The organism is Bacillus stercoris (assembly GCF_029772985.1).
In the GTDB taxonomy this organism is placed as follows: domain Bacteria; phylum Bacillota; class Bacilli; order Bacillales; family Bacillaceae; genus Bacillus; species Bacillus stercoris.
This window is the reverse complement of the sequence record NZ_CP121861.1, coordinates 30,001-87,671: the sequence shown is the minus strand read 5'-3', so window position 1 is coordinate 87,671 and position 57,671 is coordinate 30,001. Positions and strand designations below refer to the sequence as shown.

Annotated in this window: 54 protein-coding genes, 10 tRNA genes and 4 rRNA genes (2 of these 68 only partly in view); 67 read left to right on the top strand and 1 reads right to left on the bottom strand. The window is 44.0% G+C overall.

The window, feature by feature from the left end; translation table 11 throughout:
- The 8 genes in view from darA to rsmI are tightly spaced (at most 58 nt apart) and all read left to right on the top strand, a layout consistent with a single transcriptional unit that may run on beyond the window.
- On the top strand, positions 1–236 hold the 3' portion of the coding sequence (gene darA / locus QA442_RS00485) for a cyclic di-AMP receptor DarA (protein WP_003242755.1). It extends 94 nt beyond the left edge of the window; 236 of the gene's 330 nt are visible here — the last part of the coding sequence; the start codon falls outside the window, past its left edge; it ends in the stop codon at positions 234–236.
- Between the two features lie 12 nt (positions 237–248).
- Entirely contained in the window at positions 249–689 is a 441-nt protein-coding gene (locus QA442_RS00480) for a YaaR family protein (protein ID WP_071582142.1), read from the top strand.
- An 11-nt stretch (positions 690–700) separates the two neighbouring features.
- Positions 701–1,690, top strand: a complete 990-nt coding sequence (gene holB / locus QA442_RS00475) for a DNA polymerase III subunit delta' (RefSeq protein ID WP_095432914.1) — start codon at positions 701–703, stop codon at positions 1,688–1,690.
- Between the two features lie 2 nt (positions 1,691–1,692).
- Positions 1,693–2,520, top strand: a complete 828-nt coding sequence (gene ricT, locus QA442_RS00470) for a competence/sporulation regulator complex protein RicT (protein ID WP_003226767.1) — start codon at positions 1,693–1,695, stop codon at positions 2,518–2,520.
- 14 nt (positions 2,521–2,534) lie between these two features.
- Positions 2,535–2,894: a replication initiation-control protein YabA gene (yabA, locus tag QA442_RS00465; RefSeq protein ID WP_003218308.1), complete on the top strand. Its 360-nt coding sequence runs from the start codon at positions 2,535–2,537 to the stop codon at positions 2,892–2,894.
- A gap of 58 nt (positions 2,895–2,952) precedes the next feature.
- Positions 2,953–3,696, top strand: a complete 744-nt coding sequence (locus QA442_RS00460; protein ID WP_095432915.1) for a tRNA1(Val) (adenine(37)-N6)-methyltransferase — start codon at positions 2,953–2,955, stop codon at positions 3,694–3,696.
- Positions 3,683–3,982 (top strand): GIY-YIG nuclease family protein, encoded by a 300-nt coding sequence (locus QA442_RS00455; protein WP_014662477.1) that lies wholly within the window; start codon positions 3,683–3,685, stop codon positions 3,980–3,982. The genes QA442_RS00460 and QA442_RS00455 overlap by 14 nt, the downstream gene beginning before the upstream one ends.
- A complete protein-coding gene (gene rsmI / locus QA442_RS00450; RefSeq protein WP_014662478.1) occupies positions 3,957–4,835 on the top strand; it encodes a 16S rRNA (cytidine(1402)-2'-O)-methyltransferase in 879 nt (292 codons plus the stop codon). Before QA442_RS00455 ends, rsmI begins: the two co-directional genes overlap by 26 nt.
- 48 nt (positions 4,836–4,883) lie before the next feature.
- Here rsmI and abrB read toward each other — a convergent pair whose 3' ends face one another.
- A complete protein-coding gene (gene abrB / locus QA442_RS00445; RefSeq protein WP_003226760.1) occupies positions 4,884–5,174 on the bottom strand; it encodes a transition state genes transcriptional regulator AbrB in 291 nt (96 codons plus the stop codon).
- Positions 5,175–5,668: 494 nt separating this feature from the next.
- Here abrB and metG point away from each other — a divergent pair, with 494 nt between their 5' ends.
- The 59 genes from metG to QA442_RS00150 form a co-directional block, all read left to right on the top strand.
- Complete coding sequence (metG, locus tag QA442_RS00440) at positions 5,669–7,663, top strand: methionine--tRNA ligase (protein ID WP_095432916.1); 1,995 nt, start codon at positions 5,669–5,671, stop codon at positions 7,661–7,663.
- Positions 7,664–7,741: 78 nt separating this feature from the next.
- Positions 7,742–8,509, top strand: a complete 768-nt coding sequence (locus tag QA442_RS00435; protein ID WP_014475570.1) for a TatD family hydrolase — start codon at positions 7,742–7,744, stop codon at positions 8,507–8,509.
- A gap of 155 nt (positions 8,510–8,664) precedes the next feature.
- Complete coding sequence (locus QA442_RS00430) at positions 8,665–9,978, top strand: ubiquitin-like domain-containing protein (protein ID WP_095432917.1); 1,314 nt, start codon at positions 8,665–8,667, stop codon at positions 9,976–9,978.
- A gap of 143 nt (positions 9,979–10,121) precedes the next feature.
- The gene (gene rnmV / locus QA442_RS00425) at positions 10,122–10,682 is read left to right on the top strand and encodes a ribonuclease M5 (RefSeq protein ID WP_095432918.1); all 561 of its coding nucleotides are present in this window, start codon (positions 10,122–10,124) and stop codon (positions 10,680–10,682) included.
- Complete coding sequence (gene rsmA, locus QA442_RS00420; RefSeq protein WP_014662482.1) at positions 10,675–11,553, top strand: 16S rRNA (adenine(1518)-N(6)/adenine(1519)-N(6))-dimethyltransferase RsmA; 879 nt, start codon at positions 10,675–10,677, stop codon at positions 11,551–11,553. Before rnmV ends, rsmA begins: the two co-directional genes overlap by 8 nt.
- Before the next feature lie 359 nt (positions 11,554–11,912).
- Positions 11,913–12,785: a sporulation-specific protease PrtG gene (gene prtG, locus QA442_RS00415; RefSeq protein WP_095432920.1), complete on the top strand. Its 873-nt coding sequence runs from the start codon at positions 11,913–11,915 to the stop codon at positions 12,783–12,785.
- 210 nt (positions 12,786–12,995) lie between these two features.
- A complete protein-coding gene (gene veg / locus QA442_RS00410) occupies positions 12,996–13,256 on the top strand; it encodes a biofilm formation stimulator Veg (protein WP_003218330.1) in 261 nt (86 codons plus the stop codon).
- A gap of 159 nt (positions 13,257–13,415) precedes the next feature.
- The gene (locus QA442_RS00405) at positions 13,416–13,601 is read left to right on the top strand and encodes a small, acid-soluble spore protein, alpha/beta type (RefSeq protein WP_040081073.1); all 186 of its coding nucleotides are present in this window, start codon (positions 13,416–13,418) and stop codon (positions 13,599–13,601) included.
- 146 nt (positions 13,602–13,747) lie between these two features.
- The gene (ispE, locus tag QA442_RS00400; protein WP_095432921.1) at positions 13,748–14,617 is read left to right on the top strand and encodes a 4-(cytidine 5'-diphospho)-2-C-methyl-D-erythritol kinase; all 870 of its coding nucleotides are present in this window, start codon (positions 13,748–13,750) and stop codon (positions 14,615–14,617) included.
- A gap of 55 nt (positions 14,618–14,672) precedes the next feature.
- Positions 14,673–15,530 (top strand): pur operon repressor, encoded by an 858-nt coding sequence (gene purR, locus QA442_RS00395; RefSeq protein WP_014662485.1) that lies wholly within the window; start codon positions 14,673–14,675, stop codon positions 15,528–15,530.
- The gene (ridA, locus tag QA442_RS00390) at positions 15,527–15,904 is read left to right on the top strand and encodes a 2-iminobutanoate/2-iminopropanoate deaminase (RefSeq protein ID WP_003226738.1); all 378 of its coding nucleotides are present in this window, start codon (positions 15,527–15,529) and stop codon (positions 15,902–15,904) included. Before purR ends, ridA begins: the two co-directional genes overlap by 4 nt.
- A 194-nt stretch (positions 15,905–16,098) precedes the next feature.
- Positions 16,099–16,392, top strand: coding sequence for a septation regulator SpoVG (spoVG, locus tag QA442_RS00385; protein ID WP_003218346.1), 294 nt, complete (start codon positions 16,099–16,101; stop codon positions 16,390–16,392).
- A gap of 192 nt (positions 16,393–16,584) precedes the next feature.
- Positions 16,585–17,955 carry a bifunctional UDP-N-acetylglucosamine diphosphorylase/glucosamine-1-phosphate N-acetyltransferase GlmU gene (glmU, locus tag QA442_RS00380; RefSeq protein ID WP_040081070.1) on the top strand — a complete coding sequence of 457 codons (1,371 nt, stop codon included), beginning with the start codon at positions 16,585–16,587 and terminating at the stop codon, positions 17,953–17,955.
- 22 nt (positions 17,956–17,977) lie between these two features.
- On the top strand, positions 17,978–18,931 hold the full coding sequence (locus QA442_RS00375) for a ribose-phosphate diphosphokinase (RefSeq protein WP_003218353.1): 954 nt from the start codon (positions 17,978–17,980) through the stop codon (positions 18,929–18,931).
- A gap of 84 nt (positions 18,932–19,015) precedes the next feature.
- On the top strand, positions 19,016–19,633 hold the full coding sequence (locus QA442_RS00370; RefSeq protein WP_095432922.1) for a 50S ribosomal protein L25/general stress protein Ctc: 618 nt from the start codon (positions 19,016–19,018) through the stop codon (positions 19,631–19,633).
- 106 nt (positions 19,634–19,739) lie between these two features.
- Positions 19,740–20,306 carry an aminoacyl-tRNA hydrolase gene (gene pth, locus QA442_RS00365; RefSeq protein ID WP_040081067.1) on the top strand — a complete coding sequence of 189 codons (567 nt, stop codon included), beginning with the start codon at positions 19,740–19,742 and terminating at the stop codon, positions 20,304–20,306.
- 59 nt (positions 20,307–20,365) lie between these two features.
- Positions 20,366–20,596, top strand: a complete 231-nt coding sequence (fin, locus tag QA442_RS00360; protein WP_003243417.1) for an anti-sigma-F factor Fin — start codon at positions 20,366–20,368, stop codon at positions 20,594–20,596.
- 69 nt (positions 20,597–20,665) lie between these two features.
- Positions 20,666–24,199 (top strand): transcription-repair coupling factor, encoded by a 3,534-nt coding sequence (gene mfd, locus QA442_RS00355; protein WP_069840434.1) that lies wholly within the window; start codon positions 20,666–20,668, stop codon positions 24,197–24,199.
- Positions 24,200–24,334: 135 nt separating this feature from the next.
- A complete protein-coding gene (gene spoVT / locus QA442_RS00350; RefSeq protein WP_014662490.1) occupies positions 24,335–24,871 on the top strand; it encodes a stage V sporulation protein T in 537 nt (178 codons plus the stop codon).
- A 182-nt stretch (positions 24,872–25,053) separates the two neighbouring features.
- Complete coding sequence (locus QA442_RS00345) at positions 25,054–26,652, top strand: putative polysaccharide biosynthesis protein (protein WP_069840433.1); 1,599 nt, start codon at positions 25,054–25,056, stop codon at positions 26,650–26,652.
- Positions 26,642–28,111: a bifunctional methyltransferase/pyrophosphohydrolase YabN gene (gene yabN, locus QA442_RS00340; protein WP_095432923.1), complete on the top strand. Its 1,470-nt coding sequence runs from the start codon at positions 26,642–26,644 to the stop codon at positions 28,109–28,111. The genes QA442_RS00345 and yabN overlap by 11 nt, the downstream gene beginning before the upstream one ends.
- 2 nt (positions 28,112–28,113) lie before the next feature.
- Complete coding sequence (locus tag QA442_RS00335) at positions 28,114–28,374, top strand: RNA-binding S4 domain-containing protein (RefSeq protein ID WP_003226716.1); 261 nt, start codon at positions 28,114–28,116, stop codon at positions 28,372–28,374.
- Positions 28,375–28,452: 78 nt separating this feature from the next.
- Positions 28,453–28,755: a sporulation protein YabP gene (gene yabP / locus QA442_RS00330; protein ID WP_003226714.1), complete on the top strand. Its 303-nt coding sequence runs from the start codon at positions 28,453–28,455 to the stop codon at positions 28,753–28,755.
- Positions 28,752–29,387: a spore cortex biosynthesis protein YabQ gene (yabQ, locus tag QA442_RS00325; RefSeq protein WP_014662494.1), complete on the top strand. Its 636-nt coding sequence runs from the start codon at positions 28,752–28,754 to the stop codon at positions 29,385–29,387. The genes yabP and yabQ overlap by 4 nt, the downstream gene beginning before the upstream one ends.
- 17 nt (positions 29,388–29,404) lie before the next feature.
- On the top strand, positions 29,405–29,782 hold the full coding sequence (gene divIC, locus QA442_RS00320) for a cell division protein DivIC (RefSeq protein ID WP_040081060.1): 378 nt from the start codon (positions 29,405–29,407) through the stop codon (positions 29,780–29,782).
- An 80-nt stretch (positions 29,783–29,862) separates the two neighbouring features.
- Positions 29,863–30,249 (top strand): S1 domain-containing RNA-binding protein, encoded by a 387-nt coding sequence (locus QA442_RS00315; protein WP_003218379.1) that lies wholly within the window; start codon positions 29,863–29,865, stop codon positions 30,247–30,249.
- Between the two features lie 168 nt (positions 30,250–30,417).
- Positions 30,418–30,494 (top strand) — tRNA-Met (locus QA442_RS00310).
- 9 nt (positions 30,495–30,503) lie between these two features.
- Positions 30,504–30,575: transfer RNA gene (locus tag QA442_RS00305), tRNA-Glu, on the top strand.
- Between the two features lie 199 nt (positions 30,576–30,774).
- A complete protein-coding gene (spoIIE, locus tag QA442_RS00300) occupies positions 30,775–33,258 on the top strand; it encodes a stage II sporulation protein E (RefSeq protein ID WP_069150731.1) in 2,484 nt (827 codons plus the stop codon).
- Between the two features lie 84 nt (positions 33,259–33,342).
- Positions 33,343–34,080: a vWA domain-containing protein gene (locus QA442_RS00295; protein ID WP_003243782.1), complete on the top strand. Its 738-nt coding sequence runs from the start codon at positions 33,343–33,345 to the stop codon at positions 34,078–34,080.
- Positions 34,046–35,062, top strand: a complete 1,017-nt coding sequence (gene prkT, locus QA442_RS00290; protein ID WP_095432924.1) for a serine/threonine protein kinase PrkT — start codon at positions 34,046–34,048, stop codon at positions 35,060–35,062. The genes QA442_RS00295 and prkT overlap by 35 nt, the downstream gene beginning before the upstream one ends.
- 103 nt (positions 35,063–35,165) lie before the next feature.
- Positions 35,166–36,584, top strand: coding sequence for a tRNA lysidine(34) synthetase TilS (gene tilS / locus QA442_RS00285; RefSeq protein WP_095432925.1), 1,419 nt, complete (start codon positions 35,166–35,168; stop codon positions 36,582–36,584).
- Positions 36,581–37,123: a hypoxanthine phosphoribosyltransferase gene (hpt, locus tag QA442_RS00280; RefSeq protein ID WP_095432926.1), complete on the top strand. Its 543-nt coding sequence runs from the start codon at positions 36,581–36,583 to the stop codon at positions 37,121–37,123. The genes tilS and hpt overlap by 4 nt, the downstream gene beginning before the upstream one ends.
- Positions 37,124–37,220: 97 nt before the next feature.
- Positions 37,221–39,134, top strand: a complete 1,914-nt coding sequence (gene ftsH / locus QA442_RS00275) for an ATP-dependent zinc metalloprotease FtsH (RefSeq protein ID WP_014662498.1) — start codon at positions 37,221–37,223, stop codon at positions 39,132–39,134.
- Between the two features lie 192 nt (positions 39,135–39,326).
- Entirely contained in the window at positions 39,327–40,103 is a 777-nt protein-coding gene (locus tag QA442_RS00270) for a type III pantothenate kinase (protein WP_003218395.1), read from the top strand.
- Positions 40,104–40,114: 11 nt separating this feature from the next.
- A complete protein-coding gene (gene hslO, locus QA442_RS00265; RefSeq protein WP_014662499.1) occupies positions 40,115–40,990 on the top strand; it encodes a redox-regulated molecular chaperone HslO in 876 nt (291 codons plus the stop codon).
- A gap of 46 nt (positions 40,991–41,036) precedes the next feature.
- Positions 41,037–41,930 (top strand): peptidyl-prolyl cis-trans isomerase, encoded by an 894-nt coding sequence (locus tag QA442_RS00260; RefSeq protein WP_040081053.1) that lies wholly within the window; start codon positions 41,037–41,039, stop codon positions 41,928–41,930.
- 75 nt (positions 41,931–42,005) lie between these two features.
- Positions 42,006–42,932, top strand: coding sequence for a cysteine synthase A (cysK, locus tag QA442_RS00255; RefSeq protein WP_003218399.1), 927 nt, complete (start codon positions 42,006–42,008; stop codon positions 42,930–42,932).
- A 166-nt stretch (positions 42,933–43,098) separates the two neighbouring features.
- Positions 43,099–44,511, top strand: a complete 1,413-nt coding sequence (locus tag QA442_RS00250; protein ID WP_279473401.1) for an anthranilate synthase component I family protein — start codon at positions 43,099–43,101, stop codon at positions 44,509–44,511.
- A 13-nt stretch (positions 44,512–44,524) separates the two neighbouring features.
- Complete coding sequence (pabA, locus tag QA442_RS00245) at positions 44,525–45,109, top strand: aminodeoxychorismate/anthranilate synthase component II (protein WP_015715111.1); 585 nt, start codon at positions 44,525–44,527, stop codon at positions 45,107–45,109.
- Positions 45,109–45,990 (top strand): aminodeoxychorismate lyase, encoded by an 882-nt coding sequence (gene pabC / locus QA442_RS00240; protein WP_042975667.1) that lies wholly within the window; start codon positions 45,109–45,111, stop codon positions 45,988–45,990. The genes pabA and pabC overlap by 1 nt, the downstream gene beginning before the upstream one ends.
- Positions 45,972–46,829 carry a dihydropteroate synthase gene (gene folP / locus QA442_RS00235; protein WP_024571695.1) on the top strand — a complete coding sequence of 286 codons (858 nt, stop codon included), beginning with the start codon at positions 45,972–45,974 and terminating at the stop codon, positions 46,827–46,829. The genes pabC and folP overlap by 19 nt, the downstream gene beginning before the upstream one ends.
- Entirely contained in the window at positions 46,822–47,184 is a 363-nt protein-coding gene (folB, locus tag QA442_RS00230; RefSeq protein WP_014478613.1) for a dihydroneopterin aldolase, read from the top strand. Before folP ends, folB begins: the two co-directional genes overlap by 8 nt.
- Positions 47,181–47,684 carry a 2-amino-4-hydroxy-6-hydroxymethyldihydropteridine diphosphokinase gene (gene folK, locus QA442_RS00225; RefSeq protein WP_003226679.1) on the top strand — a complete coding sequence of 168 codons (504 nt, stop codon included), beginning with the start codon at positions 47,181–47,183 and terminating at the stop codon, positions 47,682–47,684. The genes folB and folK overlap by 4 nt, the downstream gene beginning before the upstream one ends.
- On the top strand, positions 47,636–47,845 hold the full coding sequence (locus QA442_RS00220; protein WP_003226678.1) for a helix-turn-helix domain-containing protein: 210 nt from the start codon (positions 47,636–47,638) through the stop codon (positions 47,843–47,845). The genes folK and QA442_RS00220 overlap by 49 nt, the downstream gene beginning before the upstream one ends.
- 23 nt (positions 47,846–47,868) lie before the next feature.
- Positions 47,869–48,870 (top strand): tRNA dihydrouridine synthase DusB, encoded by a 1,002-nt coding sequence (dusB, locus tag QA442_RS00215; RefSeq protein ID WP_014475588.1) that lies wholly within the window; start codon positions 47,869–47,871, stop codon positions 48,868–48,870.
- A 91-nt stretch (positions 48,871–48,961) separates the two neighbouring features.
- The gene (lysS, locus tag QA442_RS00210) at positions 48,962–50,461 is read left to right on the top strand and encodes a lysine--tRNA ligase (protein WP_003242743.1); all 1,500 of its coding nucleotides are present in this window, start codon (positions 48,962–48,964) and stop codon (positions 50,459–50,461) included.
- 308 nt (positions 50,462–50,769) lie between these two features.
- Positions 50,770–52,319: ribosomal RNA gene (locus QA442_RS00205) — 16S ribosomal RNA — on the top strand.
- Positions 52,320–52,489: 170 nt separating this feature from the next.
- Positions 52,490–55,417, top strand: a 23S ribosomal RNA gene (locus QA442_RS00200).
- A 56-nt stretch (positions 55,418–55,473) separates the two neighbouring features.
- A 5S ribosomal RNA gene (rrf, locus tag QA442_RS00195) occupies positions 55,474–55,588 on the top strand.
- Positions 55,589–55,610: 22 nt separating this feature from the next.
- Positions 55,611–55,686 (top strand) — tRNA-Val (locus QA442_RS00190).
- A gap of 118 nt (positions 55,687–55,804) precedes the next feature.
- Positions 55,805–55,880: transfer RNA gene (locus tag QA442_RS00185), tRNA-Lys, on the top strand.
- A gap of 6 nt (positions 55,881–55,886) precedes the next feature.
- Positions 55,887–55,969, top strand: a tRNA-Leu gene (locus tag QA442_RS00180).
- A gap of 40 nt (positions 55,970–56,009) precedes the next feature.
- A tRNA-Gly gene (locus QA442_RS00175) sits at positions 56,010–56,084 on the top strand.
- A gap of 14 nt (positions 56,085–56,098) precedes the next feature.
- A tRNA-Leu gene (locus tag QA442_RS00170) sits at positions 56,099–56,184 on the top strand.
- A gap of 9 nt (positions 56,185–56,193) precedes the next feature.
- Positions 56,194–56,270 (top strand) — tRNA-Arg (locus tag QA442_RS00165).
- A 27-nt stretch (positions 56,271–56,297) separates the two neighbouring features.
- Positions 56,298–56,374, top strand: a tRNA-Pro gene (locus tag QA442_RS00160).
- A 7-nt stretch (positions 56,375–56,381) separates the two neighbouring features.
- A tRNA-Ala gene (locus QA442_RS00155) sits at positions 56,382–56,457 on the top strand.
- Between the two features lie 173 nt (positions 56,458–56,630).
- Positions 56,631–57,671, top strand: a 16S ribosomal RNA gene (locus tag QA442_RS00150) (it continues 509 nt past the right edge of the window).
- The 16S, 23S and 5S rRNA genes sit together here with 8 tRNA genes alongside, the layout of an rRNA operon.

Sequence of the window (57,671 nt, the reverse complement as noted above, 5' to 3'; positions counted from 1 at the left end):
CGACGGGAGGATTTCTTAAATCAGGCAATACAACGTTTATGATTGGTGTTGAGGATATACGCGTCAATAAAGCGTTGAGTCTTATTAAAGAAAACGGACAGAAACGTGACCAAATGATTGCCCCTGTATCTCCAATGGGCGGAAATGCTGATTCTTATGTCCCTTATCCAGTCGAAGTTGAAGTTGGCGGAGCGACAGTATTTGTCCTTCCAGTCGATGAATTTCATCAATTTTAAGGATTTGAAACTGTGAAAATTAATAAAGATATACGTACATTTATAGATAATAAGCAGCTTCCCTCTGTGAAAACATCTGAGATCACAGCATCATTTAAAACATCAATGGAAAACCAAAGCAGCAAATTGAAGCTTGATCAGCTTACCAGGCTGTTATCCGACATAGAGGCATTTGGAAAAAGGCTAACGAAATCGCGGAACTTTAAAGACTTAGCGAGATTTAAAGGACTTGTGAAACGTTTTGTCAAAGAAGCTGTGGACAGCGGCCTTTCACATGAAACGTCGAAAAGCTTTGATCTTTACGGGAACAGCAGAACGCTGGGACTTGTGAAAGAAATAGATGAAAAATTGATACAGCTTACAGAAGAGATGATGGATCAGGAACAATCGGCAATTGATTTGCTGGAGCGTATTGGCGAAATAAAAGGTTTATTGATTAACCTTTACACATAGAGAGTGATACAATGGCAATATCCTGGAAGGAAATGAGCGAGCTTCAGCCCAGAGTGATGAAGCTTTTATATAATAGTATTGAGAAGGACAGATTATCACACGCTTATTTGTTTGAGGGGAAAAAAGGAACAGGCAAGCTTGATGCCGCGCTGCTTCTTGCAAAAAGCTTCTTTTGTTTGGAGGATGGCGCGGAGCCTTGTGAGAGCTGCCGAAACTGTAAACGGATAGAGTCGGGGAACCATCCCGATCTCCATCTTGTTCAGCCTGATGGCTTATCAATCAAAAAGGCGCAAATTCAAGCGTTGCAAGAAGAGTTTTCTAAGACCGGGCTTGAATCGCATAAAAAGCTGTATATTATTTCGCACGCAGATCAAATGACAGCAAATGCGGCGAACAGCCTGCTGAAATTTTTAGAAGAACCGAATAAAGACACAATGGCCATCCTCATCACTGAGCAGCCCCAAAGGTTATTGGATACCATCATTTCAAGATGCCAAACCCTTCCCTTTCAACCTTTGCAGCCAAAAGCAATTGAAGACAGACTGATCGAACAGGACGTCTCGCCTCATATGGCAAGGCTTCTGGCCAACATGACCAATAATGTGGCAGAAGCAGTCGAATTAAGTCGAAATGATGAGTTTGCAGAGTCTAGAGCGAAAGTGATAAAATTGTATGAAGTCCTACACCAGCGGAAAGGACATGCTTTTTTCTTTATTCAAGATCAATGGATGCCCTTTTTCAAAGAAAAAACCCATCAAGAAATGGGTCTTGATATGCTCTTATTGATATATCGTGATGTGTTGTCCATCCAAATAGGAAATGAAGATAAATTGATTTATCAAGACTTATTCCAATCAATAAAACAGCATGCGCTACAATCAACACAACAAAGCGTTACGAATCAGATACTTGCTGTTTTAGAAGCAAAGAAACGGCTTCATTCCAATGTGAATGTACAAGGATTAATGGAGCACTTGGTGTTAATGTTGCAGGAGGGATAAGCTTGTACAATGTAATTGGTGTCCGCTTTAAGAAAGCGGGTAAAATATATTATTTTGATCCGAATGGATTTCATATAGAACATGACAGCTGCGTAATTGTAGAAACTGTCAGAGGCGTTGAGTACGGCCAGGTCGTGATTGCAAATAAACAGGTGGATGAGCATGATGTGGTGCTTCCCCTTCGAAAAGTGATACGTGTGGCTGACGAGCGCGATCTTCTCATTGTAGAAGAGAATAAACAAGAAGCACTATCAGCATTTGATATCTGCCAAAAGAAAGTAATTGAACACGGCTTGGATATGAAGCTGGTTGATGTTGAATTCACGTTTGATCGCAATAAAGTCATTTTTTACTTCACTGCTGACGGCCGAGTGGATTTTAGAGAGCTTGTAAAGGATTTGGCTTCTATCTTTAAGACAAGAATTGAGCTGCGCCAAATCGGAGTGAGGGATGAGGCGAAAATGCTCGGAGGAATCGGTCCTTGCGGAAGAATGCTTTGCTGTTCAACGTTTCTTGGAGATTTTGAACCCGTTTCCATTAAAATGGCCAAGGATCAGAACTTGTCTTTAAATCCTACGAAGATTTCAGGTCTTTGCGGACGTTTGATGTGCTGTTTAAAATATGAGAACGATGAGTATGAGACCGCAAAAGAACAGCTTCCGGATATTGGAGAAATGATTACGACAGCAAACGGCCCCGCGAAGGTCGTCGGACTAAATATTCTGGAACGGGTGCTTCAGGTGGAACTGATAAACCGTGAAAAAGTGATAGAATATACTTGGGAAGAGCTCTTGGAAGAGGGCGTCGTATCCGCACAAACCACAGATTAACGAGGTGTGGAACCTTGGATAAAAAAGAGTTATTTGATACAGTCATTAACTTAGAAGAACAAATTGGTTCACTGTACCGGCAGCTGGGGGATTTGAAGCAGCATATCGGTGAGATGATCGAGGAAAATCATCATTTACAGCTTGAAAACAAGCATTTGCGCAAACGGCTGGACGATACGACGCAGCAGATTGAAAAGTTCAAAGCTGATAAAAAAGAATCAAAAACACAGAAGACAGAGCAAACAGATATAGGGGAAGGATATGATAATCTGGCACGACTGTATCAAGAAGGATTTCATATCTGCAATGTCCACTATGGAAGTGTTCGAAAAGAAGATTGTCTTTTCTGTCTGTCATTCTTAAATAAAAAATAGGGAAAAGGCTTCCGCATAAGACGGGAGCCTTTTTCAAAGGTACTGAAAGGATAAGAAGATGGTTTCATTACGTGATGATGAAAGGTTAGATTATTTGCTGGCAGAGGACATGAAAATCATACAAAGTCCAACGGTGTTTGCTTTTTCATTGGACGCTGTGCTTCTGTCCAAATTTGCGTACGTTCCGATACAAAAAGGAAAAATTGTTGATTTGTGCACCGGCAATGGCATTGTGCCGCTGCTGCTCAGTACAAGATCAAAAGCAGATATTCTTGGAGTCGAAATTCAAGAACGGCTGCATGATATGGCTGTTCGCAGTGTGGAGTACAATAAGCTGCAGGATCAGATTCAGATCATACATGATGATTTGAAAAACATGCCGGAGAAGCTGGGGCATAATCGATATGATGTTGTCACCTGCAACCCGCCGTATTTTAAAACGCCGAAACAAACTGAACAAAACATGAACGAGCATCTCCGAATCGCAAGACATGAAATCCACTGCACACTGGAGGATGTCATTTCAGTCAGCAGCAAGCTGCTCAAACAAGGAGGAAAAGCAGCACTTGTTCACCGGCCGGGACGGCTTCTGGAGATTTTTGAACTGATGAAGGCTTATCAAATCGAGCCAAAGCGTGTGCAATTTGTCTATCCGAAGCAAGGGAAAGAATCCAATACCATTTTGGTTGAAGGAATCAAAGGCGGGCGTCCAGATTTAAAAATTCTTCCTCCTTTGTTCGTTTATGATGAACAAAATGAATATACAAAAGAGATCAGGACCATTTTATATGGAGACAAATAATCATTTCTTCTACGTCGTGAAATGTAGGGACAATAGCTGGTATGCCGGGTATACCAACGATCTGCATAAACGGGTGAAAACACACAATGACGGAAAGGGCGCAAAGTATACAAAAGTAAGACGTCCGGTTGAATTGATTTTTGCTGAAGCTTTCGATACCAAACGGGAAGCTATGCAGGCTGAATATTATTTCAAAAAACTAACTCGAAAGAAAAAAGAGCTTTATATAGAAGAAAAGCGGAACAGCAAGGAGGCTGTATATGTTAAGGCGCCAAATGAGCTTTAATGGAAAGTCGGACATGGGAATTCTTTACTTGGTCCCAACCCCAATCGGAAATTTAGAGGATATGACATTCCGGGCGATCGATACGCTGAAATCAGTGGATGCGATTGCTGCGGAAGATACGAGGCAAACGAAAAAGCTTTGTCATGTATATGAAATTGAAACACCGCTGGTCAGCTATCATGAACACAATAAAGAAAGCAGTGGGCACAAAATTATTGAATGGCTGAAATCGGGAAAAAACATTGCTCTTGTCAGTGATGCCGGTCTGCCGACAATTTCTGATCCTGGAGCTGAAATCGTGAAAGATTTTACGGATATAGGCGGTTATGTTGTTCCGTTGCCTGGAGCCAACGCTGCATTAACAGCTCTTATTGCTTCAGGTATTGTACCGCAGCCTTTTTTCTTTTACGGTTTTCTCAACAGACAGAAAAAAGAAAAGAAGAAGGAGCTTGAAGCCCTTAAAAAACGGCGGGAAACGATCATTTTTTATGAAGCGCCTCACAGATTGAAGGAAACCTTGTCAGCGATGGCAGAGATATTAGGGGATCGAGAAATTGCTGTAACGCGTGAACTCACTAAAAAATATGAAGAGTTTATCCGAGGAACGATATCCGAGGTCATCGAATGGGCAAACGAGGATCAGATACGCGGCGAGTTTTGTCTTGTCGTAGAAGGAAGTAATAATGAAGAAGCAGATGAGGAAGAACAATGGTGGGAAACCCTCACTGCGAAAGAACATGTCGAGCATTACATCTCGAAAGGCGCTACTTCTAAAGAAGCCATTAAAAAAGCAGCAGTCGACCGTAATGTACCAAAGCGTGAAATGTACGATGCTTACCATATTAAGCAATAAAAAAACGTTCTTGTGTCATAACAAGAACGTTTTTTGTACAAGAAATGATTATTTAAGGTTTTGAAGCTGGTTTTGGATTTCGCTGATGATTTGCTCAGCGCCTTCTTTACTAAGAACCAATTTACCGCCTGCAAGTTTAAGGTTATCATCAGAAACTTCACCAGTTACTTGGCAAGTCATGTTTGGTTTATATTTTTTAAGGATGATTTTTTCATCATCAACATAAATTTCAAGAGCATCTTTTTCTGCGATTCCGAGAGTACGACGCAATTCGATAGGAATAACTACACGTCCTAATTCATCAACTTTACGTACAATACCAGTAGATTTCATAAACATTCTCCTCCCAAGAGATACTTATTTGTTTAAATTATATTTTTCTTCGTCATTATTCGACAAAATCCTTACCTTCATAGCATAACAAGGTTTCCAATAATCGTCAATCATTTTGTTTACTATTGATTGTAAGAATTAGTTCTTATAGTCAGTAATGTCTTGGAAACTACCGAAATAACAGCATTTTATAAATATTTAATAAAGCTATTATCCTACTAAAAATCCTTTTAAATCAAGACTTTCGAACCAAAGTTTTTTATTTCATTTGATTATATACGACAAAATTCGACACGAACAGACTTTTTTTATTTTCATTAAAGATTTTTAATTTTAATTATTCTTTTTCAGGGCATATGTATATATTCTTGATCTTAAAGGCTAAGATGGTATCATAGATAAAGGATAAATATAAATAATATTCATATATGATTTGCACTTATCGCCGCTCTCGTCCTTTGGGCGGGAGCTTTTTGACATTCTGATTAGGAGGTTTCAAGATGCCGCAAGAAAACAATACTTTTTACATTACAACACCGATTTATTATCCGAGCGGAAAATTACATATCGGCCATGCATATACGACAGTCGCGGGAGATGCAATGGCACGCTACAAAAGATTAAAAGGGTTCGATGTTCGCTATTTAACGGGAACGGACGAGCATGGACAAAAGATTCAGCAAAAAGCTGAACAGGAAAACATTACACCTCAGGAGTATGTGGATCGCGCAGCGGCAGATATTCAAAAACTGTGGAAGCAGCTTGAAATCTCAAACGACGACTTCATTCGTACGACAGAAAAACGGCATAAAGTTGTCATTGAAAAGGTGTTTCAAAAGCTTCTTGATAATGGGGACATCTATCTTGATGAGTATGAAGGCTGGTACAGCATCCCTGATGAAACGTTCTACACGGAAACTCAGCTTGTTGATATCGAGCGGAATGAAAAGGGAGAGGTCATCGGCGGAAAAAGCCCTGACAGCGGTCACCCAGTTGAATTGATCAAAGAGGAGTCTTATTTCTTCCGTATGGGGAAATACGCGGAGCGTCTTTTGAAATACTATGAAGAAAATCCGACCTTCATCCAGCCGGAATCACGCAAAAACGAAATGATTAATAACTTTATTAAGCCTGGACTCGAGGATTTGGCAGTATCACGTACCACTTTTGATTGGGGCGTAAAGGTGCCGGAAAATCCAAAGCACGTTGTATATGTTTGGATTGACGCACTATTTAACTATTTAACAGCACTAGGTTATGATACAGAAAATGATGAGCTGTATCAAAAGTATTGGCCTGCCGATGTTCATTTAGTCGGTAAGGAGATTGTACGATTCCATACGATTTACTGGCCAATTATGCTGATGGCTCTGGATCTGCCTCTGCCAAAGCAAGTATTCGCTCATGGCTGGCTTTTGATGAAAGACGGAAAAATGTCGAAATCAAAAGGAAACGTTGTAGATCCGGTCACATTAATTGAACGCTATGGGTTAGACGAGCTTCGCTATTACCTGCTTCGCGAAGTGCCGTTCGGATCTGACGGTGTATTCACGCCGGAAGGATTTGTTGAGCGCATCAACTATGATCTAGCGAATGATTTAGGAAACCTATTGAATCGTACTGTTGCGATGATCAATAAGTATTTTGACGGACAGATCGGTTCTTACAAAGGTGCTGTTACGGAATTTGACCAAACGCTCACTTCGGTTGCTGAAGAAACAGTGAAAGCTTATGAGAAAGCAATGGAAAATATGGAGTTCTCGGTGGCACTTTCGACTTTATGGCAGCTCATCAGCCGCACTAATAAATACATTGATGAAACAGCTCCATGGGTGCTTGCAAAAGATCCGGCAAAAGAAGAAGAACTGCAATCCGTTATGTATCATCTAGCTGAATCATTGCGTATTTCAGCGGTACTGCTTCAGCCATTCTTAACAAAAACACCGGAAAAAATGTTCGAGCAGCTGGGCATTACTGATGAATCTTTAAAAGCTTGGGACAGCATTACAGCTTTCGGCCAGCTGAAAGATACAAAAGTACAAAAAGGCGAGCCGTTGTTCCCACGTTTAGAGGCAGAGGAAGAAATTGCTTATATCAAAGGGAAAATGCAAGGTTCGGCACCAGCGAAAGAAGAAACAAAAGAAGAAGAGCCGCAAGAGGTCGATCGTTTACCTGAAATTACGATTGATCAATTCATGGATGTAGAGCTTCGCGTAGCTGAGGTCATTGAGGCAGAGCCAGTAAAAAAAGCAGACAGGTTATTGAAGCTGCAGCTGGATCTTGGTTTTGAAAAGCGCCAAGTGGTATCCGGAATAGCGAAGCATTATACGCCTGAAGAGCTTGTTGGAAAGAAACTCGTTTGTGTAACAAATCTAAAACCGGTTAAACTGAGAGGCGAGCTTTCTCAAGGTATGATCCTTGCAGGGGAAGCAGACGGCGTCTTAAAAGTCGTATCTATCGATCAGTCGTTACCAAAAGGCACAAGAATTAAATAATGATAAACAAAAGGTGTTTCACGTGTAACAATTCGTCGAACACCTTTTGTGTTTCGACAAGAAAGGAGTTTTTCACTTATGTTGTTTGACACACATGCGCATTTAAATGCGGAACAATATGATACTGATCTGGAAGAGGTTATTGAACGGGCAAAAGCTGAAAAAGTTGAACGAATTGTCGTAGTTGGTTTTGACCGTCCAACCATTACCCGTGCGATGGAAATGATTGAGGAATATGATTTTATTTATGCAGCTATCGGGTGGCATCCTGTTGACGCGATTGACATGACAGAGGAAGATTTAGCTTGGATTAAAGAGCTTTCTGCTCATGAGAAAGTGGTAGCGATAGGTGAAATGGGACTTGATTATCACTGGGATAAATCACCTAAAGACATTCAAAAAGAGGTGTTTAGAAAACAAATTGCCTTAGCGAAAGAGGTCAATCTGCCTATTATCATTCATAACCGTGATGCAACGGAGGATGTCGTGACTATTCTGAAAGAGGAAGGCGCAGAAGCTGTGGGCGGAATCATGCACTGCTTTACAGGAAGTGCGGAAGTGGCAAGAGAATGCATGAAAATGAATTTTTATTTATCATTTGGAGGGCCGGTGACATTCAAAAACGCGAAGAAACCGAAGGAAGTAGTGAAGGAAATTCCGAATGACCGGTTGCTGATTGAAACGGACTGCCCGTTTCTCACGCCTCACCCTTTCCGCGGGAAAAGAAATGAACCGAGCTATGTGAAATATGTGGCAGAACAAATCGCAGAATTAAAAGAAATGACCTTTGAGGAGATTGCCTCAATCACGACTGAAAATGCGAAAAGACTTTTCCGTATAAACTGACAAAAAACGCTAGCGGGTTTTGTAAGAGCTTGTCCCTTACAGCGTTTTTCTATAAAAGTTCTACATGCTTTCTTCTCCTCATAGGATAGGTTTGTCGACAAGTCTTTCTTCCGTTTCTCAGTGTATTTCAGGATAATGAAGAAGACACTGAGCTTTTGGGAGAAAGAGAAGGGAGGGTTGACAGCCTTTTAGATACTCTATATAATCTCTCCGAGGAGAAGGAGGCGTTTTTCATCACACAAAAAATGAAAAAGCTGTTTTCCGTAAAGCTTAGCAAAAGCAAAGTCATTCTGGTTGCTGCTTGTTTGCTTTTGGCAGGAAGCGGGACTGCGTACGCGGCTCATGAGCTGACGAAACAATCAGTCTCAGTTTCTATCAATGGCAAAAAGAAACATATACGCACACATGCAAGTACAGTCGGTGATCTTTTGGAGACGCTTGATATCAAGACAAGAGACGAAGACAAGATCACACCTGCTAAACAGACAAAGATAACAGCAGATATGGACGTTGTGTATGAGGCTGCAAAACCTGTGAAGCTTACAATAAACGGGGAAGAAAAGACATTATGGTCAACAGCAAAAACGGTCGGTGCATTACTGGACGAACAAGATGTTGATGTGAAAGAACAAGATCAAGTTGATCCCGCAATAGATACAGATATTTCGAAAGACATGAAGATTAACATAGAGCCCGCATTTCAGGTTACTGTGAATGATGCAGGAAAACAAAAGAAGATCTGGACGACTTCGACTACGGTCGCTGACTTTTTAAAACAGCAAAAGATGAACATAAAAGACGAAGATAAAATCAAGCCTGCGTTAGATGCAAAGCTGACGAAAGGAAAGGCTGATATTACAATTACTCGTATCGAAAAGGTCACCGATGTAGTTGAAGAGAAGATTGCGTTCGATGTGAAAAAGCAAGAAGACGCTTCTCTTGAAAAAGGGGAAGAAAAGGTCGTCCAAAAAGGAAAAGAAGGCAAGCTTAAGAAACATTTCGAGGTCGTTAAAGAAAACGGCAAAGAAGTGTCCAGAGAGCTTGTAAAAGAAGAAACAGCTGAACAAAGTAAAGATAAAGTGATTGCTGTCGGCACAAAGCAGAGCAGTCCAAATGTTGAAAAGGTCAGCGCTTCAGGTGATTCAAAAACAGTTGTGTCCCGCAGCAATGAATCATCAGGAAAAGTCATGACTGTATCATCTACGGCTTATACGGCAAGCTGCAGCGGCTGTTCAGGACATACAGCGACAGGCGTCAATTTAAAAAATAATCCGAATGCCAAAGTTATCGCTGTGGACCCCAATGTCATTCCGCTAGGCTCCAAAGTCCACGTGGAAGGCTATGGATATGCCATTGCTGCAGATACTGGTTCAGCGATTAAAGGGAACAAAATAGACGTCTTTTTCCCAGAGAAATCATCGGCGTACCGATGGGGAAATAAAACAGTCAAAATTAAAGTCTTAAATTAATATATACTTATGATTCAGAGGGTTTTGCGCCCTCTGTTTTTTTCGTTATAATAGACAAAGTGTATTTTCTGCTTATTAGACGCTCGACATAAGAAAAAGTTTCATAAATATACAAAAGTTTTTATTTTGTCTTGGAGGAAATAATGAAAATAAAAGAGATCATTGTGGTCGAGGGGCGTGACGATACGGCCCGCATCAAATTGGCTGTTGATGCAGACACAATTGAAACAAATGGTTCAGCCATCGACAATCATGTGATTGACCAAATCCGTTTGGCCCAGAAGACCAGAGGCGTGATTATTTTAACGGATCCGGACTTTCCGGGAGAGAAGATCCGCAAAACCATTTCAGAGGCTGTACCCGGCTGTAAGCATGCATTTTTGCCAAAGCATCTTGCCAAACCTAAAAACAAGCGGGGAATTGGTGTGGAGCATGCATCGGTTGAAAGCATTAGGGCATGTTTAGAAAATGTCCATGAGGAGATGGAAGCGCAGCCGAGTGACATTTCGGCTGAGGATTTGATTCATGCCGGACTAATAGGCGGATCTGCGGCCAAACGCCGCCGCGAACGACTGGGTGATCTGTTGAAAATCGGCTATACAAATGGCAAACAACTTCAAAAACGGCTGCAAATGTTTCAAATTAAAAAAAGTGATTTTATGAGTGCGCTCGATACCGTTATGCGGGAGGAACAGAATGAATAAAGATATTGCGACACCGATTAGAACGAAAGAGATATTAAAGAAATACGGTTTTTCTTTTAAAAAGAGCTTAGGACAGAATTTCTTAATTGATACGAACATTTTAAACCGAATTGTCGATCACGCGGAAGTGACGGAGAAAACAGGTGTCATTGAAATCGGCCCAGGAATCGGTGCTTTAACCGAACAGCTTGCCAAGCGGGCGAAAAAAGTCGTGGCATTTGAGATTGACCAGCGTTTACTGCCGATTCTGAAGGATACGCTGTCACCTTACGACAATGTCACTGTCATTCATCAGGACGTGTTAAAGGCTGATGTCAAATCGGTCATTGAAGAACAATTTCAAGACTGCGATGAGATTATGGTAGTAGCCAACCTTCCTTATTACGTAACAACACCGATTATCATGAAACTGCTTGAAGAGCATCTTCCGCTGAAAGGGATTGTGGTCATGCTGCAAAAAGAAGTGGCTGAGCGCATGGCGGCTGATCCTTCATCTAAAGAATACGGCTCGCTTTCAATCGCGGTGCAGTTTTATACAGAAGCCAAAACGGTGATGATCGTTCCGAAAACCGTATTTGTCCCTCAGCCTAATGTCGATTCCGCAGTCATACGTCTCATTCTCCGAGACGGCCCGGCAGTGGACGTAGAAAACGAATCCTTTTTCTTTCAGCTCATCAAGGCAAGCTTTGCACAGCGCCGTAAAACGCTGCTCAATAACTTAGTTAACAATCTGCCTGAAGGAAAAGCACAAAAATCAACGATTGAGCAAGTGCTTGAAGAAACAAATATTGACGGCAAGCGCCGAGGTGAATCCCTGTCTATCGAGGAGTTCGCAGCGCTGTCTAACGGATTGTATAAAGCCCTTTTCTAAAAGGGCTTTCAGCGTATCGACAAACCCTCGCATTCGTTGTCAAGACTGCGCTTCAATGCTCACGAATTATAACATTCGCTGCGCTCCGATGCTCGCCTTTCCTAGACTTCAAGGGTTTTCAATCACGCTGAAAGGAGAAAAAATGCTAAAGAGAAACCGTTTTAGCGTTTTTTCAACAATAGGAAAGCCCTTTTCTAAAAGGGCTTTTTGTTTTGCGCACCACATGGACTGCCGCTACATAGGCTAGAGAAGGACCTTTCATTCAATGATAAGAAAAAACTTGGACTCAGCGAAAAAAGGCGCTTTCTCAAGGCTCTTTCTTTCATGATGAGGCTTAGTCTATGTGTGGAGTGAGGAACGTGCAATTTCAAATAGGGGATATGGTAGCCAGAAAATCCTATCAGATGGATGTTTTGTTTCGAATTATAGGAATAGAGCAAACAAGCAAAGGAAATTCAATTGCCATTTTGCATGGAGATGAAGTCAGGCTGATTGCTGATTCGGATTTTTCTGATCTGGTGGCAGTGAAAAAGGATGAGCAGATGATGCGGAAAAAGAAAGATGAGAGCAGGATGAATGAGTCGCTCGAATTGCTCCGCCAGGATTATAAGCTGCTCAGAGAAAAGCAGGAGTACTTTGCGACAAGCCAATATCAGCATCAGGAGCATTATTTCCATATGCCTGGCAAAGTGCTTCATCTGGATGGTGACGAAGCATATCTGAAAAAATGCCTGAATGTCTATAAAAAAATTGGAGTGCCGGTCTATGGCATCCATTGCCACGAAAAGAAAATGTCTGCTTCTATTGAAGAATTGCTCGACAAATATCGACCAGATATCCTGGTGATCACAGGGCATGATGCGTATTCGAAGCAAAAGGGCGGAATTGATGATTTGAACGCGTACAGACATTCTAAGCACTTTGTTGAAACAGTTCATAACGCCCGAAAAAAGATCCCTCACTTAGATCAGCTTGTTATTTTTGCGGGGGCCTGCCAATCTCATTTTGAATCACTCATCAGAGCGGGTGCAAATTTTGCGAGTTCACCCTCAAGAGTAAATATTCATGCGCTTGATCCGGTATATATCGTCGCGAAGATCAGCTTTACACCGTTTATGGAACGAATCAATGTATGGGAAGTGCTCCGTAATACGCTGACAAGAGAGAAAGGGCTTGGAGGTATTGAAACAAGAGGAGTACTGAGAATTGGTATGCCTTATAAGTCCAAATAACAGTTGAAAACCTGCATAGTAGATCTATGCGGTTTTTTTATTTTGCATAATGATACATAATTTACCGAAACTTGCGGAACATAATTGAGGAATCATAGAATTTTGTCAAAATAATTTTATTGACAACGTCTTATTAACGTTGATATAATTTAAATTTTATTTGACAAAAATGGGCTCGTGTTGTACAATAAATGTAGTGAGGTGGATGCAATGGCGAAGACGTTGTCCGATATTAAAAGATCGCTTGATGGGAATTTAGGTAAAAGGCTGACGTTAAAAGCAAACGGTGGCCGCCGAAAAACGATTGAGCGTTCGGGCATTTTAGCTGAGACGTACCCTTCTGTTTTTGTGATACAACTAGATCAAGACGAGAACTCGTTTGAAAGAGTTTCATACAGTTATGCTGATATTTTGACTGAGACTGTTGAGCTGACATTTAATGATGACGCAGCAAGCTCAGTGGCATTTTAACGGGCAGTGAACCTTTTGTTTACTGCTTTTTGTTTTGCCCTTTTTTGGTTTCCAGTAATTTTAACGAAAGTTCCATTTGATTTAACAAAAGATAAAACAGTCACATATTATCGTGACGTGCACGAATGGCTATCACTTCTAAAAAAGGGGTTGTTTCGTTTGGGCAGACGTCGTGGAGTTATGTCAGATGAGTTTAAATATGAGCTGGCTAAGGACCTTGGTTTTTATGACACAGTAAAAAATGGCGGTTGGGGCGAAATTCGGGCCCGCGATGCTGGTAATATGGTAAAGCGCGCCATTGAAATCGCTGAACAGCAAATGGCTCAGAATCATAATAACCGATAAGGATGTGACCCGGGGGACGTGCCGTTCCCCGGTTTTTTATATTGGATATAAATACATAATGGGCTGAATATGGATATGTTCATCCTGTACTTCAAATGTGATACAATGTTCATACTTATGTTTAGATGGAGAAGTAGGTGAAAGCTATGCGTATTTTAGAAAAAGCGCCAGCCAAGATCAATCTGTCACTTGACGTCACCCGAAAGCGCCCGGATGGTTATCATGAAGTCGAAATGATCATGACGACAATTGATTTAGCTGATCGAATTGAATTGACGGAGCTGGCAGAGGATGAAGTGAGGGTTTCCTCCCACAACCGTTTTGTGCCTGATGACCAAAGAAACTTAGCTTATCAGGCCGCCAAGCTGATCAAGGACAGATACAACGTGAAAAAGGGAGTTTCCATCATGATTACGAAGGTAATTCCGGTGGCTGCCGGTCTTGCCGGCGGAAGCAGTGATGCGGCGGCGACACTCAGAGGGCTGAACAGACTGTGGAATTTAAATCTTTCTGCGGAAACGCTTGCTGAGCTTGGAGCGGAAATTGGCTCCGACGTTTCATTTTGTGTCTATGGAGGAACTGCACTTGCAACAGGGCGCGGCGAGAAAATTAAACATATCAGCACGCCTCCGCACTGCTGGGTCATTTTAGCGAAGCCGACAATCGGTGTTTCAACTGCTGAAGTGTACAGAGCGCTGAAACTGGATGACATAGGACATCCTGATGTACAAGGCATGATCGAGGCGATAGAGGAAAAGAGTTTTCAGAAGATGTGCAGCCGTTTAGGCAATGTGCTCGAATCTGTTACGCTTGATCTGCATCCTGAAGTCGCGATGATCAAAAACCAGATGAAACGCTTTGGTGCAGATGCCGTGTTAATGAGCGGGAGCGGTCCGACAGTGTTTGGACTGGTTCAGTATGAGTCGAAGGTGCAGAGAATTTATAACGGGTTAAGAGGCTTCTGCGATCAAGTTTATGCGGTGAGAATGATCGGCGAACAGAACGCTCTTGATTAAATCCGTATGTTAAGTTATATTGATCTTAAAATATTCGGATTTTGGGGGTAAGTTCATGAAGTTTCGTCGCAGCGGCAGATTGGTGGACTTAACAAATTACTTGTTAACCCATCCGCACGAGTTAATACCGCTAACCTTTTTCTCTGAGCGGTATGAATCTGCAAAATCATCGATCAGTGAAGATTTAACAATTATTAAACAAACCTTTGAACAGCAGGGGATCGGTACTTTGCTTACTGTTCCCGGTGCTGCCGGAGGCGTTAAATATATTCCGAAAATGAAGCAGGCTGAAGCTGAAGAGTTTGTGCAAACTCTTGGACAGTCGCTGGCAAATCCTGAACGTATCCTTCCGGGCGGTTATGTATATTTAACGGATATCTTAGGAAAGCCATCTGTACTCTCCAAGGTAGGGAAGCTGTTTGCTTCTGTGTTTGCAGAGCGCGATATTGATGTTGTCATGACCGTTGCCACGAAAGGCATCCCTCTTGCGTACGCAGCTGCGAGCTATTTGAATGTGCCTGTTGTGATCGTTCGTAAAGACAATAAGGTAACAGAAGGCTCCACAGTCAGCATTAATTACGTTTCAGGCTCCTCAAACCGCATTCAAACAATGTCACTTGCGAAAAGAAGCATGAAAACGGGTTCAAACGTACTCATTATTGATGACTTTATGAAAGCAGGCGGCACAATAAATGGTATGATTAACCTGTTGGATGAGTTTAACGCAAATGTGGCGGGAATCGGCGTCTTAGTAGAGGCCGAAGGAGTAGATGAACGTCTTGTTGATGAATATATGTCACTTCTTACTCTTTCAACCATCAACATGAAAGAGAAGTCCATTGAAATTCAGAATGGCAATTTTCTGCGTTTTTTTAAAGACAATCTTTTAAAGAATGGAGAGACAGAATCATGACAAAAGCAGTCCACACAAAACATGCCCCAGCGGCAATTGGGCCTTATTCACAAGGGATTATCGTCAACAATATGTTTTACAGCTCAGGTCAAATCCCTTTGACTCCTTCAGGCGAAATGGTGAACGGAGATATTAAGGAGCAGACTCATCAAGTATTCAGCAACTTAAAAGCGGTTCTGGAAGAAGCGGGTGCTTCTTTTGAAACAGTTGTAAAAGCAACTGTGTTTATCGCGGATATGGAACAGTTTGCGGAAGTAAACGAAGTGTACGGACAATATTTTGACACTCACAAACCGGCGAGATCTTGTGTGGAAGTCGCAAGACTCCCGAAGGATGCGCTAGTCGAAATTGAAGTTATTGCATTGGTAAAATAATAAGAAAAGTGATTCTGGGAGTGCCCGGGATCACTTTTTTATTTACCTTATGCCCGAAATAAAAGCGATATGACCTAATTGTGTAACTATATCCTATTTTTTCAAAAAATATTTTAAAAACGAGCAGGATTTCAGAGAAAATCGTGGAATTGATACACTAATGCTTTTATATAGGGAAAAGGTGGTGAACTACTGTGGAAGTTACTGACGTAAGATTACGCCGCGTGAATACCGATGGTCGCATGAGAGCGATTGCATCCATCACGCTGGATCACGAATTTGTTGTACATGATATTCGTGTGATTGATGGAAACAATGGTCTTTTCGTTGCGATGCCGAGTAAACGCACCCCTGATGGAGAGTTCCGCGATATTGCTCATCCTATTAATTCAAGCACGCGAGGAAAGATTCAAGATGCCGTGTTAAATGAGTATCATCGTCTGGGTGACACTGAAGCATTAGAATTCGAAGAAGCTGGAGCTTCTTAAAAAATAACCAAAAAGCAAGGACTGCTGAAAGGGCTGACATAAGCCTTTTGCCGGCGGTCCTTTTTTAATTCTGATTTTTCAAACGTATTTGCACTCAATAGAAAATTCTTGCACTTCATGAAGTCTCCTTGAAATCAGAAGATATTTAGGATATATTTTTCTATGGATAAAAGGGATATTGGAGGCCAATAAATGGATAAGCGGTTTGCAGTTGTTTTAGCGGCTGGACAAGGAACGAGAATGAAATCGAAGCTTTATAAAGTCCTTCATCCAGTTTGCGGTAAGCCTATGGTAGAGCACGTCGTGGACGAAGCCTTAAAATTATCTTTATCGAAGCTTGTCACGATTGTCGGACATGGTGCGGAAGAAGTGAAAAAGCAGCTTGGTGATAAAAGCGAGTACGCGCTTCAAGCAGAACAGCTTGGCACTGCTCATGCTGTAAAACAGGCACAGCCATTTCTTGCTGACGAAAAAGGCGTCACGATTGTCATTTGCGGAGATACGCCGCTTTTAACAGCAGAGACGATGGAAGAGATGCTGAAAGAACATACACAAAGAGAAGCGAAAGCTACGATTTTAACTGCGGTTGCAGAAGATCCAACCGGATATGGCCGCATTATTCGCAGCCAAAACGGAGCGGTTCAAAAAATCGTTGAGCATAAGGACGCCTCTGAAGAAGAACGTCTTGTAACTGAGATCAATACCGGTACGTATTGTTTTGACAATGAAGCGCTATTCCGGGCTATTGATCAGGTGTCTAATGATAATGCCCAAGGCGAGTATTATTTGCCGGATGTCATAGAGATTCTTAAAAATGAAGGCGAAACTGTTGCCGCTTACCAGACTGGTAATTTCCAAGAAACGCTCGGAGTTAATGATAGAGTTGCTCTTTCTCAAGCAGAACAATTTATGAAAGAGCGTATTAATAAACGGCATATGCAAAATGGCGTGACGTTGATTGACCCGATGAATACGTATATTTCTCCCGACGCTGTTATCGGAAGCGATACTGTGATTTATCCTGGAACTGTAATTAAAGGTGAGGTGCAAATCGGAGAAGATACGATAATTGGCCCTCATACGGAGATTATGAATAGTTCCATCGGCAGCCGTACGGTTATTAAACAATCGGTAGTCAATCACAGTAAAGTGGGGAATGATGTAAACATAGGACCTTTTGCTCACATCAGACCTGATTCTGTCATTGGGAATGAAGTGAAGATCGGAAACTTTGTAGAAATTAAAAAGACTCAATTCGGAGACCGAAGCAAGGCATCTCATCTAAGCTATGTCGGTGATGCTGAGGTAGGCACTGATGTAAACCTGGGCTGCGGTTCAATTACTGTCAATTATGATGGGAAGAATAAGTATTTGACAAAAATTGAAGATGGCGCGTTTATCGGCTGCAACTCCAACTTGGTTGCCCCTGTCACAGTCGGAGAAGGCGCTTATGTGGCGGCAGGTTCAACTGTTACGGAAGATGTACCTGGAAAAGCGCTTGCTATTGCCAGAGCGAGACAAGTAAATAAAGACGATTATGTGAAAAATATTCATAAAAAATAATCCTAAATTCGGAGGTTTATCCATGTCTAATCAATACGGAGATAAGAATTTAAAGATTTTTTCTTTGAATTCGAATCCAGAGCTTGCAAAAGAAATCGCAGATATAGTTGGAGTTCAATTAGGGAAATGTTCTGTCACAAGATTTAGTGACGGGGAAGTCCAAATTAATATCGAAGAAAGTATTCGCGGATGTGATTGTTACATCATCCAGTCTACAAGTGACCCCGTTAACGAGCATATTATGGAACTGCTGATTATGGTAGATGCGTTAAAACGCGCTTCTGCAAAAACGATTAACATTGTTATTCCTTATTACGGTTATGCACGTCAAGACAGAAAAGCAAGATCCCGTGAGCCAATCACAGCTAAACTTTTCGCTAACCTGCTTGAAACAGCTGGTGCGACTCGTGTGATTGCACTCGACCTGCATGCGCCGCAAATTCAAGGATTCTTTGATATACCGATTGACCACTTAATGGGTGTTCCGATTTTAGGAGAATATTTTGAAGGCAAAAACCTTGAAGATATCGTCATTGTTTCACCAGACCACGGCGGTGTGACACGTGCCCGCAAACTGGCTGACCGACTAAAAGCGCCGATTGCGATTATCGATAAACGCCGTCCGCGTCCAAACGTGGCGGAAGTTATGAATATTGTAGGTAATATCGAAGGGAAGACTGCTATCCTCATCGATGACATTATTGATACTGCAGGTACGATTACACTTGCTGCTAATGCGCTCGTAGAAAACGGAGCGAAAGAAGTATATGCATGCTGTACACACCCTGTACTATCAGGCCCTGCGGTTGAACGAATTAATAATTCAACAATTAAAGAGCTCGTTGTGACAAACAGCATCAAGCTTCCTGAAGAAAAGAAAATTGAACGCTTTAAGCAGCTTTCAGTCGGACCGCTTCTGGCTGAGGCGATTATTCGCGTTCATGAGCAGCAATCAGTCAGCTATCTGTTCAGCTAAACCGTTTTTTGAGGTTTAAATCCTAATCGTTATGGGTATTGTTTGTAATAGGACAATTAAAACGATAATAGGATGGTGCTGAATATGGCAACTTTAACGGCAAAAGAAAGAACGGACTTTACTCGTTCATCTCTTCGGAATATCCGTACTTCAGGACATGTTCCAGGTATCATATATGGGAAGGATACTGGCAACAAACCAGTGTCATTAGACAGTGTGGAGCTGATCAAAACGCTGAGGGACGAAGGCAAAAATGCCGTCATTACGCTTGAGGTCAGCGGAGAGAAACACTCTGTCATGGTGACAGACCTGCAAACGGACCCGCTGAAAAATGAAATCACTCATGCTGATTTTCAAGTAGTCAATATGAGTGAGGACATTGAAGTGGAAGTTCCGATTCATCTGACCGGAGAAGCCATTGGTGTGAAAAACGGAGGCGTATTGCAGCAGCCGCTATATGCACTTACTGTAAAGGCTAAGCCAAAAGCCGTTCCGCAAACGATTGAGGCTGATATTTCTAATCTCGATGTAAATGAAGTACTGACGATCGCGGATTTGCCTGCTGGCGGTGACTACTCCTTTCATCATGAATCAGATGAGGTCGTGGCTTCTATCCTTCCTCCTCAGCAGCAGGAAGCAGCTGAGATCGATGAAGAGGAATCTGCTGATGCTCAGCCTGAAGGTGAAAACAAAGAACAATAATAGCTTAAGGCGTAACCCTCCCGCGGTTACGTCTTTTGTGCTAGAATGAGAAGAATTATAGCCCGTTTATGAAGACGGGAGTTTTGTGACTAAGGGAGGATTCGCCATGCTTGTGATTGCCGGTCTCGGAAACCCGGGGAAGAACTATGAAAATACACGGCATAATGTCGGATTTATGGTGATAGATCAGCTTGCAAAGGAATGGAATATAGAGCTGAATCAAAATAAATTTAACGGATTATACGGAACCGGATTTGTTTCCGGCAAAAAGGTTCTACTTGTTAAACCGCTTACATATATGAATTTATCAGGAGAATGTTTGCGGCCTTTAATGGATTACTATGATGTGGATAACGAAGATTTGACAGTCATTTACGACGATCTTGACCTTCCGACTGGCAAGATTCGGTTAAGAACGAAAGGAAGCGCCGGAGGGCACAACGGCATCAAATCACTGATCCAGCATCTTGGAACATCCGAGTTTGACCGTATCCGCATCGGAATCGGCCGGCCTGTAAACGGCATGAAGGTCGTTGATTATGTGTTAGGCTCCTTTACAAAGGAGGAGGCACCTGAGATCGGGGAAGCGGTTGATAAATCTGTGAAGGCTTGTGAGGCTTCTCTGAGTAAACCGTTTTTAGAAGTCATGAACGAATTTAACGCAAAGGTATAAAATGAAACAACAAAGTCCATACTACACCAAAATGACTTTTTCATCAGGAGGTCCCTTGTATGGCTTTGCATTATTATTGTCGTCATTGCGGAGTGAAAGTAGGCAGTCTCGAATCTTCAATGGTATCGACAGACTCACTTGGATTTCAGCACTTAACAAATGAGGAAAGAAACGATATGATTTCTTATAAAGAAAATGGAGATGTCCATGTTTTGACGATATGTGAAGACTGCCAAGAGGCGCTTGACCGAAATCCGCATTACCACGAATATCACACATTTATTCAATAAAAAGCTTTGGTGTAGACACTAGACCAAAGCGTTTTTCTGTTCTCACAGGAAACAGAGAGGAGGGGCCATATGGACAACATTCAAACCTTTATAAAAGAAAGCGATGACTTTAAATCCATCATCAACGGTTTACACGAGGGCCTGAAGGAACAACTGCTCGCGGGTCTGTCGGGTTCCGCGCGTTCTGTCTTTACTTCTGCCCTGGCTAATGAAACGAATAAGCCTATCTTTCTCATCACCCATAACTTATATCAAGCCCAGAAAGTAACAGATGATCTGACTTCACTTCTAGAGGATCGGTCTGTCCTTTTGTACCCCGTCAATGAACTTATTTCATCAGAAATCGCAGTGGCAAGCCCTGAATTGCGGGCGCAGCGATTAGATGTCATTAATAGATTAACGAATGGAGAAGCGCCGATTGTCGTTGCTCCTGTAGCTGCCATCAGAAGAATGCTGCCGCCTGTAGAGGTGTGGAAAAGCAGCCAGATGCTCATTCAAGTAGGGCATGATATCGAACCTGACCAGCTAGCGTCACGGCTGGTGGAGATCGGGTATGAACGGTCTGATATGGTATCTGCGCCCGGAGAATTCAGTATTCGCGGAGGAATCATTGATATTTATCCGCTTACTTCAGAAAATCCGGTGAGAATTGAACTTTTTGACACTGAAGTCGATTCAATCCGCAGCTTTAATTCAGATGATCAGCGGTCAATTGAGACCCTTACTTCGATCAATATCGGTCCCGCGAAGGAATTAATTATCAGACCGGAAGAAAAAGCACGGGCGATGGAGAAAATCGATAGCGGTCTTGCTGCGAGCTTGAAAAAATTAAAGGCTGACAAGCAAAAAGAAATACTTCATGCGAATATTTCTCACGATAAAGAACGCTTGTCTGAAGGCCAGACAGATCAGGAGCTCGTGAAGTATCTCTCATATTTCTATGAAAAGCCTGCTAGTTTACTAGATTATACACCTGAAAATACACTTCTGATTTTGGACGAAGTCAGCCGGATTCATGAGATGGAAGAACAGCTTCAAAAAGAAGAAGCGGAGTTTATAACAAATCTTCTTGAGGAAGGCAAGATTTTGCATGACATTCGTTTGTCATTCAGCTTCCAAAAAATAGTGGCTGAGCAAAAACGGCCTCTGCTGTACTATTCTTTATTTTTGCGGCATGTACAGCATACAAGTCCGCAAAATATCGTCAATGTGTCAGGCCGGCAAATGCAGAGTTTCCATGGGCAAATGAACGTGCTCGCGGGTGAAATGGAGCGTTTTAAAAAATCAAATTTCACTGTTGTGTTCTTAGGAGCAAACAAGGAACGCACACAGAAATTGTCATCTGTTTTGGCTGATTATGATATCGAAGCCGCCGTGACAGACAGCAAAAAAGCGCTTGTTCAGGGACAGGTCTATATCATGGAAGGCGAGCTCCAATCGGGATTTGAGCTGCCATTAATGAAGCTTGCCGTTATTACGGAAGAAGAACTGTTCAAAAACCGTGTGAAAAAGAAGCCGCGAAAACAAAAGCTTACCAATGCAGAGCGCATCAAGAGCTATTCTGAGCTTCAAATTGGTGATTATGTCGTTCATATTAATCACGGGATCGGAAAATACCTGGGAATTGAAACCCTTGAAATCAACGGAATTCATAAAGACTATTTAAATATTCATTATCAGGGAAGTGACAAACTTTACGTCCCTGTAGAACAAATTGATCAGGTGCAAAAATATGTCGGCTCCGAAGGAAAAGAGCCAAAGCTGTATAAATTAGGCGGAAGCGAATGGAAACGGGTTAAGAAAAAAGTAGAGACATCCGTTCAGGATATTGCTGATGACTTAATTAAGCTCTATGCCGAAAGAGAAGCGAGCAAGGGATACGCGTTTTCTCCTGACCATGAGATGCAGCGTGAATTCGAATCAGCTTTCCCTTATCAAGAAACTGAGGATCAGCTCCGTTCGATTCACGAAATCAAAAAAGACATGGAAAGAGAACGTCCGATGGACCGCTTGCTGTGCGGAGATGTGGGCTACGGTAAAACAGAGGTTGCCATACGTGCCGCGTTTAAGGCGATTGGCGACGGAAAGCAGGTAGCTCTGCTCGTCCCGACAACCATTTTGGCACAGCAGCACTATGAAACCATTAAAGAGCGCTTCCAGGACTATCCGATTAATATCGGCCTTCTCAGCAGGTTCAGAACAAGAAAAGAAGCAAACGAAACAATCAAAGGATTGAAAAACGGGACGGTTGATATCGTCATCGGGACGCATCGGCTGCTATCAAAAGATGTCGTGTATAAAGACTTAGGGCTCCTCATCATTGATGAAGAGCAGCGTTTCGGTGTAACCCATAAAGAAAAGATCAAGCAAATTAAAGCCAATGTTGATGTTTTAACGCTAACAGCAACGCCGATTCCGCGTACGCTGCATATGTCTATGCTTGGCGTAAGGGATCTTTCAGTCATCGAAACTCCGCCGGAAAACCGCTTCCCCGTACAGACGTATGTTGTGGAATACAATGGCGCTCTTGTCAGAGAGGCAATTGAACGTGAGCTTGCACGCGGGGGCCAGGTCTATTTCTTGTACAACCGGGTAGAGGACATCGAGCGGAAAGCGGATGAGATCTCAATGCTTGTCCCTGACGCAAAGGTGACGTACGCCCACGGAAAAATGACAGAAAATGAATTAGAAACCGTTATGCTGAGTTTCCTTGAAGGAGAATCAGACGTTCTCGTCAGTACAACCATTATTGAAACAGGTGTGGACATCCCGAACGTCAATACGCTGATCGTATTTGACGCCGACAAGATGGGTCTTTCTCAGCTTTACCAGCTGCGGGGGCGTGTCGGCCGTTCTAACCGTGTTGCATATGCGTACTTCACGTACCGTCGGGATAAAGTGCTGACAGAAGTAGCTGAAAAAAGGCTGCAGGCCATTAAAGAATTCACTGAGCTAGGTTCCGGTTTTAAAATCGCAATGCGTGACTTAACCATTCGCGGAGCCGGGAATCTTCTTGGCGCCCAGCAGCATGGCTTCATCGATTCGGTCGGATTTGACCTCTATTCCCAAATGCTGAAAGAGGCCATTGAAGAACGTAAAGGAGACACAGCGAAGACGGAGCAGTTTGAAACAGAAATTGATGTCGAGCTTGATGCGTATATTCCAGAAACATATATTCAAGACGGCAAACAGAAAATTGATATGTATAAACGCTTTAGATCTGTGGCGACAATCGAAGAGAAGAACGAGCTTCAGGATGAAATGATCGACCGCTTTGGAAACTATCCAAAAGAAGTCGAATACTTGTTTACTGTTGCAGAAATGAAGGTTTATGCGAGACAGGAACGTGTCGAGCTGATTAAGCAGGATAAAGACGCTGTCAGATTGACGATCTCTGAAGAAGCAAGTGCTGAAATTGACGGACAGAAGCTGTTTGAGCTTGGCAATCAATATGGCAGACAAATCGGACTGGGAATGGAAGGGAAAAAACTCAAAATCTCCATACAGACGAAAGGCCGTAGTGCCGATGAGTGGCTCGACACCGTGCTAGGCATGCTGAAGGGCTTAAAAAATGTGAAAAAGCAAACCATTTCATCAACGTAAATTTTGTTACTCTCTGGTGTATATTACATTTGATGTGACGGATACTAATTTCAAGCGAGGCGGAAGGTACATAAAGTAACTGCTTTAGGTCTTTCCCACATATATATACCATCAAATGAAAGAGAGGCACCAGAGATGAAAGCAACCGGTATCGTACGTCGTATTGATGACTTAGGTCGGGTCGTGATTCCTAAAGAAATTCGAAGAACTCTGAGAATCAGGGAAGGCGATCCGCTTGAGATTTTTGTGGATCGTGACGGAGAAGTGATTTTGAAAAAGTACTCTCCGATCAGTGAGCTTGGAGACTTTGCAAAAGAGTATGCAGACGCGCTTTACGACAGTCTCGGCCATTCAGTGCTGATTTGTGATCGTGATGTATATATTGCTGTGTCTGGCAGCTCCAAAAAAGATTACTTAAACAAGTCAATCAGCGAAATGCTGGAAAGAATAATGGATCAGCGCAGCTCTGTGCTTGAGAGTGATGCGAAATCAGTACAGCTTGTGAATGGCATAGATGAGGACATGAATTCTTATACTGTCGGCCCAATAGTGGCGAATGGCGATCCGATAGGTGCTGTGGTGATTTTTTCAAAAGATCAATCAATGGGCGAAGTAGAGCATAAAGCCGTTGAAACAGCAGCTGGATTTTTGGCTCGTCAAATGGAACAGTAGGTCTTATTCCTTTTATCGAAAATAGGTATGAAAAGAACAGCTCTCCTTTGGGACGCTGTTCTTTTTCATGCGTGCCGAAATAGGATTCCAAGGGTTGGGATATGGTATAATAACCTCGTTTTTATTTGTGCTGCGGTAATACGTGAACCGTATTGCCCTTGACGTTGGGAAGGAGCTTTTGGATGGACGATTCAATAGGCGTTAAACGGCATTGGGTTTGGCAGGGGGCGTTTGTTTTAATTCTGGCAGGCGTCATCACAAAAATTTTAAGCGCCGTTTACAGAGTCCCATTTCAAAACATTGTCGGCGATGTTGGATTCTATATATATCAGCAGGTATATCCCTTTCTTGGTATTGCGGTTATGCTATCAACATCAGGATTTCCGGTCATTATTTCGAAACTGATGAATGATTATAGCGAAAAAAATCATCACACTATATTAAAAATATCAGCGTGGTTTTTGTCTTTAATCGGTATGTTATTATTTCTTTGTTTATATTTGGGTGCTGTTCCCATCGCGCTCTTTATGGGGGATTCGCATCTCGCTGAGTTAATTCAAGTGACCGCGTATGCATTTCTGTTGTTCCCATTTGTCGCGTTGCTTAGAGGCGGTTTTCAAGGGCGGCACGAAATGCTCCCTTCGGCCCTATCACAGATGACAGAGCAGTTTCTGCGAGTTGCGGTGCTCTTAGGATTATCATTTTGGCTCGTCAAAAAAGGAGCCTCACTTTATACTGCGGGAGCGGCAGCAGCTTCCGGATCTCTTGCCGGAAGTTTCGTTGCATTGATAATACTCGGATTTTTTTGGTTCAAAATGAAAAGAGACAAGCAAACGGGTAGACAAAATGAAAGTGACATCACAACAAAAGAATTGACGAAAAAACTGCTGTTATATTCGGTTACAATTTGTGTAAGCAGTTTGCTGCTTTTGTTTATCCAGCTTGTTGATGCCTTGAATTTATATGCTTTGCTATCAGGTGGTGAGGCAAGCGAAGAAGCGAAACGCCTAAAGGGAATTTATGATCGGGGACAGCCCTTGCTGCAGCTCGGCTCAGTGTTTGCCATAAGCATTGCGACGTCACTCGTTCCGTATATTTCTATGGCTGTAAAAAACAAAGAGCTGAAGATCATGAAAGAAAAAATCACGTCATCTTTGAAACTGTGCCTTGTGCTCGGTACAGGCGCATCGGCTGGGTTAATTTGCATTCTTAAGCCGGTGAATATCATGCTGTTTCAAAATGGAGAAGGGACAGGTGCGTTACAAATATTTAGCAGCTCTATTTTGTTTGCATCTATGGCGGTAACGGCAGCAGCAGTCTTACAGGGCGCGGGGTACACAGTTTTTCCTGCGATAGCGGTAGGCATGGGTGTTGCAGTGAAATGGGTGTTAAACACCCTTTTGGTTCCGCGCTATGGGATTGAAGGTGCATCGCTTGCGACAGCGGCTTCCTTTGCGGCTGTCGCCGGCCTTAACTTGTATCAGCTTCGGCAAAAGGAATGGCTCGATAAGCTTAGAGGTGTTTTGATTCCGATTATTGGATCTGCTCTTTTGATGTCAGCTGTTTTGCTTGCGTATACGCGTCTCTGGACTTTCTTGCTTCCTGCAACAGGAAGAGGATCGGCTGTGATAGAGAGTCTTTCTGCTGTTGCTATTGGTGGCGCGGTGTTTATTTATTGTATGATGAGATTGGGAATATTTACAGATGAAGAGCTGAACAGTGTGCCATTCGGCAGCAAGTTAAGCAAATTCGTGAGAAGGAGAGAACAAAATGGCGGGTAAAATTACTGTCGTCGGACTTGGTGCCGGAGACATGGACCAATTGACAATTGGTATACACAAGCTGCTGACGAAGGCAGATACGCTGTATGTCAGAACCAAGGATCATCCTTTAATTGAGGAGCTTGAAAAAGAAACGAAGAACATCCGTTACTTTGACGATATATATGAGAAGCATGATCAGTTTGAGGCGGTATATGAAGAAATTGCTGACATCCTCTTTAAAGCGGCGCAGCGTGAGGACGTGGTTTATGCTGTACCGGGACACCCGTTTGTCGCAGAAAAAACAGTTCAGCTGCTGACGGAGCGGCAGGAAAAGGAAAATGTTCAAGTGAAAGTCGCAGGGGGACAAAGTTTCCTTGATGCCACATTCAATGCCTTGCAAATCGACCCGATTGAAGGTTTTCAATTTGTGGATGCCGGCACATTATCCGCGGATGAGCTAGAGCTCAGCCATCATTTGATTATATGTCAGGTTTACGACCAAATGACGGCCTCAGAAGTGAAGCTGACATTAATGGAGAAGCTGCCTGATGATTATGAGGTCGTGATCGTGACTGCAGCAGGCAGCCGTGACGAAGATATCAGGACAGTGCCATTATTTGAGCTGGACCGCAATGTCGCCTTGAATAACTTAACAAGTGTGTATATTCCGCCGATTAAAGAAGAGAAGCTGCTTTATCACGAATTCTCCACGTTCCGAAGCATCATCAGAGAGCTTCGCGGACCTAATGGATGTCCGTGGGATAAAAAGCAGACGCATCAGTCATTAAAGCAGTACATGATTGAAGAATGTTATGAGCTTCTCGAAGCAATTGACGAAGAAGACACAGACCATATGATCGAAGAGCTTGGCGACGTTTTGCTTCAGGTCTTGCTTCACGCGCAAATTGGTGAAGATGAAGGTTATTTCACAATTGATGATGTCATAAAAGGAATCAGTGAAAAAATGGTCCGAAGACATCCCCATGTGTTTAAAGATGTTAAGGTTCAGGATGAGAACGATGTATTGGCAAATTGGGAAGATATAAAAAAGGCCGAAAAAAACACATCTGAATCATCGTTATTAGACAGCGTACCGAAGACTCTTCCAGCTCTTTCGAAAGCAGCTAAATTGCAGAAAAAAGCAGCGAAGGTCGGTTTTGACTGGGAAGACGTCAGTGATATTTGGGAAAAGGTAAGTGAGGAAATGAAGGAATTTTATTCTGAGGTTTCTGAAGCTCCTCATGAACATAATCTTAAAGCCGAGTTTGGCGACATTTTGTTCGCGCTGGTGAATGTAGCCCGCTTCTACAAAATAGAGCCAGAGGAAGCGCTGACTATGACTAATGACAAATTCCGGAGACGGTTCTCATACATTGAAGAAACAGCGAAGGAAAAGGGAATCGAGCTGGCTGATATGTCTTTTGAGGACATGGACAAACTGTGGAACGAAGCAAAAGAAACTGAGAGGAGATCATAGATATGAGATTAGATAAATTTTTAAAAGTATCACGGCTGATCAAACGACGTACACTAGCGAAGGAAGTAGCTGACCAAGGACGAATCTCTATAAACGGAAACCAGGCGAAAGCAAGCTCTGACGTAAAACCGGGAGATGAACTAACGGTCCGCTTCGGCCAAAAGCTTGTAACGGTTCAAGTTAATGAATTGAAAGACACAACGAAAAAAGAAGAAGCTGCAAACATGTATACGATTCTAAAAGAAGAAAAACTCGGCGAATAGGCTTGTTCTAAAAAAATCCCCCTCCTCATACAATGCAGTAATAGTGCTAAAAGTATCGAGGATATGGGGGCTGAATAGATGAATTCATATTATGATCAAAAAGGTTCTTCGTCTGTTCCGGAACAGCATGATGTGACAATGAAAGGCCGGAAGCATTTAGATATTTCTGGGGTTAAGCATGTGGAGAGCTTCGATAATGAAGAATTCCTGCTAGAAACGGTGATGGGAATGCTCTCCGTCAGAGGCCAAAACCTGCAGATGAAAAATCTAGATGTGGAAAAAGGGATTGTTTCTATTAAAGGCAGGGTATTTGATTTAGTGTACTTAGACGAACAACAAGGGGATAAAGCTAAAGGATTTTTTAGCAAGTTGTTTAAATGACGCTGACGACACAATTCTATACAATGCTGGCGATGTCCGGTATGGGTCTCTGGCTTGGTGCTTCGCTTGATACATACCGGCTCTTTGTCATTCGTGCTAAAACAGCCAGATGGCTATTATTTATTCATGATATTCTTTTCTGGATTGTGCAAGGGCTGCTTTTCTTTTATGTCTTGCTTCATGTAAATGAGGGAGAATTCAGGATTTACATCTTTTTAGCGGTTCTGCTGGGCATTGCGACGTATCAGAGCCTTTGCAAACGAATCTATATAAAAATACTGAAATTCGTCATTTACCTTGTTGTTTCTGTTTATCAATTCTTCAAAAAACTCATTCAGCACGTGTTATTTCGTCCTATTGTGTGGACATGCGGAGCGATCATCTGGATGGCGGCATTTTTATTCAAGAAAACATACCGCCTGATCGGTTTTCTCCTGCTGTGTCTTTATAAAATAGTCATGGTTCTGTGTTTTCCGATCCGTTTTATCGTGAAACAATGTTTGAAACTTCTTCCTGTGAGAATGCGTCTAACTTTTAGACGTTTATTTGAAAAAGGTGCAGGATTTCTCAAAAAGAAGAAGAAACTATTGATAACCATAAGAACGACCATCACAAGTTTTTTGAAGAGATGAAAGGAGGACCGTCTGGTTTGAATTTTTCCAGGGAACGAACGATAACTGAAATACAAAACGACTATAAAGAACAAGTGGAACGGCAGAATCAGCTGAAGAAAAGAAGACGCAAAGGGCTGTACAGACGGTTGACTGTATTCGGCGCCCTAGTATTCCTGACGGCAATTGTGCTGGCAAGCTCTGTATGGTCCCAAACATCTTCCCTTAGCGCAAAAGAAGAAAAGAAAGAACAGCTTGAAAAAGAACTGAAAAATTTAAAGACAAAACAAGCGGATTTAAAAGAAGAAATATCCAAATTGAAGGATGAGGATTACGTCACAGAGCTTGCCAGAAGGGACTTATTCATGTCTGGAGACGGAGAAATTATCTTCAATGTGGAGAAGAAGAGCAAGTAGCCTTGTTGACACTTAAATTTTTATTTAGGTATAATTAAGCAAACGATCTTTTTATAAGCCTAAGGAGGAGCACTTTTTTTATGTCGATTGAAGTTGGCAGCAAGTTGCAAGGGAAAATTACAGGTATTACAAATTTTGGAGCATTTGTTGAATTGCCTGGAGGCTCAACCGGTCTCGTTCACATTAGTGAGGTAGCTGATAATTATGTCAAAGACATTAACGACCACTTAAAAGTCGGCGACCAAGTTGAAGTGAAAGTCATCAACGTTGAAAAAGACGGGAAAATTGGTTTATCTATTAAAAAAGCTAAAGACCGTCCGCAAGCCAGACCTAGAAATGATTTCCGTCCGAAAGAATCTTTTGAACAGAAAATGAATAAGTTTTTAAAAGACAGCGAAGATCGCTTGTCATCTTTAAAACGCAATACGGAATCAAAACGTGGAGGGCGCGGAGCAAGAAGAGGATAACTTGCTGCTTTCTATAAAATAAATGAAGCATCCGTTCATCCCGACGGATGCTTTTTTATTATCCTCACCCTTTCCAAGAGTCAGAAAATTACAACATTAAAGTTTCTGTTGACGAAAGAGACAAACCTTTGTATTATATAACTTGTGCTTAGAAGCACAAAACAATATGGCGGTGTAGCTCAGCTGGCTAGAGCGTACGGTTCATACCCGTGAGGTCGGGGGTTCGATCCCCTCCGCCGCTACCATATTTGTTTGGCCCGTTGGTCAAGCGGTTAAGACACCGCCCTTTCACGGCGGTAACACGGGTTCGAATCCCGTACGGGTCATCCTAAAAAATCGGTTTCTCTTGCAGAAACCGATTTTTTTCATTTTTAGACAACATTCCAGAAATTCTTTTGATAAATGAATATCAAGGCAGAAACCGTCGAAGATTTCTTCGGTATTGTTACCTTCTTTTGACAAAATCCTATCTGTGCATTCGCTATAATGACAGGCAACGAATATAACAGGTGGGAGATGAGAGGAATGGAAAAAGCAGAAAGAAGAGTGAACGGGCCAATGGCGGGACAGGCTTTGGAAAAACTCCAATCGTTTTTTAACAGGGGAACGAAGCTGGTGACCCATCATTTGCATTCACTGTTTTTCTATAAAGGATTCATTTATGTCGTCATCGGATTTTTGCTTGGACGAGCTTTCATATTATCCGAGGTGCTTCCTTTCGCACTTCCTTTCTTTGGAGCGATGCTTCTCATCAGAAGAGACAAAGCGTTTTATGCGGTTTTGGCCGTGCTTGCAGGTGCGCTGACTATATCTCCGAAGCACTCATTGCTCATACTAGCGGCATTGCTGGCATTCTTCGTAATTTCTAAAGTGGCTGCTTTCATTACCGACGATCGCGTAAAAGCACTCCCGATTGTCGTGTTCTTCTCCATGGCTGCAGCAAGAGCCGGGTTTGTTTATGCCCAAAATGGCGCATTTACAACCTATGATTATGTAATGGCTGTCGTTGAGGCTGGACTATCGTTTATCTTAACATTGATTTTCCTTCAGAGCCTTCCAGTTTTCACTGTGAAAAAAGTGAAACAATCATTAAAAATAGAGGAAATCATTTGCTTTATGATCCTGATTGCTTCTGTGTTAACGGGACTGGCCGGCTTGTCCTACCAAGGGATGCAGGCAGAACATATATTGGCTCGCTATGTTGTATTGAGTTTTTCCTTTATTGGCGGAGCAAGCATTGGATGTACGGTTGGCGTCGTGACCGGCCTGATTCTTGGCTTGGCGAATATCGGAAACCTCTATCAAATGAGTCTGCTTGCTTTTTCCGGTTTATTAGGCGGCTTGCTGAAGGAAGGGAAAAAAGCAGGTGCGGCGATCGGCCTGATCGTTGGGTCGCTCCTTATATCTTTATATGGTGAAGGCTCTGCCGGTCTGATGACAACGCTCTATGAGTCACTAATCGCAGTCGGCCTGTTTTTGCTCACACCTCAATCTATTACAAGGAAAGTGGCGAGATATATTCCGGGAACTGTGGAGCATCTTCAAGAGCAGCAGCAATACGCAAGAAAAATCCGAGATGTCACTGCTCAGAAGGTAGACCAGTTCTCCAATGTATTTCACGCGCTGTCTGAAAGCTTTGCAACCTTTTACCAAGCATCAGACGAACAGACAGATGACAGCGAAGTGGATCTGTTTTTAAGCAAAATCACGGAGCATTCCTGTCAGACGTGTTACAAGAAAAACAGGTGCTGGGTACAGAACTTTGATAAAACATATGACTTAATGAAACAAGTTATGCTTGAAACAGAAGAAAAAGAATATGCATCAAACCGAAGGCTGAAAAAAGAGTTTCATCAGCATTGTTCTAAATCAAAGCAGGTTGAAGAGCTGATTGAGGATGAGCTCGCACATCATCATGCCCATTTGACGCTCAAGAAAAAAGTCCAGGACAGCAGGCGTCTTGTTGCCGAACAGCTTTTAGGCGTTTCTGAGGTCATGGCCGACTTTTCTCGGGAAATAAAAAGAGAGCGAGAACAGCACTTTCTGCAGGAAGAGCAAATAATAGAGGCACTTCAGCATTTCGGAATTGAGATTCAGCATGTAGAGATCTATAGCCTTGAACAAGGAAATATCGATATTGAAATGACCATTCCGTTCAGCGGACATGGAGAAAGTGAAAAAATCATTGCCCCTATGCTGTCTGACATTCTGGAAGAACAAATTCTTGTGAAAGCCGAACAGCACTCTCCGCATCCGAATGGATACAGCCATGTCGCCTTTGGGTCAACAAAATCATACAGGGTGTCTACAGGGGCGGCTCACGCTGCGAAGGGCGGCGGCCTTGTCTCCGGCGACAGCTACAGCATGATGGAGCTTGGAGCCAGAAAATATGCTGCGGCAATCAGTGACGGAATGGGCAATGGCGCAAGAGCGCATTTTGAAAGCAATGAAACGATCAAGCTTCTTGAAAAAATCCTTGAATCAGGCATTGATGAAAAAATAGCGATTAAAACCATTAACAGCATACTGTCCCTAAGGACAACTGATGAGATATATTCCACGCTTGACCTGTCTATTATCGATCTTCAAGATGCCAGCTGTAAATTTCTGAAGGTTGGATCGACGCCTAGCTTTATCAAACGGGGTGACCAGGTCATGAAAGTTCAAGCGAGCAATCTGCCAATCGGTATTATTAATGAATTCGATGTGGAGGTTGTGAGTGAACAGCTAAAAGCGGGTGACCTCTTAATTATGATGAGTGATGGCATTTTTGAGGGGCCTAAGCATGTGGAAAATCACGACTTATGGATGAAGCGTAAAATGAAAGGATTAAAAACAAATGACCCGCAGGAGATTGCCGATTTGCTTATGGAAGAAGTCATCCGCACAAGGTCCGGCCAAATTGAGGACGATATGACTGTTGTTGTCGTCCGGATTGATCACAATACACCGAAGTGGGCATCCATTCCTGTTCCGGCAATCTTTCAAAACAAACAAGAAATTTCATAACGCTTTCGTATAAATCAAATTTCTTCTGGCGAAGATGGGAATATATGAATCTGAGAATCCTCGTATTCTCCAGGAGGAATGAATGTGAATAACGGACATTTAAATCAAATTTTGCTGATAACGGATGGCTGCTCGAACCATGGGGAAGACCCGCTTGCAATGGCTGCTTTTGCTAAAGAGCAGGGGATTACGGTAAACGTCATAGGTATAATGGAAGAAAATCAAATTGACCCTGAGGCAATGAAGGAAGTCGAAGGGATTGCACTTGCCGGAGGAGGCGTGCACCAAGTCGTTTATGCATCTCAGCTTTCACAAACTGTTCAAATGGTAACAAAAAAAGCGATGACGCAAACCTTACAAGGTGTCGTCAATCAAGAACTGAAACAGATTCTCGGAAAGAATGTGGAAATGGAAGAGCTTTCTCCGGAAAAACGCGGCGAAGTCATGGAAGTGGTAGACGAGCTAGGAGAAACGGTGCATCTTCAGGTTTTGGTTCTTGTTGATACAAGTGCAAGCATGGCGCCAAAGCTTCCAACAGTAAAAGAGGCGCTGATTGATTTGTCTGTCAGCCTCAATTCCCGAATCGGGAATAACGAATTTGCGATGTGTATATTTCCCGGGAAAAAACAAGAGGTCGAGCTTGTGCTGAACTGGACACCGAAGCTGCAATCTCTTTCCACCCTCTTTGCAAAACTTTCGACAGGGGGCATCACGCCGACAGGTCCGGCGATTCGTGAAGCGACACTGCAATTTGAAAAAATACGCTCAAGAAGGGGCATGCTGGCAGATGATGAACGACGCTTTGACGAGTTTGGCATGTAGCCTAAAGCCTGGTACGACAATCAAAGGCAAGTGGAATGGAAACACTTATACATTGCGTAAACAGCTTGGTAAAGGGGCCAATGGAATTGTGTATTTGGCAGAAGCATCAGATGGACATGTTGCCTTAAAGGTGAGTGATGACAGCCTGTCTATTACTTCTGAAGTGAATGTCTTGAAATCTTTCTCAAAGGCCCAGTCCGTTACGATGGGGCCTTCTTTTTTTGATACGGATGATGCCTATATTCCCAGTGCCAATACGAAAGTTTCATTTTATGCAATGGAATACATAAAAGGGCCGCTGCTTTTGAAGTATGTCAGTGATAAAGGAGCAGAATGGATACCGGTATTAATGATTCAGCTATTATCCAGTTTATCGCTGCTTCACCAGCAAGGATGGATATTCGGCGATCTTAAACCTGATAATCTGATCGTAACTGGCCCGCCCGCAAGGATCCGCTGTATTGATGTGGGCGGCACGACAAAGGAAGGCCGGGCGATAAAAGAGTATACGGAGTTTTATGACAGAGGCTATTGGGGGTATGGAACAAGAAAGGCAGAGCCATCCTACGATTTGTTCGCGGTTGCTATGATTATGATCAACAGTGTGCACAAAAAAGAATTTAAGAAAACAAACCAGCCCAAAGAACAGCTTAGGTCGCTCATTGAAGGTAACCCGTTGCTGCATAAGTATAAAAAAGTGCTTCTTTCAGCCTTGAACGGAGAATATCAATCCGCAGATGAAATGAAGAAGGATATGCTCGACGCGGGGCAAAAAGCAGTACAAAGAAAACAACCTATAAAAACATCACCGCAGCCTGCCGCACGACAGAGGCAGCAAAAACCTCGTCAAGGAAAAGTAGCGAAGACCCGGTACACCCCAAAACAGAAACCGGCTAAGTCTGGGGGGTTATTTGAAACAACGCTCATCGTGATCAGTGTTTTAGCGCTTTATTTCGCCTACATTATCTTTTTCTTAATCTGAATGGCGCAAACTCCAGAGCCTATGCTTCTTCTTTGCTTGGAGGGATTGAAAGTGATAGGATATGAATATCTTTAAAATACCTGCTCATTGTGAGGAGGACATTGTGAAAAGTGTCAAAGATTTTTTAAACAAACACAATCTTACGTTAAAAGGGGCGACAATTATTGTAGGCGTTTCCGGCGGTCCGGACTCAATGGCTCTTCTTCACGCATTGCATACTTTATGCGGCCGTTCAGCAAATATTATTGCAGCTCACGTTGATCATCGGTTCAGAGGCGCGGAATCCGAGGAGGATATGCGTTTTGTCCAAGCTTATTGTAAGGCACAACAGCTCGTGTGTGAAACGGCTCAAATCAATGTAACCGCATATACACAGGAAAAAGGACTCAATAAGCAGGCTGCAGCACGTGATTGCCGCTATCAGTTTTTTGAGGAAATCATGTCAAAGCACCAAGCGGACTATCTGGCGCTTGCTCATCATGGAGATGACCAGGTTGAAACAATGCTTATGAGATTGGCTAAGGGCGCGCTTGGAACGGGGCTTGCGGGAATGCAGCCGGTTAGACGTTTTGGGACGGGGCGGATCATCAGGCCGTTCCTAACGATTACAAAGGAAGAGATCCTTCGCTATTGCCGTGAAAACGGCTTGAGCTACCGGACGGATGAAAGCAACGCCAAAGATGACTACACAAGAAACAGATTCAGAAAAACAGTGCTCCCGTTCTTGAAAAAGGAGTCTCCGGATGTGCATAAAAGGTTTCAAAAAGTGAGTGAAGCACTGACGGAAGATGAGCAATTCTTACAGTCATTAACGAAAGATGAAATGAATAAAGTAATCACAAGCCAGTCTAATACATCAGTTGAAATCAATTCCTCTCAATTGCTTGCCCTCCCGATGCCTTTACAAAGAAGAGGAGTTCAACTAATATTAAACTATCTTTATGAAAACGTTCCATCATCCTTTTCAGCCCATCACATTCAACAGTTTCTTGATTGGGCGGAAAATGGCGGTCCTTCAGGAGTATTGGACTTTCCGAAAGGGCTGAAGGTGGTCAAATCATATCAGACATGTTTGTTTACATTTGAACAATGGCAGTGCAAAAATGTTCCCTTTGAATACCAAATAAGCGGAGCTGCTGATGAAACGGCAGTGCTCCCCAATGGATATCTGATAGAGGCAAAGCATTATACGGATTCGCCTGAAGAACATGGGAATGCTGTTTTTATCACAAGTGAAAAAAAGGTGCAATTTCCCTTAACTATCCGGACAAGAAAAGCTGGAGACCGGATCAAACTAAAAGGGATGAACGGCTCAAAAAAGGTAAAGGATATATTTATTGATAAGAAAATGCCTCTCCAAGAAAGAGACAACTGGCCGATTGTGACGGACGCAAGCGGTGAAATAATCTGGATACCTGGCTTGAAAAAATCAATTTTTGAAGATCTTGTGATTCCAAACAGCGACCGCATTGTATTACAATATAGACAGCATGAAAAGTGTAGGGGGCAAGCAAAATCATGATGAAACATGATATCGAGAAAGTACTGATCTCAGAGGCAGAGATACAAGAGAAAGTAAAAGAGTTAGGCGCAGAATTAACGAGCGAGTATCAAGATACATTTCCGTTGGTAATCGGTGTGTTAAAAGGAGCACTTCCTTTTATGGCGGATCTTATCAAGCATATTGATACATATTTGGAAATGGATTTCATGGATGTATCAAGCTACGGAAATTCTACGGTTTCTTCTGGAGAAGTCAAAATCATTAAAGATTTGGATACATCTGTAGAGGGCCGGGACATCTTAATTATTGAAGATATCATCGACAGTGGGTTAACCTTAAGTTATCTCGTAGAGCTCTTCCGATACCGTAAAGCAAAATCAATTAAGATTGTTACCCTTTTGGATAAACCGAGCGGAAGAAAAGCGGACATCAAAGCAGACTTTGTAGGTTTTGAAGTTCCTGACGCGTTTGTAGTGGGTTACGGACTTGATTATGCTGAGCGCTATCGCAATCTGCCTTATATCGGAGTGTTAAAACCGGCAGTTTATGAAAGCTGATCGGCAGCCTGCTTCCGAGATGGTTATTGTTTGTATTGGAATGATTTTCTATGGTACTATTGAACATAGTTGTGCTTACTGTGGGAGGAGGTAAGGAATGAATCGGGTCTTCCGTAATACCATTTTTTATTTACTTATTTTATTAGTAGTAATCGGGGTTGTGAGCTACTTCCAGACCTCAAATCCGAAAACAGAAAACATGTCGTACAGTACGTTCATCAAAAACCTGGATGACGGGAAAGTTGATAGCGTATCGGTTCAGCCTGTCAGAGGTGTTTATGAGGTAAAAGGGCAGCTGAAAAACTACGACAAAGATCAATACTTTTTGACTCATGTTCCTGAAGGAAAGGGAGCAGACCAGATATTTAACGCTTTGAAAAAAACGGACGTAAAGGTTGATCCCGCTCAAGAAACAAGCGGATGGGTGACATTCCTGACGACCATCATCCCGTTTGTTATTATCTTTATTCTGTTTTTCTTCCTGCTCAATCAGGCTCAAGGCGGCGGCAGCCGTGTCATGAACTTTGGTAAGAGTAAGGCGAAGCTGTATACAGAGGAAAAGAAACGCGTCAAATTTAAAGACGTTGCAGGGGCTGACGAAGAAAAGCAAGAACTCGTTGAAGTTGTTGAGTTTCTGAAAGATCCCCGCAAGTTTGCCGAGCTTGGCGCCAGAATACCGAAAGGCGTGCTTTTAGTCGGACCTCCGGGTACCGGTAAAACATTGCTCGCCAAGGCTTGTGCAGGTGAAGCCGGCGTACCATTCTTCAGCATCAGCGGATCTGATTTCGTTGAAATGTTTGTAGGTGTCGGTGCTTCCCGTGTGCGTGACTTGTTTGAAAATGCGAAAAAGAATGCGCCTTGTTTGATTTTCATTGATGAAATTGACGCAGTGGGACGCCAGCGTGGAGCGGGTCTCGGCGGCGGACACGATGAACGTGAACAGACGCTAAACCAATTGCTTGTTGAAATGGACGGATTCAGCGCTAATGAAGGAATTATCATCATTGCTGCGACGAACCGTGCGGACATCTTGGACCCAGCCTTACTTCGTCCGGGACGTTTTGACCGTCAAATCACAGTGGATCGTCCAGATGTCATTGGCCGTGAAGCTGTATTGAAAGTCCATGCGAGAAACAAACCGCTGGATGAAACGGTTAACCTAAAATCAATTGCCATGAGAACACCAGGCTTCTCAGGCGCTGACTTAGAAAATCTCTTGAATGAAGCTGCGCTTGTGGCGGCTCGTCAAAATAAGAAAAAAATCGATGCGCGTGATATTGACGAAGCGACGGACCGTGTAATTGCCGGACCTGCTAAGAAGAGCCGCGTTATCTCCAAGAAAGAACGCAATATCGTGGCTTATCACGAAGGCGGACACACTGTTATCGGACTCGTTTTAGATGAGGCAGATATGGTTCATAAAGTAACGATTGTACCTCGGGGTCAGGCTGGCGGTTATGCTGTTATGCTGCCAAGAGAAGACCGTTACTTCCAAACGAAGCCGGAGCTACTTGATAAAATTGTCGGCCTCTTGGGCGGACGTGTTGCTGAAGAGATTATCTTCGGTGAAGTCAGCACAGGAGCGCACAATGACTTCCAGCGTGCGACGAATATTGCAAGACGAATGGTTACGGAATTCGGTATGTCAGAAAAACTGGGGCCGTTGCAATTTGGACAGTCTCAGGGCGGTCAGGTATTCTTAGGCCGTGATTTCAACAACGAACAGAACTACAGTGATCAAATCGCTTACGAAATTGATCAGGAAATTCAGCGCATTATCAAAGAGTGCTATGAGCGCGCGAAACAAATCCTGACTGAAAATCGTGACAAGCTTGAATTGATTGCCCAAACGCTTCTGAAAGTTGAAACGCTTGACGCTGAACAAATCAAACACCTTGTCGATCACGGAACATTGCCAGAACGCAATTTCTCTGATGATGAGAAGAATGATGATGTGAAAGTAAACATTCTGACAAAAACAGAAGAAAAGAAAGACGATACGAAAGAATAATTCGCTTTCTCTCTAAAAACTGCCGGCTGACGCTGGCAGTTTTTTTATGTAAATGATGGGCTCAGCTGCGTCTTTTACAATCATCCAATTCTGGTATCGATTTGTTTACAAATGAGCCGCTGATCGTGTATGGTATTGTAGAATGTTTGTAAAAAGTAAAGTAGAGAAACTATTCAAAAGTGGTGATAGAGGTTGTTACTGGTTATCGATGTTGGGAACACCAATACTGTACTTGGTGTATATCATGATGGAAAATTAGAATATCACTGGCGTATAGAAACAAGCAGGCATAAAACAGAAGATGAGTTTGGAATGATTTTACGCTCTTTATTTGAGCATTCCGGGCTTATGTTTGAACAGATAGATGGCATCATTATTTCATCAGTAGTGCCGCCAATCATGTTTGCGTTAGAAAGAATGTGCACAAAATACTTTCATATCGAACCGCAAATTGTCGGTCCGGGCATGAAAACTGGTTTAAATATAAAATACGACAATCCGAAAGAAGTGGGGGCAGACAGAATCGTAAATGCTGTCGCTGCGATACACTTATACGGCAATCCATTAATTGTCGTTGATTTCGGAACGGCCACAACGTACTGCTATATTGATGAAAATAAACAATACATGGGCGGGGCGATTGCTCCTGGGATTACAATTTCGACAGAGGCGCTTTACTCACGTGCAGCGAAGCTACCGCGTATCGAAATTACCCGGCCCGACAATATTATCGGAAAAAACACTGTAAGCGCGATGCAATCTGGAATTTTATTTGGCTATGTCGGCCAAGTGGAAGGAATCGTTAAGCGAATGAAATGGCAGGCAAAACAGGAACCAAAGGTCATTGCGACAGGAGGACTGGCGCCGCTCATTGCAAACGAGTCAGACTGTATTGATATCGTTGATCCATTCCTAACCCTAAAAGGGCTGGAATTGATTTATGAAAGAAACCGCGTAGGAAGTGTATAGGAGGTTTTGTAATGGATTATTTAGTAAAAGCACTTGCGTATGACGGAAAAGTTCGTGCTTATGCAGCGAGAACGACTGATATGGTAAATGAAGGACAGAGACGCCATGGTACGTGGCCGACAGCATCCGCTGCATTAGGGCGCACAATGACAGCTTCACTTATGCTCGGCGCTATGCTGAAGGGCGAAGATAAGCTGACTGTGAAAGTCGAGGGCGGAGGTCCGATTGGAGCTATTGTAGCTGATGCCAATGCCAAAGGAGAAGTCAGAGCCTATGTCTCTAACCCACAAGTTCATTTCGATTTAAATGAACAAGGCAAGCTTGATGTCAGACGTGCGGTTGGAACAAGCGGAACGTTAAGTGTTGTAAAAGATTTAGGTTTGCGTGAGTTCTTCACAGGACAAGTAGAAATCGTTTCAGGAGAATTAGGAGATGATTTTACTTACTATCTTGTGTCATCTGAGCAGGTACCTTCATCAGTGGGTGTAGGTGTGCTTGTCAATCCTGACAATACCATTCTTGCGGCAGGGGGCTTTATTATTCAGCTGATGCCGGGAACAGATGACGAAACCATCACAAAAATTGAACAGCGCCTATCTCAAGTTGAGCCGATTTCTAAGCTCATCCAAAAGGGATTGACACCCGAAGAAATTTTAGAAGAAGTCCTAGGTGAGAAACCAGAGATTTTGGAAACAATGCCTGTCAGATTCCATTGTCCTTGTTCAAAAGAACGGTTCGAAACAGCCATTTTAGGACTAGGCAAAAAAGAAATTCAAGATATGATAGAAGAAGATGGACAAGCCGAAGCAGTATGCCATTTTTGTAATGAAAAGTACTTATTTACAAAAGAAGAGCTGGAAGGGCTTCGTGACCAAACTACCCGCTAAGCTCTTTAGCGGGTTTTTAATTTGAGAAAAGGGGCTGAAAGCAGGTTTGAAATCAAGAACAATCTGGACCATTATTTTAGGGGCGCTGTTGGTTTGCTGTATTGCTGTTGCGTATACGCTGACGAAATCCCAAGCCGGCGCATCGTCATCCGGTGAGTCTATTGCGACTATCGGAGGCAAGAGTGTGACAAGAGAAGAATGGCTGAAAGAAATGGAAGACCAGTATGGGAAGTCAACGCTTGAAGATATGATCAATGTCCGAGTCGTTGAGCAGCTGGCCAAAAAGAACAATCTTAAAGTATCCAAAAGCGAAATTGATCGGGAGTTTTTGCTGATCAAAGCGGTCAATAATTCCTTTTACGAAGATGAACATACGACTGAGAAAGAGTGGAAAGACCAAATTCGTTATAATATCCTCCTTGAACAATTGTTAACAAGGGATATCGACATCTCAAACAAAGAATTGGAATCATTTTATCATAAAAATAAGGAACTATATCAGTTTGATGATTCGTATCGAATTCGGCACATTGTTGTAAAAGATGAAGAAGAAGCGAGAGAAGTCCTGAAAGAACTGAAAGGCGGCTCAAGCTTTGAAGCTGTCGCGGCGGAGAGATCTACTGACAGATATACATCACCATACGGCGGAGATTTAGGTTTTGTCACAGAGGCATCAGACAACATTCCGTCAGCATACATTGAAGAGGCGAAAACACTCAAAACGGATGAATGGTCTCAGGAACCCATCAAGGTCAGCAATGGATATGCCATTATCCAGCTTAAAGAAAAACTAAAAGCAAGAACATTCTCATATGATGAAGTAAAGGACCAGATCAGACGGCAAATCGCAATGGATCAGCTAGGCGATAAAGCGACAGTTAAGACACTTTGGAAAGAAGCCGATGTATCTTGGTTTTATGGGGAAAAAAGTACTAAGTGATTGACAAAAAATTTTGAAATTGATAGATTATATACATAATACCAATACAAATAGTCGGAAATTGAGGTGTCGAGAATGGTACGTGTAGCAAACTCCATTACTGAATTAATTGGGAATACGCCAATCGTTAAATTAAATCGCCTTGCAGATGAAAACAGTGCGGATGTATATCTAAAACTTGAATACATGAACCCTGGAAGCAGTGTAAAAGACCGTATCGGTTTAGCCATGATTGAAGCGGCTGAAAAAGAAGGAAAATTAAAAGCCGGTGATACAATCATTGAACCGACAAGCGGAAATACTGGAATCGGGCTTGCAATGGTTGCTGCTGCTAAAGGATTAAAAGCCATTTTGGTTATGCCTGATACAATGAGCATGGAGCGCCGCAACCTTCTTCGCGCATACGGTGCTGAGCTTGTGCTGACTCCTGGTGCGGAAGGCATGAAAGGTGCCATTAAGAAAGCTGAAGAGCTTGCTGAAAAGCACGGATACTTTGTGCCGCAGCAGTTTAACAACCCTTCTAACCCCGAAATTCACCGCCAAACAACGGGTAAAGAAATCGTTGAGCAATTCGGTGATGACCAGCTTGACGCATTTGTAGCCGGAATCGGAACAGGCGGAACGATTACGGGAGCGGGCGAAGTGCTGAAGGAAGCGTACCCTTCCATTAAGATTTATGCTGTTGAACCGTCAGATTCCCCAGTGCTTTCAGGAGGAAAACCAGGCCCCCACAAAATTCAGGGAATCGGAGCGGGATTCGTGCCGGACATCTTAAACACTGAAGTATATGATGAAATCTTCCCTGTGAAGAATGAAGAAGCATTCGAATATGCCCGCAGAGCTGCACGTGAAGAAGGAATTCTCGGAGGCATCTCATCAGGTGCGGCAATTTATGCTGCTCTTCAAGTAGCAAAAAAACTCGGAAAAGGCAAAAAAGTATTGGCCATCATTCCAAGTAACGGCGAACGTTATCTAAGCACGCCGCTGTACCAATTCGATTAAAAAAAGCCAAAACTCCCGGTTCGCCGGGAGTTTTTTTATATTTCGTGCATCAAATATGCCATGTCTGCGACGAATGTTATTCTTGGAAGAGAAATTCACTTTTTTCACTAACAACATTGCTTTACAATTAAAAACAAGTAAAAAAGAAAATAGAGGAATGATACAAATGGCACAACGCAGACCGGCAGGCAAAAAAATACCTTTTCAAAAAGACTCATTCTTACAACAATTTGAGAAACTTGCGCAATCCCGGAAACATCATGTACTTCTCGAAAGTGCAAGAGGCGGCAGATATAGTATAGCCGGTCTTGATCCAATTGCGACTGTGAAAGGAAAAGACGGAATAACTACAATTAAGCATGGTGATGAGATGCTGTTTAAAGAAGGTGATCCATTACGGGCCTTCCACAGCTGGTTTAAAACACTGGAAACAGAAACGAATCATGAGTTCCCTGACTTTCAAGGCGGGGCAATCGGGTTTCTCAGCTATGATTACGCACGGTACATTGAAAATTTTAAAATGCTCTCATTAGATGATCTAGAAACACCAGATATTTATTTTCTTGTTTTTGATGATATAGCAGTTTATGACCATCAAGAAGAGTCTCTATGGCTGATTACTCATGTTAATGGTTCTGATCAGGAAACAGCGGATGTGAAGCTATCTGAGTTAGAGCAGATGTGGCTGACTGAGCTTCCCGCTGTCTCTTCGCGAGAGATGAACCCTGAAACAGATGGTTCTTTCGCGGCGCCATTTACCGAGGGTGGGTTCTCACAAGCTGTAGAGAAAATCAAACAATACATTGCCAGCGGAGATGTGTTTCAAGTCAATCTATCAATAAGGCAGTCACAGTCACTGTCTGCCCACCCATATCAAATTTACAAAACCTTGAGAGAAGTAAATCCTTCTCCTTATATGGCGTATTTAGAAACACCTGATTTCCAAATCATTTGCGGATCGCCTGAACTGCTTGTCAGCAAAAAGGGCAAGCTATTAGAGACAAGACCGATTGCGGGCACCCGTTCCAGAGGGAAAACAAATGAAGAAGACGAGGCGCTTGCAAACGAATTGATACACAATGAAAAAGAACGCGCGGAACATGTCATGCTGGTTGATCTTGAGCGAAATGATCTGGGAAGAGTATCACGTTACGGGTCTGTGCGCGTAAATGAATTCATGGCAATTGAAAAATACTCGCATGTGATGCACATTGTGTCTAATGTCCAAGGTGAACTGCAGGATGGGTATGATGCTGTAGATATTATTCATGCTGTGTTTCCCGGAGGAACCATTACTGGTGCACCGAAAGTAAGAACGATGGAAATTATAGAAGAACTTGAGCCGACACGCCGAGGGCTTTATACTGGATCTATAGGATGGTTTGGATATAATCACGATCTGCAGTTTAATATCGTCATTCGAACCATTTATGCAACCGGAGGGCAGGCATTTATGCAGTCCGGCGCAGGAGTTGTGATTGATTCTGTTCCGAAGCACGAATACAAGGAATCATTCAAAAAAGCTTTTGCGATGCAAAGAGCATTAGAGCTGAGCAAAGAAGAGACAAAAATTAGATGAGGTGAGCGGAGAAATGATTTTAATGATTGATAACTACGATTCATTCACGTACAACTTGGTACAGTATTTGGGCGAGCTTGGGGAAGAGCTGGTTGTGAAACGCAATGACAGCATCACAATCGAAGAAATTGAAGAACTGTCTCCGGACTTTCTGATGATATCTCCCGGACCGTGCAGCCCTGATGAGGCGGGAATCAGCCTCGAAGCAATTAAACATTTCGCAGGGAAAATTCCTATTTTCGGTGTATGTCTCGGACATCAGTCCATCGCACAAGTGTTCGGTGGTGATGTTGTTAGGGCAGAACGGCTTATGCACGGGAAAACCTCGGATATCGAGCATGACGGCAAAACCATTTTTGAAGGGTTGAAAAACCCCCTTGTTGCGACGCGATACCACTCGCTGATCGTAAAACCTGAGACGCTGCCAAACTGTTTTACAGTAACAGCACAAACGAAAGAAGGAGAAATCATGGCTATTCGCCACAATGACCTCCCGATAGAGGGCGTGCAATTTCACCCAGAGTCTATTATGACCTCCTTTGGGAAAGAAATGCTCAGAAATTTTATTGAGACATATCGCAAGGAAGTTATTGCGTGATGATATATGTGAACGGCCGGTATATGGAGGAGAAAGATGCAGTTCTTTCTCCTTTTGACCATGGGTTTTTATATGGGATCGGTGTTTTCGAAACCTTCAGGCTCTACGAAGGCTGCCCGTTTTTGCTTGATTGGCATATAGAAAGGCTTGAACGCGCGCTTAAGGATCTGCAAATCGAATATACTGTTTCAAAGCATGAGATCCTTGAGATACTGGACAAGCTGCTTAAGCTAAATGATATCAAGGATGGCAATGCCCGCGTCAGACTGAACATATCAGCGGGGATCAGCGATAAAGGCTTTGTCGCCCAGACGTACGATAAGCCGACCGTTTTATGCTTTGTGAATCAGCTGAAACCAGAAAGCCTTCCTTTGCAAAAAGAAGGAAAGGTTTTATCGATACGGAGAAACACTCCAGAGGGATCGTTCCGGTTAAAATCTCATCATTATCTAAATAATATGTATGCGAAACGGGAAATTGGAAATGATCCGCGTGTCGAGGGAATTTTCTTAACGGAGGATGGAGCTGTTGCAGAGGGTATCATATCTAATGTCTTTTGGAGAAAAGGTCGTTGTATCTATACGCCATCGCTTGATACTGGTATTCTGGACGGCGTCACGAGACGTTTTATCATAGAAAATGCAAAGGATATCGGCCTGGAGCTCAAAACGGGCCGATATGAGCTAGAAGCTCTCTTGACAGCTGACGAAGCGTGGATGACGAACTCGGTTCTTGAAATCATCCCGTTTACTAAAATAGAAGAAGTAAACTATGGAAGCCAAAGCGGAGAAGCAACCTCCGCTCTTCAATTGTTATACAAAAAAGAAATAAAGAACATGATGTATGAAAAGGGAGGAAGAGCATGGCGCAGCACACAATAGATCAAACACAAGTAATCCACACTAAGCCCAGCGCTTTATCATATAAAGAGAAGACGCTGGTGATGGGAATTTTAAACGTAACGCCTGACTCTTTCTCGGACGGTGGAAAATATGACAGCTTGGACAAGGCGCTGCTGCACGCGAAAGAGATGATCGATGATGGTGCCCATATCATTGATATCGGAGGGGAATCGACAAGGCCTGGCGCTGAGTGCGTATCTGAGGATGAGGAGATGTCCAGAGTCATTCCGGTGATTGAGCGGATTACGAAAGAGCTTGGTGTTCCTATTTCTGTAGATACGTACAAGGCTTCTGTCGCAGATGAAGCAGTGAAAGCCGGCGCATCCATTATCAATGATATTTGGGGAGCCAAACATGATCCGAAGATGGCTTCCGTTGCAGCTGAACATAATGTTCCAATTGTTCTCATGCATAACCGCCCTGAAAGAAACTACAATGACTTATTGCCGGATATGCTGACGGACTTAATGGAGAGTGTAAAAATTGCTGTTGAGGCCGGAGTAGACGAGAAGAACATTATTCTTGATCCCGGTATCGGTTTCGCGAAAACCTATCACGATAACTTGGCAGTGATGAACAAACTAGAGATTTTCAGCGGGCTGGGATATCCGGTTCTTCTGGCAACCTCCCGAAAAAGATTCATCGGACGTGTTCTGGATCTTCCGCCTGAGGAGCGGGCTGAGGGCACAGGCGCGACTGTGTGTCTCGGCATTCAAAAAGGCTGTGACATTGTCAGGGTCCATGATGTAAAACAAATTGCCAGAATGGCGAAAATGATGGACGCGATGCTGAATAAGGGAGGGGTGCACCATGGATAAAGTTTATGTAGAAGGTATGGAGTTTTACGGATATCACGGTGTGTTCAAAGAAGAAAACAAACTTGGCCAGCGGTTTAAAGTCGATTTAACCGCTGAGCTGGATTTAAGCAAAGCTGGACAAACAGACGACCTTGAGCAAACGATCAACTATGCTGAACTCTATCACGTATGTAAAGATATCGTGGAAGGGGAGCCTGTAAAATTGGTGGAAACGCTGGCAGAACGTATTGCTGGCACTGTTCTCGAAAAATTTCAGCCTGTTCAGCAATGTACGGTAAAAGTGATTAAGCCAGACCCGCCAATTCCCGGACACTATAAATCAGTAGCAATTGAAATTACGAGAAAAAAGTCATGAACAACATAGCTTATATTGCACTTGGATCTAATATTGGAGATAGAGAAACGTATTTAAGGCAAGCAGTGGCTTCACTGCATCAGCATGCTGCGGTGACAGTCACTAAAGTGTCGTCTATTTACGAAACTGACCCGGTCGGATACGAAGATCAAGCTCAATTTTTGAATATGGCTGTTGAAATCAAGACATCATTGAACCCTTTTGAACTCCTTGAACTGACGCAGCAGATAGAAAATGAATTAGGCAGAACAAGGGAAGTAAGATGGGGGCCGCGGACGGCAGACCTTGACATTTTGTTATTTAATCGTGAAAATATTGAAACAGAGCAACTAATTGTTCCGCATCCGAGAATGTATGAGCGTTTGTTTGTCCTTGCGCCGCTTGCGGAAATTTGCCAGCAGGTTGAAAAAGAGGCTACAAGCGCCGAAACAGACCAAGAAGGTGTAAGAGTATGGAAGCAGAAATCTGGGGTAGACGAATTCGTGCATTCAGAAAGCTGAAAGGTTATACTCAAGAAGGATTTGCAAAAGCATTAGGTATATCAGTTTCTATTCTCGGCGAAATTGAACGCGGAAACCGATTGCCGTCAGCTGCCATCATTCAAGATGCAGCAGATGTTTTAAATATAAGTGCGGACGAATTGGCGCCGCCAGAAAAATAGAACAAATGAAAGGAGGAGAAAAATTGTTCAAAATCGGAGATATTCAATTGAAAAACCGGGTTGTGCTCGCACCTATGGCTGGTGTCTGCAACTCTGCGTTCAGATTGACTGTAAAGGAATTCGGAGCCGGATTGGTATGCGCTGAAATGGTCAGTGACAAAGCGATCCTTTACAACAATGCAAGAACAATGGGTATGCTTTATATCGATGAACGTGAGAAACCACTCAGCCTTCAAATTTTCGGAGGAAAAAAGGAAACCCTTGTGGAAGCGGCGAAGTTTGTAGACCAAAACACAACTGCTGATATCATTGACATTAACATGGGATGTCCCGTGCCGAAGATTACAAAATGCGATGCGGGAGCCAAATGGCTTCTCGATCCTGATAAGATTTACGAAATGGTTTCTGCAGTAGTGGATGCTGTTAATAAGCCAGTTACAGTGAAAATGAGAATGGGTTGGGATGAAGACCACATTTTCGCAGTGAAAAATGCACAGGCTGTAGAACGTGCGGGCGGTAAAGCAGTTGCGCTTCACGGCCGTACGAGAGTGCAGATGTACGAAGGAACGGCAAACTGGGATATCATCAAAGAAGTAAAACAATCAGTATCGATTCCGGTTATCGGAAACGGCGATGTTAAGACACCGCAGGATGCTAAGCGTATGCTCGATGAGACAGGAGTAGACGGGGTCATGATCGGACGCGCTGCATTGGGCAATCCGTGGATGATTTACCGTACGGTTCAGTATCTTGAAACAGGTGAATTAAAAGAAGAGCCGCAAGTACGCGAAAAAATGGCCGTATGCAAACTGCATCTTGACCGCCTGATTGACTTAAAAGGTGAAAACGTAGCGGTAAGAGAAATGAGAAAGCATGCTGCATGGTATCTGAAAGGCGTGAAAGGCAATGCGAACGTTCGTAATGAAATCAATCATTGCGAGACGAGAGAAGAGTTTGTACAGCTTTTAGATGCGTTTACGGTTGAAGTTGAGGCAAAAGAGCTTCAAAATGCAAAAGTAGGATAATACTCACCTCTATTTGCTGCTCACTGCTAGTTTTACGCTGGCAGTTTTTCTGCTTTTTTCATGAAACAATATCTGTAATGGAGTGATAACAATGAGTCAAGAAGAGCATAACCATGAAGAATTGAATGATCAGCTGCAAGTCAGACGCGATAAAATGAATCAGCTGAGAGATAACGGCATCGATCCATTCGGCGCACGTTTTGAAAGAACTCATCAGTCTCAAGAAGTTATTTCGGCATATCAAGATCTAACCAAAGAAGAGTTAGAAGAAAAAGCGATTGAAGTTACAATCGCAGGCCGCATGATGACAAAACGCGGCAAAGGAAAAGCCGGCTTTGCCCATCTTCAGGATTTAGAAGGCCAAATCCAAATCTACGTAAGAAAAGACAGTGTCGGTGACGACCAATATGAAATCTTCAAGTCTTCTGACCTCGGTGATCTTATCGGCGTAACCGGAAAAGTCTTCAAAACAAATGTAGGCGAATTGTCTGTTAAAGCAACTTCCTTTGAATTGCTGACAAAAGCGCTTCGTCCGCTTCCTGACAAATACCATGGTTTAAAAGACGTTGAGCAGCGCTACCGTCAGCGCTACCTGGATCTTATCGTAAACCCAGACAGCAAACATACGTTCATTACACGAAGCAAGATCATTCAAGCTATGAGAAGATACCTTGATGATCATGGATACTTAGAAGTAGAAACACCTACAATGCACAGCATTCCTGGGGGAGCTTCTGCACGTCCGTTTATCACTCACCACAACGCGTTAGACATTCCACTCTATATGCGTATTGCTATCGAACTGCACCTAAAACGTCTAATTGTCGGCGGTTTAGAAAAAGTATATGAAATCGGCCGTGTTTTCCGTAACGAAGGAGTCTCTACACGCCATAACCCTGAATTTACAATGATTGAGTTATATGAAGCATATGCGGACTATAAAGATATCATGAGCTTAACTGAAAACCTTGTCGCTCATATCGCCCAAGAAGTGCTTGGCACAACTACGATTCAATACGGGGAAGAGCAAATCGACCTTAAACCGGAGTGGAAAAGAATCCATATGGTTGACGCAGTCAAAGAAGCGACTGGCGTTGATTTCTGGGAAGAGGTTACTGTTGAGCAGGCGCGTGAATATGCAAAAGAACATGAAGTAGAAATTAAAGACTCTATGACAGTAGGCCATATCATCAACGAATTCTTCGAACAAAAAATTGAAGAAACGCTTATTCAGCCAACGTTTATTTACGGGCATCCTGTAGAAATTTCTCCTCTTGCTAAGAAAAACCCTGAGGACCCGCGTTTTACAGACCGTTTTGAGCTGTTTATCGTTGGCCGTGAACATGCCAACGCGTTTACAGAGCTGAATGATCCTATTGATCAAAGAGAACGCTTTGAAGCGCAATTAAAAGAGCGTGAAGCCGGTAATGATGAAGCTCATCTAATGGATGAAGACTTTGTTGAAGCTCTGGAATACGGTATGCCGCCAACAGGAGGTTTAGGCATCGGTATCGACCGTCTGGTTATGCTGCTGACGAATGCCCCTTCTATTCGCGATGTGCTGTTATTCCCGCAAATGAGACAACGCTAATAAAGAAGAGCGGTATTCTCCATATAGAAAGGATGCCGCTCTTTTTAAATTCCTTAGTATTTCTTCAAAAAAACTATTGCACTATTATTTACTAGGTGGTATATTATTATTCGTTGCCGCTAAACAAGGCGATAACGAAAAAATAACTTAAAAAAAGTTATTGACTTCACTGGGTCAACGAGTTATAATAATAAAGTCGCTTGAACGAAGTGAACAAAATGATCTTTGAAAACTAAACAAGACAAAACGTACCTGTTAATTCAGTTTTTAAAAATCGCACAGCGATGTGCGTAGTCAGTCAAACTACTTTATCGGAGAGTTTGATCCTGGCTCAGGACGAACGCTGGCGGCGTGCCTAATACATGCAAGTCGAGCGGACAGATGGGAGCTTGCTCCCTGATGTTAGCGGCGGACGGGTGAGTAACACGTGGGTAACCTGCCTGTAAGACTGGGATAACTCCGGGAAACCGGGGCTAATACCGGATGGTTGTTTGAACCGCATGGTTCAAACATAAAAGGTGGCTTCGGCTACCACTTACAGATGGACCCGCGGCGCATTAGCTAGTTGGTGAGGTAATGGCTCACCAAGGCAACGATGCGTAGCCGACCTGAGAGGGTGATCGGCCACACTGGGACTGAGACACGGCCCAGACTCCTACGGGAGGCAGCAGTAGGGAATCTTCCGCAATGGACGAAAGTCTGACGGAGCAACGCCGCGTGAGTGATGAAGGTTTTCGGATCGTAAAGCTCTGTTGTTAGGGAAGAACAAGTACCGTTCGAATAGGGCGGTACCTTGACGGTACCTAACCAGAAAGCCACGGCTAACTACGTGCCAGCAGCCGCGGTAATACGTAGGTGGCAAGCGTTGTCCGGAATTATTGGGCGTAAAGGGCTCGCAGGCGGTTTCTTAAGTCTGATGTGAAAGCCCCCGGCTCAACCGGGGAGGGTCATTGGAAACTGGGGAACTTGAGTGCAGAAGAGGAGAGTGGAATTCCACGTGTAGCGGTGAAATGCGTAGAGATGTGGAGGAACACCAGTGGCGAAGGCGACTCTCTGGTCTGTAACTGACGCTGAGGAGCGAAAGCGTGGGGAGCGAACAGGATTAGATACCCTGGTAGTCCACGCCGTAAACGATGAGTGCTAAGTGTTAGGGGTTTCCGCCCCTTAGTGCTGCAGCTAACGCATTAAGCACTCCGCCTGGGGAGTACGGTCGCAAGACTGAAACTCAAAGGAATTGACGGGGGCCCGCACAAGCGGTGGAGCATGTGGTTTAATTCGAAGCAACGCGAAGAACCTTACCAGGTCTTGACATCCTCTGACAATCCTAGAGATAGGACGTCCCCTTCGGGGGCAGAGTGACAGGTGGTGCATGGTTGTCGTCAGCTCGTGTCGTGAGATGTTGGGTTAAGTCCCGCAACGAGCGCAACCCTTGATCTTAGTTGCCAGCATTCAGTTGGGCACTCTAAGGTGACTGCTTAGTGACAAACCGGAGGAAGGTGGGGATGACGTCAAATCATCATGCCCCTTATGACCTGGGCTACACACGTGCTACAATGGACAGAACAAAGGGCAGCGAAACCGCGAGGTTAAGCCAATCCCACAAATCTGTTCTCAGTTCGGATCGCAGTCTGCAACTCGACTGCGTGAAGCTGGAATCGCTAGTAATCGCGGATCAGCATGCCGCGGTGAATACGTTCCCGGGCCTTGTACACACCGCCCGTCACACCACGAGAGTTTGTAACACCCGAAGTCGGTGAGGTAACCTTTTAGGAGCCAGCCGCCGAAGGTGGGACAGATGATTGGGGTGAAGTCGTAACAAGGTAGCCGTATCGGAAGGTGCGGCTGGATCACCTCCTTTCTAAGGATATTATACGGAATATAAGACCTTGGGTCTTATAAACAGAACGTTCCCTGTCTTGTTTAGTTTTGAAGGATCATTCCTTCGAAACGTGTTCTTTGAAAACTAGATAACAGTAGACATCACATTCAATTAGTAACACAAGATATCACATAGTGATTCTTTTTAACGGTTAAGTTAGAAAGGGCGCACGGTGGATGCCTTGGCACTAGGAGCCGATGAAGGACGGGACGAACACCGATATGCTTCGGGGAGCTGTAAGCAAGCTTTGATCCGGAGATTTCCGAATGGGGAAACCCACCACTCGTAATGGAGTGGTATCCATATCTGAATTCATAGGATATGAGAAGGCAGACCCGGGGAACTGAAACATCTAAGTACCCGGAGGAAGAGAAAGCAAATGCGATTCCCTGAGTAGCGGCGAGCGAAACGGGATTAGCCCAAACCAAGAGGCTTGCCTCTTGGGGTTGTAGGACACTCTGTACGGAGTTACAAAGGAACGAGGTAGATGAAGAGGTCTGGAAAGGCCCGCCATAGGAGGTAACAGCCCTGTAGTCAAAACTTCGTTCTCTCCTGAGTGGATCCTGAGTACGGCGGAACACGTGAAATTCCGTCGGAATCCGGGAGGACCATCTCCCAAGGCTAAATACTCCCTAGTGACCGATAGTGAACCAGTACCGTGAGGGAAAGGTGAAAAGCACCCCGGAAGGGGAGTGAAAGAGATCCTGAAACCGTGTGCCTACAAGTAGTCAGAGCCCGTTAACGGGTGATGGCGTGCCTTTTGTAGAATGAACCGGCGAGTTACGATCCCGTGCAAGGTTAAGCAGAAGATGCGGAGCCGCAGCGAAAGCGAGTCTGAATAGGGCGCATGAGTACGTGGTCGTAGACCCGAAACCAGGTGATCTACCCATGTCCAGGGTGAAGTTCAGGTAACACTGAATGGAGGCCCGAACCCACGCACGTTGAAAAGTGCGGGGATGAGGTGTGGGTAGGGGTGAAATGCCAATCGAACCTGGAGATAGCTGGTTCTCTCCGAAATAGCTTTAGGGCTAGCCTCAAGGTAAGAGTCTTGGAGGTAGAGCACTGATTGGACTAGGGGCCCCTACCGGGTTACCGAATTCAGTCAAACTCCGAATGCCAATGACTTATCCTTGGGAGTCAGACTGCGAGTGATAAGATCCGTAGTCGAAAGGGAAACAGCCCAGACCGCCAGCTAAGGTCCCAAAGTATACGTTAAGTGGAAAAGGATGTGGAGTTGCTTAGACAACCAGGATGTTGGCTTAGAAGCAGCCACCATTTAAAGAGTGCGTAATAGCTCACTGGTCGAGTGACTCTGCGCCGAAAATGTACCGGGGCTAAACGTATCACCGAAGCTGCGGACTGTTCTTCGAACAGTGGTAGGAGAGCGTTCTAAGGGCTGTGAAGCCAGACCGGAAGGACTGGTGGAGCGCTTAGAAGTGAGAATGCTTGTATGAGTAGCGAAAGAGGGGTGAGAATCCCCTCCACCGAATGCCTAAGGTTTCCTGAGGAAGGCTCGTCCGCTCAGGGTTAGTCGGGACCTAAGCCGAGGCCGAAAGGCGTAGGCGATGGACAACAGGTTGATATTCCTGTACCACCTCCTCACCATTTGAGCAATGGGGGGACGCAGGAGGATAGGGTAAGCGCGGTATTGGATATCCGCGTCCAAGCAGTTAGGCTGGGAAATAGGCAAATCCGTTTCCCATAAGGCTGAGCTGTGATGGCGAGCGAAATATAGTAGCGAAGTTCCTGATTCCACACTGCCAAGAAAAGCCTCTAGCGAGGTGAGAGGTGCCCGTACCGCAAACCGACACAGGTAGGCGAGGAGAGAATCCTAAGGTGATCGAGAGAACTCTCGTTAAGGAACTCGGCAAAATGACCCCGTAACTTCGGGAGAAGGGGTGCTCTGTTAGGGTGCAAGCCCGAGAGAGCCGCAGTGAATAGGCCCAGGCGACTGTTTAGCAAAAACACAGGTCTCTGCGAAGCCGTAAGGCGAAGTATAGGGGCTGACGCCTGCCCGGTGCTGGAAGGTTAAGAGGAGCGCTTAGCGTAAGCGAAGGTGCGAATTGAAGCCCCAGTAAACGGCGGCCGTAACTATAACGGTCCTAAGGTAGCGAAATTCCTTGTCGGGTAAGTTCCGACCCGCACGAAAGGCGCAACGATCTGGGCACTGTCTCAACGAGAGACTCGGTGAAATTATAGTACCTGTGAAGATGCAGGTTACCCGCGACAGGACGGAAAGACCCCGTGGAGCTTTACTGCAGCCTGATATTGAATGTTGGTACAGCTTGTACAGGATAGGTAGGAGCCTTGGAAACCGGAGCGCCAGCTTCGGTGGAGGCATCGGTGGGATACTACCCTGGCTGTATTGACCTTCTAACCCGCCGCCCTTATCGGGCGGGGAGACAGTGTCAGGTGGGCAGTTTGACTGGGGCGGTCGCCTCCTAAAAGGTAACGGAGGCGCCCAAAGGTTCCCTCAGAATGGTTGGAAATCATTCGCAGAGTGTAAAGGCACAAGGGAGCTTGACTGCGAGACCTACAAGTCGAGCAGGGACGAAAGTCGGGCTTAGTGATCCGGTGGTTCCGCATGGAAGGGCCATCGCTCAACGGATAAAAGCTACCCCGGGGATAACAGGCTTATCTCCCCCAAGAGTCCACATCGACGGGGAGGTTTGGCACCTCGATGTCGGCTCATCGCATCCTGGGGCTGTAGTCGGTCCCAAGGGTTGGGCTGTTCGCCCATTAAAGCGGTACGCGAGCTGGGTTCAGAACGTCGTGAGACAGTTCGGTCCCTATCCGTCGCGGGCGCAGGAAATTTGAGAGGAGCTGTCCTTAGTACGAGAGGACCGGGATGGACGCACCGCTGGTGTACCAGTTGTTCTGCCAAGGGCATCGCTGGGTAGCTATGTGCGGACGGGATAAGTGCTGAAAGCATCTAAGCATGAAGCCCCCCTCAAGATGAGATTTCCCATTCCGCAAGGAAGTAAGATCCCTGAAAGATGATCAGGTTGATAGGTCTGAGGTGGAAGTGTGGCGACACATGGAGCTGACAGATACTAATCGATCGAGGACTTAACCACACATTTTGAATGATGTCACACCTGTTATCTAGTTTTGAGAGAACACTCTCAATTTGTTTGGTGGCGATAGCGAAGAGGTCACACCCGTTCCCATACCGAACACGGAAGTTAAGCTCTTCAGCGCCGATGGTAGTCGGGGGTTTCCCCTGTGAGAGTAGGACGCCGCCAAGCAATTGCACGTTAGTGCAATTATGGAGGATTAGCTCAGCTGGGAGAGCATCTGCCTTACAAGCAGAGGGTCGGCGGTTCGAGCCCGTCATCCTCCACCATTTTGCTTAGTGTAGCTCAATTGGTAGAGCAACTGACTTGTAATCAGTAGGTTGGGGGTTCAAGTCCTCTTGCCGGCACCACTTTTATATGATATAATACTCAAGTCTCTTGTAAGAAGAGCCATTAGCTCAGTTGGTAGAGCATCTGACTTTTAATCAGAGGGTCGAAGGTTCGAGTCCTTCATGGCTCACCATTTTACGCGGGTGTGGCGGAATTGGCAGACGCGCTAGACTTAGGATCTAGTGTCTTTATGACGTGGGGGTTCAAGTCCCTTCACCCGCATTATATAGGATAACAGTTAGAAAAACTGGACATCCTGTCTGCGGAAGTAGTTCAGTGGTAGAACACCACCTTGCCAAGGTGGGGGTCGCGGGTTCGAATCCCGTCTTCCGCTCCAACTATACCATCCACGCCGGGGTGGTGGAATTGGCAGACACACAGGACTTAAAATCCTGCGGTAGGTGACTACCGTGCCGGTTCAAGTCCGGCCCTCGGCATTATTTATTGCGCCCGTAGCTCAATTGGATAGAGCGTTTGACTACGGATCAAAAGGTTAGGGGTTCGACTCCTCTCGGGCGCGCCATATCTTTTAATAGAATAGATAGGAAATCGGGAAGTAGCTCAGCTTGGTAGAGCACATGGTTTGGGACCATGGGGTCGCAGGTTCGAATCCTGTCTTCCCGACCATTTTCATGGGGCCTTAGCTCAGCTGGGAGAGCGCCTGCTTTGCACGCAGGAGGTCAGCGGTTCGATCCCGCTAGGCTCCACCAAAAGTTTTTTGAAAAAGTTGTTGACTTTGAAGAAGCGACATTGTATACTAATAAAGTTGCTTTAACAAAGCAGACAAACAAAATGATCTTTGAAAACTAAACAAGACAAAACGTACCTGTTAATTCATTTTTTTATAAATCGCACAGCGATGTGCGTAGTCAGTCAAACTACTTTATCGGAGAGTTTGATCCTGGCTCAGGACGAACGCTGGCGGCGTGCCTAATACATGCAAGTCGAGCGGACAGATGGGAGCTTGCTCCCTGATGTTAGCGGCGGACGGGTGAGTAACACGTGGGTAACCTGCCTGTAAGACTGGGATAACTCCGGGAAACCGGGGCTAATACCGGATGCTTGTTTGAACCGCATGGTTCAAACATAAAAGGTGGCTTCGGCTACCACTTACAGATGGACCCGCGGCGCATTAGCTAGTTGGTGAGGTAATGGCTCACCAAGGCGACGATGCGTAGCCGACCTGAGAGGGTGATCGGCCACACTGGGACTGAGACACGGCCCAGACTCCTACGGGAGGCAGCAGTAGGGAATCTTCCGCAATGGACGAAAGTCTGACGGAGCAACGCCGCGTGAGTGATGAAGGTTTTCGGATCGTAAAGCTCTGTTGTTAGGGAAGAACAAGTACCGTTCAAATAGGGCGGTACCTTGACGGTACCTAACCAGAAAGCCACGGCTAACTACGTGCCAGCAGCCGCGGTAATACGTAGGTGGCAAGCGTTGTCCGGAATTATTGGGCGTAAAGGGCTCGCAGGCGGTTTCTTAAGTCTGATGTGAAAGCCCCCGGCTCAACCGGGGAGGGTCATTGGAAACTGGGAAACTTGAGTGCAGAAGAGGAGAGTGGAATTCCACGTGTAGCGGTGAAATGCGTAGAGATGTGGAGGAACACCAGTGGCGAAGGCGACTCTCTGGTCTGTAACTGACGCTGAGGAGCGAAAGCGTGGGGAGCGAACAGGATTAGATACCCTGGTAGTCCACGCCGTAAACGATGAGTGCTAAGTGTTAGGGGGTTTCCGCCCTTTAGTGCTGCAGCTAACGCATTAAGCACTCCGCCTGGGGAGTACGGTCGCAAGACTGAAACTCAAAGGAATTGACGGGGGCCCGCACAAGCGGTGGAGCATGTGGTTTAATTCGAAGCAACGCGAAGAACCTTACCAGGTCTTGACATCCTCTGACAATCCTAGAGATAGGACGTCCCCTTCGG

What these genes read in the sequence shown, in the direction of transcription:
- QA442_RS00460 (WP_095432915.1), top strand. Translation starts at nt 2,953, where the DNA reads ATGGTTTCATTACGTGATGATGAAAGGTTAGATTATTTGCTGGCAGAG.
- veg (WP_003218330.1), top strand. Translation starts at nt 12,996, where the DNA reads ATGGCGAAGACGTTGTCCGATATTAAAAGATCGCTTGATGGGAATTTA.
- yabQ (WP_014662494.1), top strand. Translation starts at nt 28,752, where the DNA reads ATGACGCTGACGACACAATTCTATACAATGCTGGCGATGTCCGGTATG.
- hpt (WP_095432926.1), top strand. Translation starts at nt 36,581, where the DNA reads ATGATGAAACATGATATCGAGAAAGTACTGATCTCAGAGGCAGAGATA.
- QA442_RS00455 (WP_014662477.1), top strand. Translation starts at nt 3,683, where the DNA reads ATGGAGACAAATAATCATTTCTTCTACGTCGTGAAATGTAGGGACAAT.
- pth (WP_040081067.1), top strand. Translation starts at nt 19,740, where the DNA reads ATGCTTGTGATTGCCGGTCTCGGAAACCCGGGGAAGAACTATGAAAAT.
- rsmI (WP_014662478.1), top strand. Translation starts at nt 3,957, where the DNA reads ATGTTAAGGCGCCAAATGAGCTTTAATGGAAAGTCGGACATGGGAATT.
- yabP (WP_003226714.1), top strand. Translation starts at nt 28,453, where the DNA reads ATGAATTCATATTATGATCAAAAAGGTTCTTCGTCTGTTCCGGAACAG.
- mfd (WP_069840434.1), top strand. Translation starts at nt 20,666, where the DNA reads ATGGACAACATTCAAACCTTTATAAAAGAAAGCGATGACTTTAAATCC.
- pabC (WP_042975667.1), top strand. Translation starts at nt 45,109, where the DNA reads ATGATATATGTGAACGGCCGGTATATGGAGGAGAAAGATGCAGTTCTT.
- QA442_RS00435 (WP_014475570.1), top strand. Translation starts at nt 7,742, where the DNA reads ATGTTGTTTGACACACATGCGCATTTAAATGCGGAACAATATGATACT.
- yabN (WP_095432923.1), top strand. Translation starts at nt 26,642, where the DNA reads ATGGCGGGTAAAATTACTGTCGTCGGACTTGGTGCCGGAGACATGGAC.
- QA442_RS00345 (WP_069840433.1), top strand. Translation starts at nt 25,054, where the DNA reads ATGGACGATTCAATAGGCGTTAAACGGCATTGGGTTTGGCAGGGGGCG.
- folB (WP_014478613.1), top strand. Translation starts at nt 46,822, where the DNA reads ATGGATAAAGTTTATGTAGAAGGTATGGAGTTTTACGGATATCACGGT.
- fin (WP_003243417.1), top strand. Translation starts at nt 20,366, where the DNA reads ATGGCTTTGCATTATTATTGTCGTCATTGCGGAGTGAAAGTAGGCAGT.
- QA442_RS00220 (WP_003226678.1), top strand. Translation starts at nt 47,636, where the DNA reads ATGGAAGCAGAAATCTGGGGTAGACGAATTCGTGCATTCAGAAAGCTG.
- rsmA (WP_014662482.1), top strand. Translation starts at nt 10,675, where the DNA reads ATGAATAAAGATATTGCGACACCGATTAGAACGAAAGAGATATTAAAG.
- glmU (WP_040081070.1), top strand. Translation starts at nt 16,585, where the DNA reads ATGGATAAGCGGTTTGCAGTTGTTTTAGCGGCTGGACAAGGAACGAGA.
- folP (WP_024571695.1), top strand. Translation starts at nt 45,972, where the DNA reads ATGGCGCAGCACACAATAGATCAAACACAAGTAATCCACACTAAGCCC.
- cysK (WP_003218399.1), top strand. Translation starts at nt 42,006, where the DNA reads ATGGTACGTGTAGCAAACTCCATTACTGAATTAATTGGGAATACGCCA.
- rnmV (WP_095432918.1), top strand. Translation starts at nt 10,122, where the DNA reads ATGAAAATAAAAGAGATCATTGTGGTCGAGGGGCGTGACGATACGGCC.
- folK (WP_003226679.1), top strand. Translation starts at nt 47,181, where the DNA reads ATGAACAACATAGCTTATATTGCACTTGGATCTAATATTGGAGATAGA.
- prkT (WP_095432924.1), top strand. Translation starts at nt 34,046, where the DNA reads ATGATGAACGACGCTTTGACGAGTTTGGCATGTAGCCTAAAGCCTGGT.
- metG (WP_095432916.1), top strand. Translation starts at nt 5,669, where the DNA reads ATGCCGCAAGAAAACAATACTTTTTACATTACAACACCGATTTATTAT.
- QA442_RS00375 (WP_003218353.1), top strand. Translation starts at nt 17,978, where the DNA reads ATGTCTAATCAATACGGAGATAAGAATTTAAAGATTTTTTCTTTGAAT.
- purR (WP_014662485.1), top strand. Translation starts at nt 14,673, where the DNA reads ATGAAGTTTCGTCGCAGCGGCAGATTGGTGGACTTAACAAATTACTTG.
- holB (WP_095432914.1), top strand. Translation starts at nt 701, where the DNA reads ATGGCAATATCCTGGAAGGAAATGAGCGAGCTTCAGCCCAGAGTGATG.
- hslO (WP_014662499.1), top strand. Translation starts at nt 40,115, where the DNA reads ATGGATTATTTAGTAAAAGCACTTGCGTATGACGGAAAAGTTCGTGCT.
- ridA (WP_003226738.1), top strand. Translation starts at nt 15,527, where the DNA reads ATGACAAAAGCAGTCCACACAAAACATGCCCCAGCGGCAATTGGGCCT.
- ftsH (WP_014662498.1), top strand. Translation starts at nt 37,221, where the DNA reads ATGAATCGGGTCTTCCGTAATACCATTTTTTATTTACTTATTTTATTA.
- ispE (WP_095432921.1), top strand. Translation starts at nt 13,748, where the DNA reads ATGCGTATTTTAGAAAAAGCGCCAGCCAAGATCAATCTGTCACTTGAC.
- spoVT (WP_014662490.1), top strand. Translation starts at nt 24,335, where the DNA reads ATGAAAGCAACCGGTATCGTACGTCGTATTGATGACTTAGGTCGGGTC.
- pabA (WP_015715111.1), top strand. Translation starts at nt 44,525, where the DNA reads ATGATTTTAATGATTGATAACTACGATTCATTCACGTACAACTTGGTA.
- spoIIE (WP_069150731.1), top strand. Translation starts at nt 30,775, where the DNA reads ATGGAAAAAGCAGAAAGAAGAGTGAACGGGCCAATGGCGGGACAGGCT.
- QA442_RS00315 (WP_003218379.1), top strand. Translation starts at nt 29,863, where the DNA reads ATGTCGATTGAAGTTGGCAGCAAGTTGCAAGGGAAAATTACAGGTATT.
- QA442_RS00335 (WP_003226716.1), top strand. Translation starts at nt 28,114, where the DNA reads ATGAGATTAGATAAATTTTTAAAAGTATCACGGCTGATCAAACGACGT.
- lysS (WP_003242743.1), top strand. Translation starts at nt 48,962, where the DNA reads ATGAGTCAAGAAGAGCATAACCATGAAGAATTGAATGATCAGCTGCAA.
- abrB (WP_003226760.1), bottom strand. Translation starts at nt 5,174, where the DNA reads ATGTTTATGAAATCTACTGGTATTGTACGTAAAGTTGATGAATTAGGA.
- QA442_RS00250 (WP_279473401.1), top strand. Translation starts at nt 43,099, where the DNA reads ATGGCACAACGCAGACCGGCAGGCAAAAAAATACCTTTTCAAAAAGAC.
- QA442_RS00370 (WP_095432922.1), top strand. Translation starts at nt 19,016, where the DNA reads ATGGCAACTTTAACGGCAAAAGAAAGAACGGACTTTACTCGTTCATCT.